The sequence below is a fragment of the Ferrimonas sediminum genome, assembly GCF_900100175.1.
Lineage (GTDB): Bacteria > Pseudomonadota > Gammaproteobacteria > Enterobacterales > Shewanellaceae > Ferrimonas > Ferrimonas sediminum.
The window spans coordinates 56,782-100,467 of the sequence record NZ_FNEM01000018.1 but is presented as its reverse complement, the minus strand read 5'-3'; the positions used below and the strand labels follow the sequence as shown (position 1 = coordinate 100,467).

Here is a 43,686-nt window from a genome sequence, read left to right as displayed (position 1 = left end):
ACAGGCTGATGGGGTGATCGACCGCATCGGTTTCACTGAAGGGCACCTTCTTGTTCATGCCGTACACCGACGAAGAGGAGGCGTACACCAGGTGCGGTACCTGTTGCTGACGACAGCCTTCGAGGATGGTCAGCATGCCGGCCAGGTTGGAGTCCAGATAGGCCATGGGGTTGTCGATGGAGTAGCGCACGCCGGCCTGGGCGGCGAGGTGGATCACCCGATCGAACTTGTCATTGGCAAACACCCTGGCCATGCCGTCCCGGTCTGCCAAATCCAGCTCAACGAAGCTGAAGTTCTCTTCCGGCACCAACAGCTCCAAGCGAGCACGCTTGAGGGCTACATCGTAGTAGTCGTTGAGGTTGTCCAACCCCACTACCTGGTGGCCCATGGCCAGCAGTCGTTTGCTGGTGTAAAAGCCGATAAAACCGGCGGCGCCGGTAACCAATACTCTCATAATTCAATGCCTGTATTCTAATTCTATTTTGATGCCCAATCGTCAAGATTGACTGAGCCTGAGCGGCAGGGCAAGTCCACGTATGTTCAGTTCTTGTTCGGCATCGACCTGGCGGTTAAAAATCACCTCAATCTTCGATGAATAAATGCACATAGTGTTGGCCTTAGCTGGGCCTCGATTACCGAAAGTTTGATCTGTGTTACTTCGCGCACTCACCCTGGCCTGAGCGGCCATCTAAAGTCTACTCTCAGCACGCTCCAGAATTTACCAATTTATTAATGGAATATATGACAACCAAATTTAGTCACAGCTTTAACTCGATAACGCTAAAGCATCCTAACAATAAAACGTCAGATTTCAGTGATTCTATCCAAGATTAAATCTACGTATTTTTTAGCACGACTATAGTTACTTGCTTCAGCATAACAACGAATTTCCGGTGCATTGCCTGATGGCCGCAAATGAACGATATCACCGCAATCAAAGGTAATCCGCATACCATCGGTGCTATCTACCTTTACAATAGTATTATCAAAGCCGAGGCTCCTAGCCAAAGCCTCAGTGTCTTCAAGACCTTTTGCGATAATTGCTTTGCTACGCTCGGTAGCAAAACCTTTAATTCGATCGCTATGAGTGATTCGGTTGGGCAATGCGTTAACTAATTCAGAAATCTTACCTTGCCCAACAGCCATGAGCAACATAAGCGCAGGTAGCAGAGCATCCCGTGTAGGCAAAGCCTTCAGTGATTTTCCGTTAATCTCAATATCAGAGCCTAATAGGTAACCACCATTAGCCTCAAAACCAGCAATTCGAGGAAAATCCGATAATCTGTTCAACTCTGCAATGACATAAGGGGAACCTATTCGTGTTCTTACAACATGCTTAAAGGAACCACATGCTTCGATAGCAGTATTACAGCTTACTGGAACAGCTAAAGCTTCGATCTGCAATGCTTGTGAACATAGTAGTCCAAGAATATCCCCTCTCAGCCACTCGCCTGTTTCATCTGCAATCATCGGACGGTCGCCATCACCATCAGTAGAAAAAATTGCATCAAATTGGTACTGCTGCGACCAAATCTTAGCTTTAGCTTTATCGTCATCTGACACGGCCTCAGTATCAATGGGAACAAACTGGTCACTACGCTCAAGCGACATAACTTCCGCCCCGAGTTTAGTAAACAGCTTAGCATATAGCTCTCTACCAGCACTGGAATGTTCATAAATACCGATGCGTTTTCCTTTTAACCAAGGGGAGTCAAATAAGGAAATATAACGCTCGAGATAAAAATCTGCAGCAACCTGGGAAATCTCAATTTCAGACAGCTTCTCAATGTGAGAAAAGCAAACCTTAGCCGACAGAATAGATAACTCATCAGCCTTAGATATTTCTCCATCAGGCCGGTAAAACTTAATCCCATTCCGGTCAAAGGGAATATGGCTACCTGTAATCATTATCGATGGGATATTTTCTTGCATCGCAGCATAGGCCAATGCAGGGGTAGGCACTACACCGTAGAAAACCGTTTCGATATTACATTCAACCAAAGCGGCCGCGCAAGCTTTTGCCATATCACAGCTACTTGGGCGATTATCAATCGCTAAAGCAATTCGCCTAACCTCATAAGACTCTTTCATCACCGCCACAAAGGCATGAGCGAAAGCTGCACATACTTCGGCAGTAAACTGAGTCACTAACCCACGTGCTCCACTAGTGCCAAAGGCGATACCACTATCAGCAATAACTTGTTTTGAAATAAGCTTTGTCATAGAGAAACTACCTTACCACTGGACTTAAGCATCAACACGACCGTAACGGTCTTCGAAGCGAACTATATCGTCTTCACCCAGATACGAACCGACCTGAACTTCAATCATTTCTAGCGGCATCTTACCTGGGTTCTCGAGAGCATGGACTACACCTACTGGTATATAGGTTGACTCATTTTCAGTAACCAAAATAGTTTGACCACCATTGGTTACCTTAGCGGTACCAGAAACTACAATCCAATGTTCCGCTCGATGATGGTGCATCTGCACACTAAGCTTTGCACCAGGATTAACCGTAATGCGCTTAACTTGGTAACGGTTACCATTATCTACAGAGTCATACTTCCCCCATGGTCGATACACCTCTCGATGCAATTTAGCCTCACGTCTCCCTGAAGATTTAATTTGCTCAACTATCTTTTTCACCTCTTGTACGCGGCTTTTTTTCGCTACCATGACAGCATCTTTGGTATCAACAACAACAATATCATCAAGACCTACTGTCGCAACGAGACGTTCATCACTGTGCACCAAGCAATTGGAGCTATCATGACTGATTACATCTCCACGAAAGGCATTATTGTTTTCATCTTTACTATTAATTTCCCAAAGTGCTGACCAAGAGCCAATGTCATTCCAACCAGCATCAAGTGGAATAACCACAGCATCATCCGTCTTTTCCATAACAGCATAATCAATCGATTCGTCTGCGCAGGCTAAGAACGATTCCTCATCGAGCCGAACAAAATCCAAGTCAGCCCTGGTGTTAACTAAGGAGTTACGGCACGCCTCTGCTATATCAGGACGATGTATATTTAGCTCCTCCAGATAGCGACTAGCCTTAAATAGAAACATTCCGCTATTCCAATAATATTTTTCACTAGCTAAATATTGCTCAGCGGTGCTTAAGTCGGGCTTTTCTACGAACTGACTCACCTCAAAACCATCACCAACAGAGTCTCCCCGCTGAATGTAGCCATAGCCTGTATGCGCACAATCAGGAACGACGCCAAATGTAACAAGCTTACCCTGCTCGGCTAACGGAAGCGCTCGTCGAACGGCCTTGACAAATGCATCTCCGTCTTGAATCACATGGTCCGCTGCCAATACAAGCAGAAGCGGATCCTGTTCATCTACTCTAGAAATTTCTGCTGCTAAAGCAATAGCCGGAGCAGTATTCCGACCTTGTGGTTCAAGAATAATCGACCCTAACTTGTCGATAGCACGCAATTGCTCTGCAACCATAAATCGATGAACTTCATTACAGATTGTCAGTGGAATAGAACAATCTAGTTCAGTAACTCGAGTTATTGTTTGCTGTAGCATCGTGCTATCATCCACAAGCGGCAAAAACTGCTTTGGAAACGCAGACCGAGACAGTGGCCATAAACGAGTGCCAGAACCACCCGCCATCACCACTGGTAAAATAGTACCCATAACTTTCCTTTAAAAATAAGTAGTTTTAACTAGTGGAGGGGTTATGTACCCTACCATTACGATTTCACCATCCAAATAACGTTGTTAAGAAAATGACTTATTACTGTGCAGCTATATTCAGGCCTGCATTAACACTTCCTGCTGCTTTACAGGCATTATCTATAACTCTGGTTATTATTTTTACGACAACCTTTGCCTTGTTGAATTGAACGCTCTATCTTCTTAAAGTCAAATAAGATCTTATTAGTTGTTTATAGAAATACACGATCTTTTACAATACTGAGCAAAGCAATACGGTTGATAATACTTGGCATGGTCTGAATTATCTAACATCGCCTTTTAAATTCTTTGTCGTAACCATCAATTATAAGATAGATGTAAAATCCCACGGTAACTTTCAAAGACAGACTCTTGTTGTATTTATTTACAGCAATTCCGTTTCTTTTGCACCATCATTTAGATAGGAACATATCAGACAATGTCTTCTCAATTTCTATTGACGGAGAAAACTCAACCAGTCTATTTAACTTGCTATTGTCTCCACATAAAATCTTTATTTCATTAGCTCTAACAAAATTTTGGTTCACTTTCACATCGATTTGATAACCTGCGATGCCCTCGATTTTTGATATTATCTCTTCCAAAGAATAAACCTTGCCAGAACACAAGTTGATCACATCGGATCTTAAATCTGATGTTAAAATCTTAACGTAAGCTTTAGCAATATCACGTACATCACTAAAATCCCTATATACATCGATATTTCCTAGCTCTATCGATTTTTTTCCTAACCTAAAGTGATTAATGATTTTGGGAATTAAAAATTTATCATCCTGGCCAGGACCGGTATAATTAAAAGGCCGAGTAATAACGATAGGTAGCTCTTCGAACCAGAGTTTCGACATATGCTCCATCGCCAATTTACTCATTGCATAATGGTTTACGGGCGAAGGCTGTGCTGACTCTTGGACTAAGCCAGAAACCTTAGGAGTACCGTAGACATTTGCACTACTGGACAAGATTATTTTCTTAATCGGTAACAACAATTCATGCACTGCTTCAAGAAAGTAAAGTGTACCGAATACATTTACATCATAGAAAGATTTTTGTTCAGAATGACCGACAAAAGACAATGCAGCTAAATGAATGATGTAATCAGGCCTTACTATGTCTAGACAACGTTTGACATCAAATTTATTTGTGATGTCACAAACGATCTCACCGTCTATTGCATTTTCTCGGACTAGACCTATTACTTCATAACCTTGCCGTTGCAATTCTTTTTTTACATACCGTCCAGTAAAACCATTGCTTCCGGTTAAAAGTACTTTTTCCATGACTTACCCATGAAGTTTATAAAGCTGTAGCCACATTAATATCTGTGGCTACAGCTAGCAACTGTCGAAGTTAGGTTAAAAAGAAAAGCCTTGTTCATTTCTCCGAAGGTCCGACTCAACCATCATCGAACAAAGTCCTTCTAATGTTGTTTTTGGCTCCCAGCCTAAGCTCAACATCGCCTTCTCCGGATTTCCTATTAGTAATTCGACTTCGGCAGGACGATAGTACTTCGGATTTACCCTTACAAGAACTCTACCCGAGGATTTTTCAATACCTACCTCGTTTTCTTCACTACCACTCCACTCAAGTTCAATATCCGCAGCTTTAAACGCCATTGTTACAAAGTCACGAACCGTTTCTGTTCTATTAGTCGCAAGTACATATGTATCAGGCTTTTCAGCTTGTAGCATACGCCACATGCCTTCAACATAATCCTTTGCGAATCCCCAATCACGCTTAGCGTCCATATTACCTAGCTCTAAAACTTCGAGCATACCAAGCTTAATTTTAGCTACAGAGTCCGTAATCTTACGTGTCACAAATTCTTGACCACGCAACGGCGATTCATGATTAAATAGGATACCACTGGTAGCAAAGATATCGTATGACTCGCGGTAGTTAATTACCATCCAGTGAGCATACAACTTCGCCACACCGTATGGGCTACGAGGATAAAATGGTGTCGACTCACGCTGTGGAATTTCTTGAACCTTACCGAACATTTCTGATGTCGATGCTTGGTAAAACCGGATTTTTGGATTTACTATTCGAATGGCCTCTAGCAAATTTACTGGGCCCATACCCGTAATTTCTGCAGTAGTAATAGGTTGCTCAAAAGAAACACCTACAAAACTTTGAGCGGCCAGATTATAAATTTCATCAGGCTTCGATTCGTGAACAAGTCTAATTGTCGATGATAGATCTGTCAGATCATACTCAACTAAGTTAAGGTCCTTGTGGTTTCTAATACCTAGTTCATCTAAACGCCAAAAGTTTACAGAAGAAGTTCTCCGAAAAGTACCAAATACTGTATAACCTTTCCCCAACAAAAGTTCAGCGAGATAAGCACCATCTTGACCAGTTATCCCAGTGATAACTGCAACTTTATTTTGATTCACTTTATACACCTATCAAATATTATCATATATCGTAATGAGGTCTTTTACAACTTTCTTTCTTTCAAAATTTTCTAAATGTTGCAGAGCATTTTTAGAGCATCTCTCATAAAAATCCACGTCTGTTAAGGTGTTAGTAATAGCTAAAGCCAACTCTTGAGAGTTAAATGGCTCGACAGTTTTCCCAGTGCTACCATCAACATTTACAAGAGGCACGCCGGATCTATCAAGTTTAGTTGAAATAACTGGCTTACCAAATGACATTGCTTCCAATTGAACAATACCGAACATTTCGCTACGATGAACCGATGGCAGACAAAATACGTCGCATAACTCATAGTATGCAGCAAGTTCACTTTGTGAAACTCCACCGGCAAAGAATACTCTGTCCATTAGATTTAGATCGCTAACTTTATTTCTTAGCTTAGAATCTAATTCTCCTTTTCCTGCAATAACAAGTATGATGTCTTTATCATCAACATACGACATAGACTCGATAAGAACATCGAATCCTTTATAATAAACAAGTCGTCCAACGGAAAAAATAATCTTTTTCCCTTCAAACTGAGATTTTAATGACTGTAACTTGGCGAAATCTATGGATTTACTAAGGGATTCCTTTTGAAAAATATAAGTGAGTTTTTTACTCTTATTTATAAAATGGTGCGAAATATCCGAGCCTTCTATATGCGCATCAGTTGCACCTAAAACAACATCAGATTTATTAACAATCCAATTTTGTAGAGGCTTGAAAAACCAACCCAGCACTTTTTGCTTAATAACATCGCTATGCCAATGTAAAACCAACTTACAATTTGGACGTGCGAAAAATATTGCTAGAAATGCAATAGGGTTCGGACAATGTACGCTAATGACATCGTACTCATTTCTCAGAGAAATCAACTTCCTTATATAACTAAAAGAAACAGAAGTAGAAGCGACCTTAAATATTGAAGACTGCCTATGCACTGTGTAGCCATTGACATTTTCTACAACAGTTTTATTAGAATTGTTCAGCGCAATTACATCTGTCTCTACTCCGGCCTCATTTAAAGCTTCGACTAATTCATAGTTTACATTTTCAATCCCGCCAAAAACGGGGGGATAATACTTACCTAGATGAAGAACCTTCATAATTAAAACTCATTCAACAATATTCTTTAACATCTTCAAAAAACTCTTTTCTCTTTTCACTTAACTTTGTGATGTTATATTTTTGTGAATTAGAGAAGTTATTTTTAGACATATAGTCGCACTCTTCATTTGACAATGATAAAATTAGCTTATGCGCACCTTCGAAATCATCAATATTAAAAATATATTTATCTTCAATTAACTCCGACACGCCAGAAACTCGACTACAAATGCAGGGAAGAGAATTAGCCATAGCCTCGATTACCACTCTGGGCAACCCTTCTCTTCGAGAAGTGAGAACAAAGATATCTGCCATTCTATATATATCTAGTTTAGTTTCTTTATCTGAAATATACCCTTTAAATGACACTCTATTTCTAATACCTAACTTTGTAGACAAATCTTTGTATTCATCAAGTAATACACCGTCACCTACAATAATCCCATGATAATTCTGAGGTAACAAAGCTACCATTTTAAGAAATATATCAAGACCTTTGAATGGCCTATCCAACACTCCAACAAATAATAATCTGATAACATCAGATTCACCGTCGACTTGTTTGGAATTATAATAAAAGTCATCTTCTATTGAAATGCTACTGTATTGATAATCAAACTTATCACTTTTTATTTGATTTTTTCCTAACGTGGCGCTTTGAATCTCTCTCTCTGTAACAAATGAAGCAAGGCAACATTTTTTCATTTGAAAACTAAAAATTCGGGGTAGAACAAATTTTAAAATGGTGCGAACTATTACATTTTCACTAACACTTTTGGCTTCTTGAAAAGGATCCGCAACTACTTCACAGAAAAATTTCGCGTTAATCAAGTAGCAATACAGACTCACCGCATAAGCCAACATGCCAGGGGTTCGAATTATTATTCGCTGACATTTGTACTTAGATAATATACGGAGAATACAAAATGCTTTAAAAACGCCGACCCCGGTAGTGTAAATTGGGACCATTGAAAGGTTTTCTCTACAAACAAGTTGGTAGCCTACAGGTAACTTATTAGTTTTTTCTACTCGACATAAGACATCAACTTGCTCAAACTCATCTAAATATTTGTCGAAAAAAGCACTATCTTCAGTGCCTTTAACATAATAATCTCCGTTATATTCTAAATAACGTCTTTCAACAGTTAACAAAAGTTTGTTAGAAACCATCATTATTTGCTTCCAAAAATTTAGTTTTCAGTCTCTTATTATCTTCACACATTCACCATTTCTTTTTAGTAAATGGTCTTCTGGAACTACAGAGGAGACTACGCATCCTGCAGAGATAACAGAATTATCACCGATCGATGCCCCTTTCAACAAAATAGCGCCAGTTCCAATCCAAACATTGCGCCCAATTTTCGTAGCTTCTGTAGAAAAACCTTGCGTCGATACAAACTCATTCTTTGAAAAGTTATGATTGTGATCATATATCTTTACATTTTCACCAAACAAGCAATGACTTCCAATAAAAATTGAATCTCTACAATTTATACTTACACCTTGGTTGAAAAAGACGTTACTCCCAATATTTAGCTGTCCACCAGTTACTCTTATGCTTAGATCTGTTCGTGATTTGAAAGATCGACCAATAACTAAGTTTCCATTGACCAATGTCAATTCATGGCGCCTATCTATATATGAAGTGAATACATTCTTAAGTGTGTAATGTTTCCCAAATTGAATTTTACCAATCAAATACGCCAGAAAAAATCTCAGCCTGGAAAGAACAGCTAATAGATTACTTATTACCATTTCTAATCCGATTTCTGAAGATGTAAAGAGCTTGAAGTAGCGGGCTAAATTTCGACAAAAACAAGGCCACTACTCTAATAGAGTATGGAGTACACAAGTTTCCAGCAATAATTTTTTGATATTCCTCTGCATTACCATTTCTAATGTAGTAAATACATAGTCTTAATAAAATCTTATTTTTTGCCTTTATGGCGTCTAAATTATCAAAGTTCTCTGTGCATTTGTTCCAAAATGGTTGATGTTTTGCAATTTCTTTCTCGAAAGACTCGACACCGCTAAGACTGCCTTCGCGCTGTCTTCGCAAAGTCAAAAGCTCATTAACAAGCTTCATTTCCGTAAACTCAAGAGACTTCATTAAAAAATAGTGGTCTTCTCGATAATTTAGTCCTTCATCAAAACCACCGATCATATCAAAAACACTTCGCTTCATTAGTATGGTGGGAGTGTTCATTACAATTTGACCGTAGAAAAGCTTTGAAAGGTTCACTTTTCTATTCTGTGATATTTCCTTTTTGGAGTTATATAGACTTTCTAGCTTGTCATTACAAACTATCACATTTGTTAAAACTAATCCGGATTTACTACCCTGAATCATTGAAAGTTGTCTACTTAACTTTCCGTCAACCCAAACATCATCAGAATCAAGAAAAGCTAAATATTTTTGAGTTGATTTTCCAACACCATAATTTCGCGCAGAAGCAGCACCACCATTAGGTTTATGATAGTATAGTATGTTAACGTCTAGATACTTTGAAATAATTTGTTGACACTTTTTTGATTCCGTCTCACTAGAACCATCATTAACAACAATTATTTCAATACCTTCAATTTTTTGACAGATAACAGAGTCAATTGCATCTGTTACATACTTAGAAGAGTTGTAAAAAGGAATAATTACACTAATCAAAACAATCTACTCACTATATAATCTGTTTAGCAGATTTAATTTCAACTTCTGACAGAGCTGAAGATACTCTTTCTCTAAAGTCTTTGATATCTAACAAATCAATCTTATCAATCAAATCAATAACTTTATTTTTCAATTGAACTTTTGGCCATAATTCTTCATGCCCACACTCGATAATATAGTTTTCAACAGGAAGTTCTCCAATTACACCTTTGAATTTTATACTGTAGGACAATGGAATTGTCGGTGTCAAAGTCTGCAAAGCAGAAACACAAGCGTGCATCCTTCCGGAAATAACTAATCTAGACCTAGATATCAATTCCCTAGCTAAAGCTGCACTAATAACTTGGTCTACAACAATAAGACGATCCTTTACCCCGACTGGTAGTCTTTTAAGGATAGAATCAATAGCCTTACGATCATCGGAAGTGTCACTAATAACATGAGCTAGTAGCATTACCTTTTCATTTCTTTCATGAAGTTCATTTATTAAATCAACCCAATTGGAAATATAATCATCTCGCTTATCTGTATAGGATTTCCATAGACCTGACGGAACTAAAGTAATGTACTCTGAGGCGTAATTCAAAATCAAATCAGCTTGTCCTACGACGTCTTTACTTCCCTGCTTAGGAAGGGGAAGGTATGCTAAATCTTTTGAAGACTCCACATTTGTAAGACCAATTTCTTTAATAAGGTAGTTCTTACAGTTTTCATCACGAGTGTAGATTTTGACCTTATCGAATACAAATCTTGCTAATCTAATTCTCCAGCTTCTAAACGGTCCAATAGTCTGGCCAACGAGAGTTGTATTTATACCCTTCCATGTTAAGCTCAAAATTTTTATAAATTCAATAACTAGAGCCTTAATAGAATAATACTCAGAAAAATCATCCCCCCCTAACTGGACAACCTTGTCAACTCCCAAAGCCTTAATGGATGAACCAAATAACACAGAGTATTTCAAGTATTTAAATAGCTTTAATATATTTGAGTCACCTTCGCAATCAGGACGAAGCTTGACTCCAAGTTCGTTAAAGCTTTCTATTTCTTCAACTCCGGACTCAAACTTTATTCGATTTAAACCATTTTTTTCTACATTATCTACAATGAAAGATGCATTCGGATTCTTTTCTTTGCATTTGGCTATATAAATAGCCACCATCATTAACGCACCGTAATTCATGGTGTTGCTAGCGCGCATAATTAAAATTTTCAATTTTTACCTCTAAATCTATTTTTCAAATAATCGTCATAATAACAAGCTGCTATGTACGCTAGAGAAACTACATTTACATATCGGTAAACGTTATGTGTCAATGATAATGCTACAATGATAGTTATGTAGTAGAAATCATGAAATTTGACTTCTAATTTTTTTCTACGTCGATTCAAAAACAGCAAAATTACTACAAAATTGGCCAGAATTAGTGGCGACGCCAAACTAATTCCCTCATAAAGTATATCAAAGCTTCTTCTGACATTGGCGACTACCGTTTCCACGTACACATTAGAAAAGAAGTATAAAATTGCATCGCCTTGAGATACGGATTTTAATGCTTCATCAAATACTTTGTTACTTTCTCCGAACCTTCTAGAACCAAACATCAGTTTCATCGGATATGAAAGACTAGAGCTGAAAAACACATAGAGAGCAGAGATTGATGAAAGTAGTAAAATTACGAATCTAGTTTTAGATGTGCTTATCCAATTATGCACATAGTACAAAACAAGCATAAACAAAAGCAAATCTGGCCTTGAAACAAAAACTAGTACTGATGATAGTAAAACACCAACAGTGCTTTTCTTTAATCCAAAAAACAGCATTAATATCAAACCTGATATTGACATTGATTCTTTTAGAATAAAGTAACACCAATATATACCGAGACAGGCGATGCCAATAGTCAGCAAATCTTGTAAATTGTAGTCTCTCTTTTTGCTATTTAGAACTGTTACCCAAGCAAAATTATATAAAAATAAATTTGTGGTTCGAAAATAATTTTCACCTACAGTATAAAAAAGAAAGTTTACATACTTACCAAAAAGCAGAGACGTCTCCCCCTGAATATACGTCAATTCATCAGGAAAAAAGGGGCTAAACTCTCCTCCAAACTTAAAAGTATGGAAATAACCTAACATTAAGAATAAATAGTAGATATGGCTAAGAGATACAAATAGGATGCTTGCCGTACTGCGGGAGATATAGAGAAAGAGTATAAATGAAACCACTATCACTGCGAAGTCAAACATTAAACAAATTCCCACACCAATCTATTGTAAATCATATAGCGCCGCATCCGACAAAAACCACGGTATTAAATCCGCCCACCTATTATACCTTTATCTATACACTGATGAATATCCGGCACCAATTTTAAACTTAATCGATCAACAATAGACACCTTAACACTAAACCCACCTAAACTTTTCTACACGTACAGTTAAAGATATCCCAATAATTAATTTAGTAATCCAAAAAAGCAGGAAGCCTGAAACGACAAACAAAAGCGAACCCTTATCAGATCCTAATGCAATTAATACCAGATAAATCACTATTGGTATAATATTAAGAAGATTAAGCGAAAGTAACTGCTTATTATTTGCAACAGAGACTATTACCAAAGCAAATGGTTGGTATAATATGTATAGGATGCCAGCGGCTATAATTAAATTGACTTCAATATTTGTAAACTGATATTTTCCATCATAAATAAAGTCACATATAATAAATGCTAACTTAGAAAAGACAAACCAACAAGCAATTGAAACAATCACTACCGGAGTTACAAATTTCTTTTTGAATGAAACTAGCCTTTTTTTGGATAAAATCGGCATATAGTACTGAAAAATCACCCCAGCAACTATAGGAAACGGTAGGTACATTTGAAACAGTATCACAAACTTTGCAAAGTCGACACTTTCAAAGAAGCTCGAAACCAACAGTTTATCTATTGATCGAACGAGCAACATAGAGCCAATAGTGACAAGCATGTTCAATTCATATATGGTATCAGTCCTCGCTACCCATGAACTATTTTTTAAAACTGAGCATTTAGGATTGAAATTCATGGTAAGAATGAAAAATAGAGCAGCTACAAAAAGCAGAGCTAATTCTAAATAGAAATTATCTAAACCATAAATAAGAGCCAATATGAAGATGAAGGAAACCGAAAGTTGTACACTCCTCTCACTGAACACAGCTAACGTTGGCATTCCTAAAACCCGAAAATAGGCTGCAGCAAACCTTAAACAAGTGAATGCTAAGCAACTTAGAAATACAAAGAGACAGCTGAGACCATCACTTTCATAGAAATAAAATGTTATCAAAAAGCAAACTAGAAGACCAAGACTTAATTTTCGCCTATCCAATTTGTTAACACTTCCATCGCTCGATATCCCTCCTTTAAGAATCCCATAATGCTGCCCCATTAAGCATACTTCTAAGACTACAGGAACGAAATACAAGAGGTACGCAACCTTGGAAAAGCTATCAACTTCAAGATGTACTGATGAAAAAATTACTACAGAAAATGTTAATGCAGTTAAAGAGAATGATGAAAATATATATTTTAACACTAAATTACCTAGCAATCTTGATCAACGCACCATGAATCTTTGATAGTAATGATACGCAAAGCTCAAATAGCCTGAATGTAAACTTAGATGCTCGAAAATAATAATGAAGATCACTAAACCTTCTCATGAACATTCGATAGGTGTAAATTACCTTCCTGGAGCGGCTTGGATTGACCTTTTCGAATCTACACTTTACCTGATGTCCAGATATAAGCGACATCACTTCATTTCTCACATGAATTCCTTCGCGCTTATGGCGATATCCGCCCGCTTGTGCTGTATATAAATCACTTTCAGAAATGGTATCTAAGTATAGTCTTTCTTGTGACGAATTTATTATATCTAAGATAACTTTGCTTCTAACAATTAGGAGATTCGTTCCCTTATCGTCAGCCTCATATTTCGGAAGCCACGCATCTCCAATAGAAAAGTCGGCCAGTTCTCCACTAACGTCTTCACAGAAGTCACATGACTTGTACTTAAACATTCCCAGGCCCCAATTAGTGCCTTTGATTTTTTGTCTAAATTCCGTGAACTTCCCCTTTGAAGTGGTCACTTCGGTTTTATAATTCGATGACTTTTCACTATCAGCCTTGAGCCTAAAATCTATGTCTAACAACTCGCCGTGGTCAAACATAATCGAGTCTGCAATATATTTAGAATATCCAGAAGTTTTCAAATGACCACAATATAATGAACCAACAACTTTAATGCGTTTCCTTATAACTTCATCTACTTCAATGAGGTTCCTGACTGCTCTTACAAAACACGGAACCGCGATTATAGCAAATAATTTATCACTGCATGATATAATCTTTAAAACCTCATCCATAGTTACTGGATAGTATTTTGAAGATGCTCCTTCAATCACCTCATTTGTTGAGTTGGAAATCGAAAACTCAAATAATGAATCATTTTTTCTTGATTTTTTTACATGTACAACTGAGTCCACTATTTTTCTAGTGATTAACTCAGAAAGCAGCCAACTACCTATTCCACCAGAACTCCCAGTATCTCGATATGTTTTTTCTTTTACGTATCCGGCGTAGGAATCAATGTAACGACCAACTAAATTCTCGCTCTCTGAAAGATCTATTTTCTTATCTAAAGAATTTTCAGAAAAAGGACAAATCTTATTTAGTAATGTGTAATCGTCATCACTGAGTACTCCAACAATTTTTGGAGTTATCTGCCCATATTTGTTTTCTTCCATTTTTATTTTGCTGGACTTTGAATATGCACACACTCCACAGCCAGAACAGATACCTTTATTTACAGCGCTTTTGAAGTTTATATATTTTGCAGTCATCTATGAGTTACACTATCTTTTGATATGTAGAAGTTACCTACGGTTAAACTAAAGTTAAATCATATAATTAGATCAATGAAACCTGCTGATTAATCGGCAGCATTTTTCAAACAATTAATTTAGACGTCCCCATACTAAAGAATGCTCCTATTCAGTTAATTACCTAACAAACAGGCTGATTCGATCCAGTAAAACTGAACACAGAACTAAGTACTCAAGGCAAAAACATGAAAAAATCATGCAACCTCAATCACCCTTGAAATATATCGTCCTGGACTTTGGCGTTTTCTCTTGATGCCAGGCATTCATGGAGCTTTTCTTCCTTAGCAAATTCAGCGCTACCTGCCTAATAGACGCCTTATTTTCAGCACCTTCTCCGCGACATGTCCAACAATCATCCTCATACATCGCAACGTCCAGGCACCAATGCAAACTCGACTCAACTCCCAAGTGCGCGCGTGCAGCTTAACCAAACTACTTAGCACTTAGCTCCGCTGAGCTAATGTAGTAACGCACTGCAATATCTGTAGCGTGACCTGGCTCAGGTCTAGCTGAGATGGTGATACCAATACTCTTCATACCTTTCCACTCAAACGATAAATCAAAAAACTAATCAAGGATTTTGGAGACTATGTACTGGCGAAGTTCCTCTCGACCGTGTGCAATCACGTGTGTAATGAAAATATCTGCATCAGTCTTGTACAATTGAAGGAATTTCGAGGCTCTGAAACGCCTGATGCAAAAGCTCTTGATTACGATTGACCGCAAGAATATAGTCCGCTTCACCGTCGATTATTTGCTCTGCAATTTCCCATAGGCAAGCCATTGCATCCACCAATTACAGCGCAAACGGGCAGGAATATAATGTTGTACAGCTTATGAGTTATTTTCCACTCCTGACGTGGATCTTCAATTATTGAAAAGTGGTCTTAGAAATTCGAAGCAGGTATTGTCGGTCATCCGTTTCTCATACTAAATAGAATAAGATCACATCTCCGTCTTGTTAATTGTCAAGATCATTTCCGTGCGGTCATAAAGTGTACTTTTATGCTTTTGCCCAGATCTTCTGTGCCGACTCGATGTGACAGGATTTATCCACCAACTACCGGTTCATTTCCCGGAACATCCTCTAGGCTACAAGAGCCGGTAAAGCCGAAGCGAATAGTTTAAGTATGCATATTGATCTACTAGGGCCTATGCGTGTTTCGCCCGCAGCAATGTTGAATTTTTTCAACAACCCGTCTCAGTGACTCAAACCCCACTGAGACGGAAAATGGTCAATTTGAGACAGTCGATGTAGCACTAGGCCCCATGAAACTTCGGTATGGCTTAGTTCCCAGTTGAGATCCCAGTAGGTTAATAGTTTTTTATAAGAACCTAAATCACCCTATATCTCTGTCAGCTAGCATTCGAATTCGCTTGACGATTTTCCAGATATTTTGAATTGAATAACTGTAAACTAAGTATAATAGAATAAAGCTAATAAACATAACCCACTCAGGTATTGCCATACTTTCTGCTACAATTCCAGCGCATACGATCACTGAAGCAAAAATGGTAATCAACACCAAAGATTGCCTTTGAGTCAATCCTGCGCGCATGCATATATGATGCAAATGATTGCGATCGGGTTTAAAAGGGCTTTGACCTTTACGTACTCGGCGGAACATGATCGCTGCCATATCCATTAACGGCAATGCGATCACCCATAACGCAGTAACAGGTCGAAATGCTACAGAGTCACCTTGTGAGCCGTATACCAACAACCAGACTACTGTTAGTCCAATGAGCATAGAGCCGGCGTCACCCATAAAAATCTTTTTCGCTCTGCGATTTGGCCAACCTAAATTAAAGGTTAGGTAAGCACAAATTGCTGCAATGAACAAAACGGGTAAGATCCAAGCAACATTGCCCGCTTGTGCAAAAAGAATAGCTAAGCCACTAAAGGTTACGATACTCAGCATGCCCGCTAGACCGTCAATACCATCAACCATATTAAAAGCATTGATAGCTCCAATCACCGCAACAATCGTAATCAAAATCCCAATATGACTCAGATGTAGCTCAAACAAACCAAAAATATTACCCAATGATTCTAAATACAGCCCTGCTCCAAAAATCATAATACACGCAGACAGCGCCTGCACGGCCATGCGATAAGACACTTTAAGGTCATGTCTATCATCCAAAACGCCTAACAATAGAATAATAGCAGCTGACAATAGGTACAAATTCAATATTTGGTTATGAGGCAAAAATATCATAATTGCACTCATGACACCGATGAAAATAGCAATACCACCAATCAATGGTATAGCACCATCATGGTGTTTGCGCTCATTAGGCTTGTCAACAAGCCCAACTCTATAAGCCAATGGCTTGGCAAGTCGCACACTGGAATAAGAAACAATGAATGTCCAGAATAGAATAGCAAACAGTTCCATGTTTATAATTCCTTTGATGTTTTAGACATTTGAAAATCAACCTTATTACTGAAAATCAAAAAGTATAGTTAGAATTCGAAAACAATCTTTATTTGGCGTTTATTAAACCAGAACAACTTTAATTTCACGTTATTCAACAACTTATCTAATTATAGCTATTTTCTCAGTTAAATCATAAATATAAGATCTATAAATAATCCATATAGCATTTTCCAGATTGATCCGCTAGAACTTTTGTATCTAAAAATAATTTTCCCATTTACTAAAAAAGGTCAACTTTTCTTTACGAAGTGACGTATCAAAACAATAAAGACACCTAGCATTCCACCCAGTAATGTCGTTAGTACACAAATCAACGCTCGTTTTGGTCCAGTCTTTTCTTCGGGCACTACTGCAGGATCGATAGTTTTAAATGAAAATTCTTCTTCTAGCTCCGATAGCATCAGCTGCTTGGTTTGTTCTTCAATCAATTGATAAAAAACAGTCTGCATCTCTGTTTTCGCTGTTTTCTCTAACTGTTTAACAAGATAATTAATATTCCTCTTAGTATCTGCCAGAGATTTGTCTTTCATCCAAGCATTCAGGTCTTCAACCAAGAGTGTTGCCCACCGCTGTGCGATTAGAGGTGAATGATGAGTAACAGTGACAGTAACCAAGCCCGTATCCTTAGCTTGAGAAATGCTCATCACTTCGTTTTTAAACTCTTCATATGACTCCCACTCCGAAGGCTCAACACTCTTTGGCGGCTCTACGTCTCGTATCCACACTTCATTGTCTGAATCATACAGTTGGCCGTCTAAATTTAACTTGCCTGTATCTTGGTTCCAGTTTTTGCTAGCCATTAATGGCACTAACAAATTATGTTTATTAATAAAATAGTTAATAAACTGTCTGGACTCCAGTGTAGCAAGAGCAATCGCGGTGTCATCACTGCCACCGCTATTAAGGTTAATTCCAGCGAGTGATGCTAAGCCTCCAAATTGAGCTGCCATTCCTGCTAATCCGGATTGGCCATTTTGTGATGCTGGCACCAACACAGTTTCTGATTTATAGATATTAGGTTGTAAAAGACTATAGACAACACCAGATACAGCAAAAAACGCTGTTATCAATATTATTAGCCACTTACCAGCCCAAATAGTAGAAAATAACTCTCGCAAATCGATTTCGTCATTAGCAAAGGTGGCATCCTGATTTCTGGTAGCCACTATGCTCGAGGTAGTTTGATGATGTTGAGTTTGTTGTTGAGTCATATTTTTAATCTAGTCTGTTAGACACCAATTTTCGCCTTCTAGTATTAGACCAGAAGGCGAATAAATATCAAGCTATCAACAGCTTTACACCTAACTCTCTTATTAAGCATAAAGCTATTAAGAAAACAGCAGAACATAGAAGACCTGATTTACAATATGTTCAAAGCTGATAATGCAACGGCAGAGTTGTAAATAATGTTTGTCACCTGGCTCCAAAGCGTTAAGTTATCTTTGTAGTTGGTATCCAAAGGCACAATTACGGTATCACCGGGCTTCAGTGACTGCTTTCCACCAAACCAATAAGAGTTCTCTGGAAGCATTACTGAACCATCGGCACGTACGACGTAAGTTCTGTCATCATCGGCGCGCTGTGTGGTGTTGCCAGACATACGCATGTAATCTTTCAGGCTTAAGGCAGTATCGAAGCGATGGGAGGTTGCATGCTGCACTTCGCCCATGACTGCCACTACTTGGCGCATTGGTGGGATGTACAGCAGGTCACCGGCTTCAACATTGAAGTTGCGGTTCAGCTCTGGATTCATGATCCCGTCCAGATCAATCACCAAGCGCCCTACTGGTTCAATTTGCTCAAGCTGAGTCAACATAGCATCGGTATCGGCTACCGAGGCGAAGGATCCTTCTTGAGACAAGGTGCGGTTGGCAATCTCTTTTCGAAGGGATGAAGTAACACGCTTGATCTCCAAAGCTTCCTGCTTCTTCATCGATTCACGGGTAAAGACAGCCCCATACAGGTAGGCGTACTCAGTAAAGCCTCCGGCCCGCTCAACGACATCAGCCAGAGTTTCGCCACGCTGGATGATGTAGGTGCCAGGGAATCGCACTTCGCCTCGAATCTCGATGGTTTCGTTGGCGGCCCATGCCGGCTTAGTCAGCACATTCAAGCGGTCTTTGCTGACCAGATTAAGGTTCTGATCCTGGTCACCATCCATCGCCTTGGCCAGATCCACGTTCCAGTGCTCAATGTGCATGCCCTGTACATTGTCGTAGTAGGTACGGGACAACTCGGCATTGAGCAGGTAAGCGCTCTCTTTCAAGCCACCGGCCAACGCAATCAGATCCATGACCTTGGCGTCTTTAATCAGCGGGTAGTTATCCGGGTAACGAACGTCGCCGGTAACACTCACCTGCGCAGAGCGGGATTGAGAACGTGATTGAGACTGCAGCTTGGCCAACACCGGGAACAGCAGCTCCCGGCGGCTCATTTGGTCTGACAACTCAATCAAATTAGGGTGGTTGAACAGCCCCAGCAACATCAGGTTGGCCAGAGCCAGGTCTTTCTCTTTATCCGCGCTGGCAGACTCGATCACCGCAACGCCGGCAACGGAGTTCATTTGCTTCTTGTCGCTGATTTGACGAAGCTCTTCGTCTTCCAGCTGCTGGCTGTTTTTTTCAGCCAGGTATTGAAGGGTCTGGTCCTTTTTCACCAGAGTAAAGAACTTGCCCAGTTTACGGCGATCCAGTGCCTCATCACGATCGGCAAAGACAATGATTTTATCATTGGCGTTCAGGGGCAGATCGTCGGCGCCGCCTTTAGCGGTGATCGCCTGCAGCAGATCAAAGCCTTTCACCTCGATGTCGCCATCGATGCTGATCTGACGAACCACCAGCGCCACATTGGTGTCGCTGTTCCAGGTCAGGTCGGCTTTCACTGAGGCCAAAACGTCGCTGATACGAATGCCAGGGTACCACTGGTACTGGCCAGGGCGGTTCACCTGACCAATCAAGGTAATCGAACCGTTGTACTCGTTAGAGGTGGAGCGAACCACCAGCTCATCGCCACCCTGGGCCTTAAGTGACTGTCCTTGGTTGCCGGTAAGGTCTACTTTAAGCACCTCTTTCAGGTAGTTACTTCCATAACGCTCAACAATGGAAGCAGCCGGGTAGGCGCCGGGTTTAACCCCGCCAGCCATGGCCACCACCTGTGCCATGGTCTCGGTGCCTTTCAATTCATAGATAGCCGGGCGCAGCACTTCGCCGGTAACCGCAATGGTTTCGCCAACTGGCGGCACAAACACCACATCGCCAGATTGCAGACGTACGTCGTTGGAGGCATCGCCCTTCATCAACAGGTCGTACACATCGAAGGTCGCCACCAGTGCACCGGCGCGCTTAACCTGAATGTTGCGCAGCGAGCCAATGGTTTTAAGGCCGCCAGCCACAAACAGCGCCTGGGATACGGTAGACAGGCTGCTGACGGTGTAGGAACCGGGATTATAGGCATCGCCGGCAACGAAGATGCGAACGGAGCGAAGCTCACCCATGCTGACGTGGGCGGTCTGGCCAATCATCTTTTCGGCAACCACGGACTTAATTGCCTGCTGCAGTTCGCCGTAGCTCATGCCGATGACGGTGATGGGTTCCATACCCGGCACATGGACGTTACCAAGGCGGTCCACACTCAGTTGAAAGCTCTTGCTCTCTTTACCGTACAACTGAACGTTAATGGTATCGCCGGGGCCGATGCGGTAATCCGCCGGCACCGGAATATCGGAAACCGGCGCAAAGGTGGTCGGCTGGCCGGCAAACAGCTCGTAGCCGAACGGCTTTAAGCCTTTGACCGGCGCCACGCCGTGCACTTCGGCTTTGGATTGGGGAGCAACCTCTCTGGGGGTGACAACCGGCGTTGCCGGCTGGGCAATCGGCTGGGAGGCGCTGGCTGAACCGCCAAGCATGGAAGGGTCGATGCCATACTGCTGCGCCAAACGGCGCTGCTCAGACAGGGGCAGCTGCTTAAACTGTTCCATCATTTGAGGAGTTACAGAGACCGCAGCAGCCTGGAAGGCACTGGCTGCCATCACCAGACAAAACAGTGACGTTTTAAGTGTATTAATTAATGAGCGTTTCATGTGTCCGTATCTGAATAACGTACCGCAGGCTTCGTTGCGAAGGCCGCAGTCAATGATGAGAGAGCGAGTTGGCGGGAGCCAGTCGCTTACTGTCCCAAACCTGATACCAAAGGCAGCACAGGCACCCCAAAAATATTGTGCAAAGCACTGTTTAAAAAAGCAGCACCAGTTAGCAACCACTAACCAATAAGCCTTTGTTTTAATTTGAAAAATAAAAACAAAAAGGTTTTCTTTAGATATAGCTCCGCCCATACCTTCTGGCTGGTCAACACCACTAAAGAACCTGATTGTCATAGCGACAGGGCCAAGGCCCAGCTAAATATAAAGCGGATTATGCGAAGCGATCGCCAATAGCCAGGTCGTTCAAGTTGGCTTCCACCATCTGAACCTGACCCAGCAATTCCAGCAGCAGTTTACAGCGTTTACGGCCGACAGTCTCATGGAATATGGCCTCGACCCTTGCAAACGGTCCCTCTTTAATCTGTACCCGCATTCCGGTTGAAAACTGAGGTTGATTCAACTCAGACACCTCCGGCTCCGTGCGCGCGCAGCGCTTGCGCAGTGCCCGTACCAGCGACAACTCAACCGGCATCACTTCGCCACAGGTCTTGATGATCTGAGAGGCGGCAGACAAAGAGAGGATGTTACCGACCGACTCCTGATAGGGGTCGAAACGGACAAACAGATACCCAGGAAACAGCGGCGTAGGCTTAGCTACGACTTGCCCAGGTTTACAAGCAGGAGTAAAGACAGGCACAAACACCTGATAACCACGACATTCCAACTGTTGTTGCAGCTGTAACTCGGCGCGAGGTTTACTGCGAAAAAGATACCATCCCAACATGACTATTTGCTAACGCCCGCGCTACCACTCGAATTCGATTCAACGTCGATACTAACAAGAGTGAGCAGGCGTGTCCGCTTCAATTTTTGGTTTAACAGCATACTTTTTCAATCCATCAACAAAATGAAAAACAGCAGTTCCCAACTGCTAAAAATTCCTAACTCAGAACCAATGGATTACACCAGTATTTAAATTAGGATCGTCTAATCGGTTATTCACCGATATACCACTACGACATTCCATCTTGTTATCTTTCTATACGCGTAGCTAACCACGCATGCACATAGTGTCGAGCGTGGATACAACATTCAATCACTTATCTGTAAGCCTTTGTCAGCGCTCCAGTGCCGTCAGCGGCACCTCGATAAGCTGTTCCTGATTGATGAGGGTGATTAACAGGCGACAACGCCTATCATCGGCCATCTCATGAAACAGGGCTTCTATCTGGTTGAAAGCACCGTAGCTGAAACGAACGGCGTCTCCAGCCTTGGGCACATTCGGGTCTGAGTCCAGCACCAACTCTGGGTTAGCCTGGCACCGCCTGCGAAGCGATACCACCAGCGTTAGTTCTACCGGCCGTATCTCTCCGGTAGTGCGAATAATGTCAATCATGCCAAAGAGTTTCAGTACCGGCGCAAACGAGGCGCGGTAGGGATCCAGCCGAATAAACAGGTAGCCGGGAAACAGAGGCGACATGATAGCAGTATCGTGCGGGCGACTGCGTTTCAGCACTTGCGGCAGAAAGGTACTGTACCCCATTGCCTCAACTTGCTTGGAAACGGTCTGTTCGGCGCGAGCTCGAACTCTAAATAGATACCATTGGAGCATAAACGTTCCCTGTCTACTCGGTGCATCATTGTCCGAAGGGCATTCCTTGTCGCTTCGGGAGGTGGGCCAGAAACGGCTGGCCCAGACCCACCATACTGCCACGCTTAGCGGATCAATCCCAGCAAAAAAAACAGAAGTGAGAGCGTGCTCAATTAAGTGTTTATGGTCATATCGATATACCTTTATCACTGAATAACATTTACTGACACTCCGATTCTCAGATAACGGTTTCTTGCTTCCGTCCCAGATTCAACATCTTCAGCCAGCCCAAACCAAATTCACCAGTTATTTCTGTCTGCAAATGCTCTCATTTTTAGCAACTATCTCCCCTCAAACCCGCAGCAAATAAGGCTTCTACATTGACTTAAAGGGTTAAGAAAGTGTATACAAGTGCATCCCTCCGCTTCTGAACAATCATTACACTGGTGGGGCGCCTGATAATCCGCAAAGGAAACGGGCTTTTTCTGTTTAAAATGCAAAGAAGGTTACATACTCAATGAGCGCAGCGAAACCGCAAGCCGGAACGATGCTGGGACACCCTAAGGGCCTGTTCCTGCTCTTCACCACAGAGCTCTGGGAACGTTTTAGCTACTACGCTATGCGTGCCATCCTGGTGCTATACCTCGTCGACCAAGTTAGCAACCAGGGCGGTCACGGCCTGGGCTGGACTCAAGCCGATGCCCTCTCCCTGTATGGTACCTTTACTGGTCTGGTTTACCTGACACCGCTCATCGGTGGCTGGTTGGCCGATAACTACCTGGGCCAACGTAAGGCGATCTACCTGGGCGGTGCCTTGATGGCAGCCGGTCAGTTTATGCTGGGTACTCCACACGCGTGGGTTCCTGGCATGGAAACCGAGATGTTTTACCTGGGCCTGGGTACCCTGATTCTGGGTAACGGTCTGTTTAAGCCAAACATCTCCACCATGGTGGGTGACCTGTACGAAGAAGGCGATCACCGCCGTGATGGTGCTTTCACCATCTTCTACATGGGCATCAACGTAGGTGCATTCCTGTCTGGTATCATCGTAGGCTCTGTTGTTGAAGCCTATGACGGTAACTTCCAGGCCGGCTTCATCTGTGCCGGTATTGGTATGGTCATCTCCCTGATCATCCAGTTCGTGTTTGCTCAGCGTCTGCTGGGTGACATCGGTACCGTACCTGCCGCCAAGCTGGAAAAGCAGCAGGCGACTGAAGTTCGTAAAGAGCCCCTGACCAAAGTTGAGCGTGATCGCATCAAGGTGATCATGGTGATGGGTCTGTTTACCATCGTATTCTGGGCTGGCTTCGAGCAGGCCGGTGGTCTGATGAACCTGTTCACCAACGACTTCACCGACCGTATGATCGGTGACTGGGAAGTTCCGACTACCTGGTTCCAGTCTTTGAACGCCATGTTCATTGTTATCTTCGCCCCGGTTATTGCGTCCATCTGGGTTCGCATGGGTGACCGTGAGCCAACTTCCCCGGTGAAGTTTGCTATGGGTCTTATCCTGCTGGGTATCGGCTTCCTGTTCATGATGGGTGCGGTATTCGAAATGGGTGGCGACGCTAATGCTAAGTCCTCCATGCTGTGGCTGGTAGGTGCGTACTTCTTCCACACCATGGGTGAGCTGTGCTTGTCTCCAATCGGTCTGTCCATGGTAACCAAGCTGGCGCCGCTGCGTATCGCCTCGCTGATGATGGGTGCCTGGTTCCTGTTTGTTGCTATCGCCAACAAGGTCGGTGGTATCATCGGTTCCTTCATCGGTCACGGTGGTGAAGCGGAAGAGCAGCTGGCTAACGCCATGTCCATCTTCTCCGGTATCGCTATCACTGCTGCCGTATCCGGTATCATCCTGTACTTCATGGCTGACAAGCTGGTTGACTGGATGCACGGTGCTGAAGACGCTCATCCTAAGACTGAGGAAGAAGCGCTGGAAGAAGAAGTTGCCGTTACCGCCGATCACGAAGGTATCAAAAGCTAATTCTTAGAGTTGATTGCAAAAGCCCGGCCACTGCGCCGGGCTTTTTTGTGCCTGGTGGTTGAGGGGGCAGTGGTTTTGCCCTTTACCGTCGTGCCCGCGAACGCGGGTAGCCAGTGGCTGTTTCTACGGTCAAAATCAAAGACACTGGGCCCTCGCGTGCGCAAGGGCGACGGTGCTCCTCCGTCGTGCCCGCGGAAGCGGGTACCCAGTGGCTGTTTCCAAGGTCAAAATCAAAGACGCTGGACCCTCGCGTTCGCAAGGGCGACGGAGTAGGAGAACCAAAGACGCTGGGCCCTCGCGTGCGCAAGGGCGACGGTGGGAGGAGAACAAAGACGCTGGGCCCTCGCGTGCGCATGGGTGACGGTGCTTCCTTCCCATCATGTCCGCGCAGGCGGGTACCCAGTGGCTGTTTCCAAGGTCAAAATCAAAGACGCTGGCCCCTCGCGTGCGCAAGGGCGACAACCCTTCCCTTCGTCGTGCCCGCGAACGCGGGTACCCAGTGGCTGTTTCCAAGGTCAAAATCAAAGACACTGGACCCTCGCGTTCGCAAGGGCGACAGAGCGGAAGAACCGAAGACGGGGCGGGTTGAGTTAGGTGATGGACTCAACCTGAATGTAGGCGCCCTGATGCAGGGTTTCATTAAACCCTGAAAACTCGTTATTGATCAGTTTCAGCTTCAAGGCCTTGTCACCGCCAAACAGCACCAGTTGAGTTTCAGGCTCGAGATTACGAGTGATGGAAGCGCAGACCAAAGGCTTGTCGACCAGTGATTTCCCTGAGCGCAGCATCAACGGGTTGAGGTGGTCATCATGGCGCAAGTACGCCTTAATTTCGCTGCCGACGATGGCCAGGGACACCTCCCGGGTCTGGCTGTCGTAGGTAAAGAACCCCAACTGCACTGGCACATCCAGTCCGGACTCCGCAACCTCTTTGGCCAGGCTGTTGAGAATGAACTCTGACTTCATCACCAGCTGCTGATCACGCTTACGCCGGCGTCTTAAGCTGTTGAGGTAGGTTTGCAGCATCAAACTGACAAACGCGGCCTGGTGGTCATCGGCCGGCATATAAGCAATAAAGCCGCCAATGCAGTGGTCATTTAACTCTACATGACTCACAAACCACTGCGAGATCATCGCCTTACTAAGGACGCTATAACGCGCCAGACAGCCTGAGCGGGCCACCTTAGCTGCCTGAAAAATCAGTTGCTGAGACAGCACCGCCACACCAGGATCGGAAAACGCATTTAAATCGACCTCTGACACCTCTCTTGGCTGCATGCGCCGGCGCTCCATACCCGGGCTAAGGGCGTACTCAATGGCATGCTGCAGGGTATTAAGATCGGTAATGGGTTTATCGAAGGTCGCCATTACAAACGGGTAACGGCTTCGAGCCTGGGCATTGAGGACATTTTTATTGGAGATGATAATCACGGGCGGCGGGTTGTCGATTTCGCTCATGACCCTGAGCATGCCTGTGCCATCCATTCCCGGAAGATGCAGGTCCAGCAAAATAATGTCGGGGCGCCGCCCCAATATCTTCCCCAGCGCCTGGCCGGCGGTTTCAGCGCATTCAACCTGAAGCCCCGATGGTTTGAGGAAGCTGACGATTCTGTGGGAGCAGTGTGCCTTACCCTCGATCAACAGGGCCGTTTTTGCGCTTAGTTTCATTATTGTTATCCTCGAGCATCTCTTCACGAATGCTCTGTCCATTGTGCAATAAAAAGTGGCAGACCAACTCGCCTGCCAACTTGCAATAGCTTCCTCCCCGACCACCGTGCCTAGTGGTCAACGCTCCCCGGCTGTTTACTCGATCTCGTCGAGGTATTCCTCCAGAAGGTCGTCGTCTTCCTCTTGGATGGGCGGATTGCCATCGTATAGATTGTATGCAATGTACTGGTAATAGCCCTCTTTTACAAATACATAAGGATCCAAAGAGTTATCCAGTATCGATTCCTGGTCGACCAGTTTGGCTCGGGTCGATAAGCCATCCAGCGCCCAGTGGGCTGCGGTTTGCCATAAAGCAAAATTGGCGTAAGGGAAATAGAGTTTGTCCACGAAGTCGCCCACTTCGTCCCGCACCGTCGTCGGGCCAAATACCGGCAACATAATGTAGGGACCATCGGCAACGCCCCAGTAGCCCAGCACCTCACCAAACTCGTCTTGCTTGCGTTCCAGGCCCATATTTCGGGCCACATCGAACACACCGCCAATCCCAAGGGTGGTGTTAATGACAAACCGACCGGCTGCATTGGCGGCCCATTTGCCCTTTCCCTGAAGCAGATTATTGACGGCACTGTATGGCTCGTCAAAATTCTTCAGGAAGTTTTCCACGCCCAGTTGTGCCCCCTGAGGTACATAATCGATGTACAGGTACACTGCGGGACGGAACAAATATTTGTCGAGAACGTTATAGTTGAAATCCCACATGGCCCGGTTAAAGGGTTCCCATGGGTCTCTTGGGTCATGGTAGTCGCTCTCTTGAGGCTCAGGCATAGCCTCTTCCGCCATCACGGCTTGAGGGACCATCGCCAGCCACGCCATGCTAATAATGGCAGATAGGGGCAAACCCAATTTAAGAAACTTGTTCAATCGTCGATATCCTAAAGGAGGCAAAGTATAAAAACTTGAGAACCACTTATTGGTTACAATGCGCTCGGGATCTTGTTGAATCCTTTACGGAGTTTAGTCATACATGGCCATAATGCCCACTTCTCCCGTTGGTTCGCCTGCCACGGCGACCGGCGGTCAGTCGCAACCCTTTCAATGGGCAACGGCGCAACCCCACAGTTCGGGTCAACTGAATATCAATATTGGTGGGCAGAGGTTGGCCATGGAATCGGTCATGCAGCTACCGGCAAATGCGATGCTGCTACTCAAGCGTATTGACCGACAAAGCTATCAGGGCCGTACTTTATCACTGGCGCATACAATAACAAATCCAACATTGTTAAAGAATGTCGCGGCCAATCTATTTAATGCATCAAAACCCATTGATTTGATGATTAATCAACAAGGTCAGTTGCTGTTACGCTCCGGCGGAAAGCCGTTGATGGAAGGCTTGCCTGGGTCGTTGGCCGGGCCGTTGGTAGGAAAGTTCGAGATGCAGCAAGAGCAGCGCAAGCTGACGCTGTTTCGGGCCGGCGACTCCTTTACTCTGAAGCTGCTGTCTCCTACTACGCCCCAGACCGGTGACGCCGTGTTCGGCGGCCAGAAACCCCCGGTTTCCCAGGGCAGCCTGCTGGAGTTGCTGCGGCAACAACCCGAGCTCAAGGCGCTGCTGCCGGCGCTGGCCCAGCGCCTGGGCACCGATAGCGGCGGGGAGAAGACCCTGATGCCCTCGCTGGCGCAATACGCCTCTCCGGCGCTGCTCAAAGGGCTGTTTGCCGCTCTGGGCAGCCTGCCCGCCGCCAATGGTGCCACGCCCATCGGTACCCTACTGGCGCTGTGGTTTCACCTGCAGGCCCGAAAAGGTCGGCCGGTATCCGAGTCGGGTGCCCTCTCTTCGCTGAGTGAAGCCACCAAGGCAACCACGTCGGCGGGCATCGCCGATCTTTTTAAGCAGATGACCGAGTTTCAACGCCAGAGCCAGTTGGACGGGGATAACCAGATTCTGTATTACGCCTTCCCGTACGAGCAGGAACGGGTTCAACGAGAGCTTCAGCTTGGGCTGGCACGCTACCCCGAGGCCGGTGACAACGAGTTCTGGTTGCTGACCCTGCGCTTTGAACTCAGCCTCGGCAACCTGTTAGTACGCGCTCGCTATCAGGACGATGCCCTGCAGATGTCACTGGTCACCGACAGCCGAACGCTGGCCCACCGGGTCGATGAGCAGGTCGAAACCCTGGTGCACCGTTTTCAGGATCACGGCCTGCAAACGACGGTGCCGCGCTGCCAGGTTGGCGACGTGCCCGACTCCATCGCTCAACCCGCCAAACGAATGACCTATGGAGCCATGGGACGATGACCAGCAAACAGAAAAAAGCCGTTGCCCTGCAGTACGATCAAAAGCAGGCGCCCAAGGTGGTGGCCAGTGGAGCCGGCGACCTGGCCTATGAGATTGAACAAGCGGCAATTGAGGCCGGCATTCTGGTTCACGAAGACAAACAACTGGCCGAGGTGTTGTCCAAACTGGAGATCGGGGAAGCGATTCCTCCCGCCCTGTACCTGGTCATCGCCGAACTCATCGCCTACGCCTACATGCTGGAGGGGAAATTCCCCGAGCAGTGGCAGAACATCCACCAGAAAATCGACTTTAAAGCCTAAACTGGAGTTCACTTCCCTCCCCGGTTAATAACTTTATAAACCTCAAAAACGCTGGGTACCCGCGTTCGCGGGCACGACGGAGGGTGGGTTAACCTGCGGTGGTAGCGAGCTGCCCCAACCCTGCCGCAACCTCGAGAGGCCAAGTTAACTTCAAAACCATCCAGTTCGCACCGTCGCCCTTGCGAACGCGAGGGTCCAGTGGCTTTTATTACGGCAAGGTCAAGGGCAAGGTCAAGGTCAAGGTCAAAGACACTGGGTACCCGCGTTCGCGGGCACGACGGAGGGTGGGTTAACCTGCGGTGGTAGCGAGCTGCCCCAACCCTGCCGCAACCTCGAGAGGCCAAGTTAACTTCAAAACCATCCAGTTCGCACCGTCGCCCTTGCGGACGCGAGGGTCTAGTGGCTTTTATTGGGTTACGGTCAAAGGCAAGGTCAAAGACACTGGGTACCCGCGTTCGCGGGCACGACGGAGGGGTGATTGGAGTGCAGTGGTAGAGGGCACGACAATCAAGGTCAAAGACGCTGGGTACCCGCGTTCGCGGGCACGACGGAGGGGTGATTGGAGTGCAGTGGTAGAGGGCACGACAATCAAGGGCAAAGTCGCTGGGTACCCGCGTGCGCGGGCACGACGGTCAAGGGCGAAGACGCTGGATTCTCGCGTTCGCAAGAATGACGAAAGGCGGGGGTGGAGGTAATAAAAAACGGAGCCTTGGGCTCCGTTTTTTGAATCAGGCGTTGGGTGACTTATGCAGGGTCACCAACAGCTGCGCTTCCGCCATGGGGATTTCGCACTCTTTGACGATCTCATCGACACCGGCCCCCAGTTCCACCATCTTCATGGCGCGGCTGTAGAGTCGGGCATCCGGATCGTTGTGGGACAGTTCATCCTGTCTGGCTTGAGTGTGGGCCAGCTGCTGCTCGATGGTTTTCACCTTACGGCCAACCCCGAGCGCGCCGCTGCGCAGCTCATTGAGCTCGCGACGCAAACCATCACGCTGACGTTCTGCCTCTTTCAGCAGCAAGGTCAGCGCTTCAAATTTGCGTTCGATCCCCTGGGTCTGTTGGCGGCTTTTCCACGCAAACAGCAGAGCCGCCAGAGACACCGCAGCCGCAGCCCCAGCAAGGATCAGAGCTATCACAGGCCGGAGATCTCCTGCCACTCTTCATCGGTCAGCAGTTTGTTGAGGTCCACCAGAATCAGCAGTTCATCATCGCGGTGGCTTACGCCCTGGATAAACTTGGCGCTCTCTTCGGTGCCGACGTTTGGCGCCGAGTCGATCTCGGAGGAACGCAGGTAAACCACTTCCGCCACGCTGTCGACCAGAATGCCCACAACCTGGCTCTCGGTTTCGATGATCACGATGCGGGTGGTATCGGTCACGTCCGACTGAGACAGGGCAAAACGGGAACGGGTGTCGATCACCGTGACCACGTTACCGCGCAGGTTGATGATCCCCAATACGTAGTGTGGCGCACCGGGTACGGGGGCAATGTCGCTGAATCGCAACACTTCCCGAACCTGCATCACGTTCACACCATAGGTTTCGTTATCCAGGCGGAAGGTGACCCATTGCAGTACCTTGTCTTCCCCTTCGGTGGTTTCAGCCACCGCTGCGCGTAATTCACTCATCCTATCAGGACTCCTTTACGGTAATATCTAAACCAGCATCAAGCATGCGTATCAGCTCAGGAACGTCGAGCACCACGCATTTCTTATCCCGAACAATGCCCGCCAACCAGGGGCGTTTCGATGAAGCCTGCTGCTGCCAGTTTATCTCTGACTTAGACAGCGGCTCCGCGTCCAACAACGATTCGCAGGCCAGAGTCCAGGGGCTGTCCCCCAGGCGCACCAGATACTGATAATCGTAATCGGCGGTATTGGTTTGTGGTCGATCGGCCAGGAACCACTGGCCACTGTCCACCACATTCAATTTTCCATCTTGAGCATCCAGCTGCACCCCCAGCACCCAGTTCGGGCTGCCAGGCAGATGGTTCAGCTTGCTCAGGCGTTTAATTCCGCCCAGTGTAAGCAACGGTACGGCAATCACCAAGCCCGCCACTTCGAAATACAGACACTGAAACTCCTGTTCCAGTTCATCGCGCCAGCCGGCCTCATCTTTCGCGGTGGTGTGTTCCACCTGCGTCTTGACCGAGACCGCTGTCTGCGTGTCGATCACCGGCTCGGATTCCACCTTAACCGATGAGGGTTGTTGTTGTACTTCAATCGCCTCTTCAACCTCAGTTGACGGCTCTGGGACCGCTTCGGCGACGGTCATCCCGTCACCCTGCGCCCGTGCCAGCAACTGGCTGAGGCTGGCTTTCTGGACCTCATCCAACTCCGGCTTCGGCGGCGTCAGCATGACGTCAAAATAATCCAGCAAGGCCTGTTCTGCCGCTTTAGACATTGAACTCACCTTGTTGATCCAGTAACGCGTTTAGCAGTTGATCATAGGCCTTCACCCCCCGGCTGCCGGCATCGTAATGCGACGGCGGCAAGTGGGCCTGGCTGGCATCTCGAAACCGGGTATCCACCGGAATCACCGAGTGCCACAAATCTTTCGGGTACTTCTGTGTCAGCGCCGTCAACGCCTGCAACGACGCCCGGGTACGCTTGTCAAACATGGTCGGCACTATGGTGAAGGGGTACTGCGTGCCTCGCGACCGCCCCACCATCTCCAGGGTCCTGACCATTCTATCCAGTCCCTTGAGCGCCAGAAACTCAGTTTGTACCGGAACCACGATGCGGTCACACGCCGCCAGGGCGTTGATCATCAACACGCCCAGCACCGGCGGGCAATCAATCAACACCGCGTCATAACGGTGGCTGACCATCTCCAGCACCCGCTTGAGGATCAGCCCCATGCCGTCTTTGGTGCCCAGGGTTCGGTCCAGGGTCGCCAGAGCCGTGGTGGCCGGCAGCAGATCCAGCTGTGGCACGCTGGTGGGCACGATCACCGCTTCAACGTGCTGACGTTCAATCTCTTCATGATAGCGGAACAGGTCAAACAGCGATCCCGGCAGCTCATCGGGGTCGACCCCAAGGTAGTACCCCAGGGAGGCCTGTGGATCGGTATCGACCGCCAACACCCGATAGCCGCGCTTCACCAGAAGCCCGGCCAGGGTAATGACGCTGGTGGTTTTGCCTACCCCACCCTTCTGATTCGATACGGTCCAGACCTGCACGGGATTCCCCAGTTGCTATTGCCGCTCAGCCTATGGCTCGCGGCTGATTCTTACCCCGCCATGGGGCTGGGCATAGGTGGTCACACCGGCGTCATCGGTATTCAAGGCGACCGGCTGACCGGTTTCCTGAGCCTGTTGATGACGACGACGAATCTCCTGTCGCTGCCGCTCCAGCTCCCGCCACTGAGTCAACTCGGCGGCCAGGGTTTGCAGTTGCTGTTGCTGCTGTTCGTTGATCGACTGCTGATTGACCAGCTGCTGCTCCAGCTCGGCCGCCACATGGTGCTTGTCCACGGCCCAAAACAGGCTGACGCAAGCCACCGTGGCCAGCACGGCTAACAGGTAACCATTGAGCTTACAGCGCCAGCCACAGGTCATCGGCGACCCACCTCTTTGAGGATGCAGTCGGCCATCTTGTCCAGCGGAATGGAGCAGCTGGAGATCTGTTCGGTGGCCACCGCCTGCGGCATGCCATAGACCACACAACTGGCTTCATCCTGGGCCCAGATATTGGCCCCTTCCCGCTTGAGCATCCGCGACCCTTCGCGGCCGTCGGCGCCCATGCCGGTCAGAATGACACCCAGCACATCGCCTTTGTAGATTCGGGCCGCCGACCCAAAGGTCACGTCCACCGAAGGCTTGTAGTTCAGTTGCTCGCCGCCATCACGGATGGTCAGCTTGGCGGCACGGTTGGAGCCGTCGATCAGCATCTGTTTACCGCCGGGCGCCAGATAGGCACAGCCGGGCTTGAGCAATTCTCCGCCCTGGGCTTCCTTAACCGAAATCTTGCACAGGCTGTCCAGTCGCTGGGCAAAGGCCGGCGTGAAGGCCGCCGGCATGTGCTGCACCAGCACGATGGGCAACGGAAAGTCTGCCGGTAACAGGGTCAGGATTTTTTGCAGGGCAACCGGACCACCGGTGGAGGTACCGATGGCCAACAGCTTGTAGCTCTTGCCACTGGGCCTGGACGGCATCTTGACCGCCCCCACCTCACTGCTGGTGCCGGTACGCAGCGCCGGCCGCAGCGCCACGGTAGCCGGCTTGGGTGCGACCGGACTGCGACTGCCCAGGGTTGTACGCGGGCTGGCAGGCGGCGGTGTCGGCCTGCTGCTGCCACAACGGCGAGAAGCGATGGCCCGCACCCGCTGCTGCAGCAGGGCGATGGCATTGGCACGATCGTTGGCGATGTCCTCGAAACGCTTAGGCAGGAAGTCGGCGGCGCCGGCCTCCAGCGCTTCCAGTGTGGAGCGCGCACCCTCATAGGTGAGGGAGGAGAACATCAACACCGGAACCGGATTGGTGCGCATGATCTCGCGCACCGCCTCGATGCCGTTCATCTGCGGCATCTCGATGTCCATGGTCACCACCTGCGGGCGCAGGCGGCGTACTTGCTCAACGGCTTCGCGACCGTTGGAGGCGGTACCTACCACCTCCAGCAGCGGATCTGCGTTGATGATTTCCGATACGCGGCGACGAAAAAAACTTGAATCGTCTACCACCAGTACTTTTATCGACATACCTATCCTTCGTTTACTCTACCGACTGCTAGCGTCTTGCGTGTTGCTTCAGCAGTCCAGGTACATCGAGAATCAGGGCACAACCACCGTCAGAGGTGATGGTGGCACCGGCCATGCCGGGAGTGCCGTGAAGCAGTGAACCCAAAGGTTTAATCACCACCTCTTCCTGGCCAATCAGGCCATCCACCACGAAACCAACCTGCAGGGTACCGATGTGGACAATCACCACATGGCCCTGATCTTCGCGCTCCACCCGACCCGGGCCGTTCAGCAGCCACTTGTCGAGGTAGAACAGCGGTATCGCCTTTTCACGCACGGTCACGGTTAACTGACCGTCCACCACATTGGTCTTGCTCAGATCCAGGTGGAAAATCTCGTTGATGCAGGACAACGGCAGGGCAAAGATCTGTTCACCCACTTCCACCATCAACGTCGGCATGATCGCCAGCGTCAGCGGCACCTTAATCTCGAGGATGGTACCGGTGCCCTTATTGGAGTCGATGTGCACCGAGCCGTTCAGCTGGGTGATGCGGGTTTTCACCACATCCATGCCCACACCACGGCCGGAGATGTCGGAGATCTCGGTTTTGGTGGAGAAGCCCGGCGCAAAAATCAGGTTGTAGGCATCCTGATCGCTCATGCGGGCGGCGCCATCCTCATCGAGGATGCCGCGGCTGATGGCGATGCCTTTGAGTTTTTCGGCATCCATACCGGCACCGTCATCGCGAATGCACAGCAGGATGTGGTCGCCCTCCTGGGAGGCCGACAGCAGAATGTTACCCTGACGAGGCTTGCCATTGGCTTCGCGTTCGTCCGGCATTTCGATGCCATGGTCGACGGCGTTGCGCACCAGGTGCACCAGCGGATCGGACAGCGCCTCAACCAGGTTTTTGTCGAGATCGGTGTCTTCCCCTTCCATGGTCAGGGCGATGTCTTTGTTGAGACTGCGCGCCAGATCGCGAACCACGCGAGGGAAGCGGCCAAACACCTTCTTGATGGGCTGCATGCGGGTCTTCATCACCGCACCCTGAAGATCGGCGGTCACCAGATCCAGGTTGGCCACCGCTTTGCTCATCTCTTCATCTTCACGTTCGATGCCGAGGCTGACCAGGCGGTTACGCACCAGTACCAGTTCGCCCACCATGTTCATAATGTCATCGAGGCGGGCGGTGTCTACCCGCACCGTGGTTTCACCGGTGGGGGCGCTCTGCGCTTTGGCCGGCGCCTTTTTCGGGGCGGCTTTCGCTGGCTCGGTCGCCGCTTTAACCGCGGCGACAGGGGCAGCCACAACCGCCTCGACCGCTGCCGGTTCCGGCGTTACCGCCGCCGGGGCCTGGCCCTTGCCGTGCAGCTGGTCCAGCAGCGCTTCAAACTCATCATCGGTGATCTCGTCGGACGCCGGCGCTTCGGCAGCCGCTGGCGCCTTACCGGGTGCGCCGCCTTTGCCGTGCAGCTCATCCAGCAGATTTTCGAACTCGTCGTCGGAGATCAAGTCACCGGAGGGCGCGATTGGCTCGGGAGCGACCTCGGTGGAGAACTGGCCTTTGCCATGCAGGTTGTCCAGCAGGGCTTCAAACTCATCATCGGAAATTTCGTCACCGCTACCGATGTCGGCAGGGGCTGACTTGCGACTTTCAGCAGCGGTGGCCAGCGGCGCGCCGCTTTGGCTGTCATCCAGGCCACTCATGATGTGTTCAAACTCGGGCTGGGTCATGCTGTCGATGCCGCCACCATTCAGTGACACCGGCTCGGGTTTGACACTTGGCTCGGGTACGGGTTCAGCCACCGGTGCCGGGGCACTGGCTGCTGTGGGCTCGGGAGCCGACAATGGCGATGGGCTATTGGGATCCGTGATCGCTTCCAGTGTGGCCAGCAACTGCGGATCCGCAGGCTCCAGCTCATCACCGGCCTGAACCAGGACAAACATCTCGTTGACCGTGTCCAGAGCCTGCAAAATCACATCCATCAGCTCTGACGTCATCTCCAGCTGGCCATTACGCAGCATGTCGAACACGTTTTCGGCGCCGTGACAGGCGTCGACCAGATGGGTCAGACTCAAGAAGCCCGCCCCACCCTTTACTGTATGGAAACCCCGAAAAATGGCGTTTAACAGGTCACTGTCGGTAGGGTTGTTTTCCAACTCCACCAGCTGCTCCTGCAACTGTTCCAAAATCTCACCTGCTTCAACCAAAAAGTCCTGCAGGATCTCGTCATCTATGTCAAAACCCATCGCCTAGCTCCTAGAACCCGAGGCTGGAAAGCAGATCGTCAACTTCATCCTGACCGTTAACGACTTCCGCTTTGTTTTCCGAACTCACTACTGGGCCTTCCGCCGCTGCCGAATCGACAGCCTGACGGTTTACGTCTGCTTGCTCACCGAACACGGTCAGCATCGACACCAGATTCTCTTCCACTTCACGCACCAGATCGATCACCCGCCGAATCACCTGCCCGGTCAGATCCTGAAAATCCTGAGCCATCATAATCTGGTTCAGGGTATCGGTGACCTTGCTGGCATCGTCGGCAGAGCTGGACAACATCGCGTCCATTTCATGGCACAGCGTCTTAAACTCGCCCAGCTCAATCTGCTTATCCATCAGCTTTTGCCAGCCCGGCTGCAGATTCTGAATCCGGGACTGCATCTGCGACACCAGCGGCATGCTGTCGTCCAGCGCGTCCATGGTACGGTTGGCCGCCTGTTCAGTCATCTCAATGACGTAGGTCAGACGCTCTTTGGCATCGGGGATCTCGTGCTTGGCGAGATCCGAAATACGGTCGTCAAGTTGGAAGTCCTGCAATGCATCGTGCAGTTGACGGGTCAACTTACCGACTTCATCGAATAATTTTTGATTCAGTGGCGCGGCCGCCATCTGAATAAGTTGGTTCGCCTGCTCTACCTGGTCCTTCTCTAACAAAGCCACCAGTTCGCGGGCATCTTCCAACGAGATATAGGCATCCTGTTGCATATGCTCTCCCTGCGACTTTTAGTTAAGACGGTCGAATATCTTTTCCAACTTCTCTTTTAGGGTCGCAGCAGTAAAAGGTTTAACGACGTAACCGTTTACACCAGCCTCGGCCGCCATCACGATCTGTTCGCGCTTGGCTTCGGCAGTTACCATCAAAACAGGCAGGTGCTTCAGGTTCTGGTCTGCGCGAATGGCGCGCAACAGGTCAATCCCCTGCATGCCCGGCATGTTCCAGTCCGTTACGACAAAATCAAAATCGCCTTCCTTCAGCATAGGAAGGGCAGTATTGCCATCGTCTGCTTCGAGAGTGTTGTTAAACCCCAGGTCACGCAATAAGTTTTTGATGATCCGACGCATTGTTGAAAAATCATCAACGATCAGAATCTTCATGTTTGTGTTCAAAACATCCTCCAGCCGGGGTATCCCCATCGAGCCAATAGTGCAGAGCGCATTATTAATCTAATTTCTATTGTTGCCAACTTGATAAACGACTTTTAAGACGCATCATTGCCTGACTATTGATCTGGCTCACTCGCGACTCACTGACGCCAAGCACCTGACCAATCTCTTTCAAGTTGAGTTCTTCATCGTAATAGAGCGACAAAACAAGCGCTTCCCTTTCAGGCAATGTCTTAATTGCGGCGGAAAGTGCCTGTTGAAACCGTTCCTGAGCCACCTGCTCAAAATTGCGCTGCGGCGCATCTTCATCTACAAAGCTATCGGCCGGAACGCCCAAATCTTCAATGCCGACCATTCTACCCATGCTGGCTTCATTTAGCATCTGGTGATAGTCGGCGACAGGTACGTCCAGATGGGCGGCCACTTCGGTATCGCGTGGATCCCGACCGAGGCGCTTTTCCAGTTCGCTGATGGCTTCGGTTACCTGGCGGTAGTTGCGATGAACCGAGCGAGGCACCCAGTCTCCACGACGAATCTCGTCCAGCATGGCACCGCGAATGCGGATGCCGGCAAAGGTCTCAAAACTGGCCCCTTTGCTGCCGTCGAAGTTGCGGGAGGCTTCCAGCAGACCAATCATGCCGGATTGAAGCAGGTCATCCAGTTGCACACTGGCCGGCAGACGGGCCATCAGGTGATGGGCGATGCGCTTCACCAGCGGGGCGTAGCGCTCGACCAAGGAGGTTCGGTTATCGAACTGGGTGTAGGCGGCCGCCTTATTCACCAACCGCTTCCCCGTACATGTTGCGGCGCACCAGGCGTTCAACAAAGAACTCCAGGTGGCCTCCGGGGTTATCCGGTGTTGGCCAACTCATCACTTTGTTGGACAACCCCTGATAGGCGATGGACGCCGGAGCACGTGGGAAGGCTTCGACCACGACCCGCTGTTTGCGGACGGCCTTACGCACGTTTTCATCAAAGGGTATGGTGGCCACCAGTTCCAGGGCCACATCGAGGAAGCGGTCGGTCACCTTGGACAGCTTGGCGAACAGCTCCATGCCCTCCCGCAGACTGCGGACCATGTTGGCCACAATCCGGAAACGGAATACGCCGTGCTCCCGGGACAGAATCTTAATCAACGCATAAGCATCGGTAATGGAGGTGGGCTCGTCGCACACCACGACCATCACCTCCTGCGCCGCCCGTGAGTAGCTGAGCACCATCTCCGAGATGCCGGCGGCGGTATCCACGATCAGCACATCGAACTCGTCTTCCAGCTCGCTGAACGCACGAATCAACCCCACATGCTGAGCGGCGGTCAACTCCACCATCTCCTGGGTACCCGATGCCGCCGGTACGATGAACACCCCTTTGGGGCCTTCCACCAGCACTTCCGACAGGCTGCATTCGCCGCTGATCACGTGCGACAAGTTGCGCGTTACCCGCAGTCCAAGCAATACGTCTACATTGGCCAGGCCCAGGTCACCATCGAGCACCAGCACCTTCTGACCTTTCTGCGCCAGAGAGGTTGCCAGGTTAATGGAGACGTTGGTTTTACCCACGCCGCCCTTGCCGCCGGTCACCGCAATCACTTTCACCATCTTCTGCTTTTGCTGTGCCATCTTTCTAAGTCCGCTCGCCTGATCCTGCAAAAACCATCTATTCATAGCTGCCCGCCATACTCTGTCGTTGTTCGGGCTCGCCCCATTGCTGCGGTTGGTCCAGGACCACCGCGCGTCGCGCCAAGTATTCGGGTTCGGCGGTGCGAAGATCTTCAGGTACTCGTTGTCCGTCAGTAAGGTAACTGATTGGCAAGGAATTTTGAATCAAAACACTCAACGCCTCTCCGATATTATGGGCCTCATCCAGCTTAGTGAAAATGCACCCTGCCAGGGAGATGCGGCGGAACTGCTCCACCGTTTCCTTCAGCACCCGGTACTGGGCCGTCGATGACAGCACCAGATAGGGACGGATGGGTAACCGGGTCGCTGCAACCAGGTTATCCAGCTGCTCAACCAGTCGCATGTCCCGCTGGCCCATGCCGGCGGTGTCGATCAGGATCAACCGACGACTGCGAAGCTGATACAGCACATTTTCCAACTCTTTCACATTACTGGCGCTTCGAACCGGACAGCCCATGATTTTGCCATAGGTGGCCAGCTGCTCTTTGGCGCCAATACGGTAGTTATCGGTCGTAATCAGCGCAACTTGATCAACTCCGTACCGAGCTGCGAAGCGCGCCGCCAATTTGGCCACAGTTGTGGTCTTGCCCACACCGGTTGGCCCCACCAGTGCGATGACGCCGCCCTGGCTCAATGTCTCTTCCGAGGTTTGAGTCAACTCGCCGGCAATCAGCTGTGGCAGTTGGGCCAGCGCATCGTGCAGGCTCAGGTGCTCGGGCACCATGGAGGCGAAGTGATCCGCCACGCTGCGGTGGAAGCCGTTGTCTCGCAGTTTCTCCGCCAGCATCGCCCGAACCGGCTCACGGCGAGCCAGATCCTGGTCCATCAGGTTGGAAACCTGATGCTCCAGCAGTTGACGGATGGACGCCATCTCTTCGCGCACCGCCTTGAGTTCCTGCTGACCGCTGCCGCGGCTCTCGGCCGGGCGGGATTTCGCCTGTGGCTTAGGCGCGGGCTTTGGCTGCTCCGGACGACCAAAGGCCTCTTTGGCCCACTCCGGCAGGGCTTCGTTACGGCGCCCCAGTTGTTTCGGCTGTTCCTCTTCGAAGCTGCGCTGCTTCAATCGCTGCTGCTGACGTTCCAGCAGGCCACGCAAACTGTCACTGGCGGCATCGGCCTCGGATTTTCGAGGCTGGCGATCATCACTGACCAGGGGTTGCTTCGCCGGACTGCGCGGCGTCGGGGTGCTCGGGCGACCAAGGGAGACGGTGTCTTCGGCCAGCTTGCGGGATAACATCGAGGGAGCCGGGGCAGTGGACAGATTCAGTGACGGATTACTGGCGCCACTGTGGTCATCGAAATCCACGGCCGCCACAATTTCGACGCCGCCGTTGACCTTCTTGTTGGACATGATCACCGCGTCGGTGCCCAGAGTCTCTTTGACTTCGGCCAGCGCAGTACGCATATCCTTGGCAAAAAATCGTTTTATCTTCACGTTGGTTACTCCCCGCTCCTCGGGTTACTGGCCCACGGAGTGGACGATTCGAATCTGTTTATCATCCGGTATCTCCTGATAGGACAGTACTCTCAGGGATGGAATCGTATGTTTCACAAACCGGCTCAGTGTGGTTCTCAATACACCGGAAGTCAGCAGCACGGCAGGCTCACCCACCATCTCCTGCTTCTGGGCCGTTTCCGACAGCGACTTCTGCAGACGCTCGGCCAGCCCAGGTTCCAGACCACTGTTATCGCCGTTGCTGGATTGCAATGACTGATGCAATATCTGTTCCAGTTCAGGTGACAAAGTAATGACGGGAATTTCCGACTCGGAACCGTTTATCTCTTGAACAATCAGACGTTTCAGGGCGATACGAACCGCCGCCGTTAACACTTCCGGATCTTTACTCTTTGGCCCGTACTCCACCAGGGTCTGCACCAGGGTGCGCACGTCGCGCACCGGTACGCCCTCGTTGAGCATGTTCTGCAGTACCTTGACGATTACGCCCAGAGACAGCACCTCAGGCACCAGCCCCTCGACCAGCTTGGGCGAGTCTTTGGCCAGGATGTCCAGCAACTGCTGCACCTCCTCGTACCCCAGCAACTGGGAGGCGTTGTTGGTGAGTAACTGGCTGAGGTGGGTCGCCACCACCGTGGCCGCGTCGACCACGGTGTAACCCAGAGTCTGGGCGTGGTCGCGGCGATCCGAGTTAATCCATACCGCCTCCAGGCCAAAGGCCGGATCGGTGGTGGTCTGCCCCTCCAGTTGGCCAAACACCTGGCCGGGGTTGATGGCCAGTTCGCAGTCATGGCGAATCTCGGCTTCACCGATGGCCACCCCCATCAGGCTGATGCGGTAGGCGTTCGGTGCCAGATCCAGGTTGTCACGAATGTGAACCGGCGGGATCAGGAAGCCAAACTCCTGGGACAGCTTTTTGCGCACCCCTTTGATGCGGGCCAGCAACTCCCCTTTCTGCGCCTTGTCCACCAGGGGGATCAAGCGATAGCCCACCTCCAGGCCGATGGTATCCACCTGGTTAACGTCGTCCCAGCCCAGGTCTTTGCTTTCGGATTCAATGCGCTCGGTGGCGGCGGTTTCCTCTTCCAGCACCGCCACTTCGGCGGCTTTCTGGCGCCGCTTAAAGGTCCAGTAGGTCAGGCCGGCACCGCACAGGCCAAAGCCCAGAAACGCCAGCTTCGGCATTCCCGGCACCAGTCCCATGACAATCAACACCCCTGAGGTCACCATCAGCACCTTGGGGTCGTCGAACATCTGGCTGACCAGAGTCTCGCCCATCTTCTGGGATTCGTTCTGGCGGGTAATGATGATGGCGGCGGCGATGGACAGCAGCAGCCCGGGGATTTGCGCCACCAGACCGTCACCGATGGTCAGCAGGGTGTAGATCTCCAGCGCTTCGGAGAAACCGAGCTGATGCTGGGACATGCCGATGACAAAGCCACCGAGGATGTTGATAAACAGAATCAGGATGCCGGCAATGGCATCGCCCTTAACGAACTTGGACGCACCGTCCATGGCCCCGTAGAAATCGGCTTCTTTGGCCACTTCGCCGCGACGTTCGCGGGCCTGCTCTTGGTTGATAAGCCCGGCGTTCAGGTCGGCATCGATGGCCATCTGCTTACCCGGCATGGCGTCCAGGGTGAAGCGAGCGGTCACTTCGGAGATACGACCGGCACCCTTGGTGACCACCACGAAGTTGATGATCACCAGAATCAGGAACACCACCAGGCCCACGGCATAGTTGCCGCCAATCACCACCGAGCCGAACGCCTCAATCACCTTACCGGCGGCGTCGCCGCCGTTGTGGCCTTCCAGCAAAACCAGTCGGGTTGACGCCACGTTCAGCGCCAGGCGCAGCAGGGTGGCGATCAACAGTACCGTGGGAAAGGCAGCGAAATCCAATGGCCGCATGGTGTAAATCGACACCAGCAACACCACCAGGGCCAAGGCGATATTGAACGAGAACAGCATGTCCAGCAGCAGCGCCGGCATGGGCAGGGTCACCATAGCCAGGGCAGCCAGCACCATCAAAGGTGTACCGGCTCCCTTCAGGAAGATGCCGTATTTTTGAAAGAAGCCGGACAGGCTGGACTGTAGATTCATGTTCCGTCTGATTGTTGACGCCGAGCGAGAATGCTAACGAATAAGCAAGGAGTATACCAGTCACGGAACGCCTGCACAGCGCCAGGGGGTTCATGGCGTGATAAAAAACCAGATTTCAATGCTATAGAGAGGCTGACCTGACGCAACTTAATGCCATTAACCTTGGGGTCTATCGCGTTACTGACGCTCTGCTCTTCCCCTCCCATACCGGTGTGTTCAAGCAAGGGGGAGCAGTCGGGTTTTGTCGGTGTCTGCGGGCAAAACCGAAGACACTGGACCCTCGCGTGCGCAAGGGCGACGGTGCTCCTTCGTCGTGCCCGCGGACGCGGGTACCCAGTGGCGGTTTCCACGGTCAAAACCGAAGACACTGGGCCCTCGCGTTCGCAAGGGCGACGGGCGAGAGAGCAAAGGACACTGGGCCCTCGCGTTCGCAAGGGCGACGGTGCTCCTTCGTCGTGCCCGCGGACGCGGGTATCCAGTGGCGGTTTCCACGGGCAAAACCGAAGACACTGGGCCCTCGCGTGCGCAAGGGCGACGGGCGGGAGAGCCGAAGACGCTGGGCCCTCGCGTTCGCAAGGGCGACGGGCGGGAGAGCAAAAGACGCTGGACCCTCGCGTGCGCAAGGGCGACACGGTTGTGGTGTTGTTCGGACGGCGGGTGCAGTGGTCGCCATCCATTCCGGGGGCGCACTGCGTAAACTACAACCTTCCGTCGTGCCCGCGGACGCGGGTACCCAGTGGCTTTAACCTCGTGTGCGTGAAAACCTAAGACACTGGGCCCTCGCGTTCGCAAGGGCGACGGTGCTACTTCGTCGTGCCCGCGGACGCGGGTAGCCAGTGGCGGTTTCCACGGGCAAAACCGAAGACGCTGGGCCCTCGCGTGCGCAAGGGCGACGAGCGGGAGAGCAAAGGACGCTGGGCCCTCGCGTGCGCAAGGGCGACGGTGCTCCTTGGTAGAGTTCTCGGTAACCGAACGGCTGGTCGTTATCCTCCTACCTAAATCACCCCTCCGTCGTGCCCGCGGACGCGGGTACCCAGTGGCTTTAACCTCGTGTGCGTGAAAACCGAAGACGCTGGGCCCTCGCGTTCGCAAGGGCGACGGTGCTCCTTCGTCGTGCCCGCGGA

The 43,686-nt window shown here is 48.8% G+C and carries 37 protein-coding genes; 3 read left to right on the top strand and 34 right to left on the bottom strand.

Translation table 11 applies throughout. The features are described from left to right. The 19 genes from BLT77_RS16875 to BLT77_RS16790 all read right to left on the bottom strand — a co-directional run. Nucleotides 1–454, bottom strand: a 454-nt coding sequence (locus BLT77_RS16875; protein ID WP_143026668.1) for an SDR family NAD(P)-dependent oxidoreductase, incomplete at its 3' end; no start/stop codon positions are given. A 350-nt stretch (nt 455–804) separates the two neighbouring features. After that, on the bottom strand, nt 805–2,223 hold the full coding sequence (locus BLT77_RS16870) for a phosphomannomutase (RefSeq protein ID WP_090367574.1): 1,419 nt from the start codon (nt 2,221–2,223) through the stop codon (nt 805–807). A 24-nt stretch (nt 2,224–2,247) separates the two neighbouring features. Next, on the bottom strand, nt 2,248–3,660 hold the full coding sequence (locus BLT77_RS16865; RefSeq protein ID WP_176819361.1) for a mannose-1-phosphate guanylyltransferase/mannose-6-phosphate isomerase: 1,413 nt from the start codon (nt 3,658–3,660) through the stop codon (nt 2,248–2,250). Nucleotides 3,661–4,112: 452 nt separating this feature from the next. Beyond that, nucleotides 4,113–4,997 (bottom strand): GDP-mannose 4,6-dehydratase, encoded by an 885-nt coding sequence (locus BLT77_RS16860; protein ID WP_090367572.1) that lies wholly within the window; start codon nt 4,995–4,997, stop codon nt 4,113–4,115. 75 nt (nt 4,998–5,072) lie between these two features. Beyond that, nucleotides 5,073–6,116 (bottom strand): GDP-mannose 4,6-dehydratase, encoded by a 1,044-nt coding sequence (gene gmd, locus BLT77_RS16855; protein WP_090367586.1) that lies wholly within the window; start codon nt 6,114–6,116, stop codon nt 5,073–5,075. Nucleotides 6,117–6,128: 12 nt separating this feature from the next. Further along, nucleotides 6,129–7,247 (bottom strand): glycosyltransferase, encoded by a 1,119-nt coding sequence (locus BLT77_RS16850; RefSeq protein WP_090367570.1) that lies wholly within the window; start codon nt 7,245–7,247, stop codon nt 6,129–6,131. Between the two features lie 13 nt (nt 7,248–7,260). Beyond that, nucleotides 7,261–8,421 (bottom strand): glycosyltransferase, encoded by a 1,161-nt coding sequence (locus BLT77_RS16845; protein ID WP_090367568.1) that lies wholly within the window; start codon nt 8,419–8,421, stop codon nt 7,261–7,263. 24 nt (nt 8,422–8,445) lie between these two features. Continuing rightward, the gene (locus BLT77_RS16840) at nt 8,446–9,003 is read right to left on the bottom strand and encodes an acyltransferase (RefSeq protein WP_090367566.1); all 558 of its coding nucleotides are present in this window, start codon (nt 9,001–9,003) and stop codon (nt 8,446–8,448) included. Beyond that, complete coding sequence (locus BLT77_RS16835; protein ID WP_176819360.1) at nt 8,990–9,910, bottom strand: glycosyltransferase family 2 protein; 921 nt, start codon at nt 9,908–9,910, stop codon at nt 8,990–8,992. Before BLT77_RS16835 ends, BLT77_RS16840 begins: the two co-directional genes overlap by 14 nt. A 13-nt stretch (nt 9,911–9,923) precedes the next feature. Further along, nucleotides 9,924–11,129 carry a polysaccharide pyruvyl transferase family protein gene (locus BLT77_RS16830; RefSeq protein ID WP_143026667.1) on the bottom strand — a complete coding sequence of 402 codons (1,206 nt, stop codon included), beginning with the start codon at nt 11,127–11,129 and terminating at the stop codon, nt 9,924–9,926. Further along, entirely contained in the window at nt 11,126–12,163 is a 1,038-nt protein-coding gene (locus BLT77_RS20095) for a hypothetical protein (RefSeq protein WP_143026666.1), read from the bottom strand. The genes BLT77_RS16830 and BLT77_RS20095 overlap by 4 nt, the downstream gene beginning before the upstream one ends. Nucleotides 12,164–12,322: 159 nt before the next feature. After that, nucleotides 12,323–13,489: a hypothetical protein gene (locus BLT77_RS16825; RefSeq protein WP_143026665.1), complete on the bottom strand. Its 1,167-nt coding sequence runs from the start codon at nt 13,487–13,489 to the stop codon at nt 12,323–12,325. Between the two features lie 4 nt (nt 13,490–13,493). Beyond that, nucleotides 13,494–14,798 (bottom strand): Coenzyme F420 hydrogenase/dehydrogenase, beta subunit C-terminal domain, encoded by a 1,305-nt coding sequence (locus BLT77_RS16820; RefSeq protein ID WP_090367558.1) that lies wholly within the window; start codon nt 14,796–14,798, stop codon nt 13,494–13,496. Nucleotides 14,799–15,580: 782 nt separating this feature from the next. Then, nucleotides 15,581–15,715, bottom strand: a complete 135-nt coding sequence (locus BLT77_RS20680; RefSeq protein WP_090367584.1) for a transposase family protein — start codon at nt 15,713–15,715, stop codon at nt 15,581–15,583. A gap of 465 nt (nt 15,716–16,180) precedes the next feature. Beyond that, complete coding sequence (gene wecA, locus BLT77_RS16810; RefSeq protein ID WP_090367556.1) at nt 16,181–17,242, bottom strand: UDP-N-acetylglucosamine--undecaprenyl-phosphate N-acetylglucosaminephosphotransferase; 1,062 nt, start codon at nt 17,240–17,242, stop codon at nt 16,181–16,183. Between the two features lie 272 nt (nt 17,243–17,514). Continuing rightward, nucleotides 17,515–18,495: a Wzz/FepE/Etk N-terminal domain-containing protein gene (locus tag BLT77_RS16805; RefSeq protein WP_090367554.1), complete on the bottom strand. Its 981-nt coding sequence runs from the start codon at nt 18,493–18,495 to the stop codon at nt 17,515–17,517. A gap of 149 nt (nt 18,496–18,644) precedes the next feature. Next, the gene (locus BLT77_RS16800; protein ID WP_090367552.1) at nt 18,645–21,362 is read right to left on the bottom strand and encodes an SLBB domain-containing protein; all 2,718 of its coding nucleotides are present in this window, start codon (nt 21,360–21,362) and stop codon (nt 18,645–18,647) included. Between the two features lie 331 nt (nt 21,363–21,693). Further along, complete coding sequence (locus tag BLT77_RS16795; RefSeq protein WP_090367550.1) at nt 21,694–22,206, bottom strand: transcription termination/antitermination NusG family protein; 513 nt, start codon at nt 22,204–22,206, stop codon at nt 21,694–21,696. 333 nt (nt 22,207–22,539) lie between these two features. Beyond that, a complete protein-coding gene (locus BLT77_RS16790) occupies nt 22,540–23,034 on the bottom strand; it encodes a transcription termination/antitermination NusG family protein (protein ID WP_090367548.1) in 495 nt (164 codons plus the stop codon). Between the two features lie 496 nt (nt 23,035–23,530). Here BLT77_RS16790 and BLT77_RS16785 point away from each other — a divergent pair, with 496 nt between their 5' ends. Then, a complete protein-coding gene (locus BLT77_RS16785) occupies nt 23,531–24,997 on the top strand; it encodes a peptide MFS transporter (protein WP_090367547.1) in 1,467 nt (488 codons plus the stop codon). A gap of 590 nt (nt 24,998–25,587) precedes the next feature. Here BLT77_RS16785 and BLT77_RS16780 read toward each other — a convergent pair. Together BLT77_RS16780 and BLT77_RS16775 are read right to left on the bottom strand one after the other, a co-directional pair. Beyond that, complete coding sequence (locus BLT77_RS16780; protein ID WP_176819359.1) at nt 25,588–26,664, bottom strand: response regulator; 1,077 nt, start codon at nt 26,662–26,664, stop codon at nt 25,588–25,590. Between the two features lie 135 nt (nt 26,665–26,799). Next, nucleotides 26,800–27,537: an MlaA family lipoprotein gene (locus BLT77_RS16775; RefSeq protein ID WP_090367582.1), complete on the bottom strand. Its 738-nt coding sequence runs from the start codon at nt 27,535–27,537 to the stop codon at nt 26,800–26,802. A gap of 457 nt (nt 27,538–27,994) precedes the next feature. Here BLT77_RS16775 and BLT77_RS16770 point away from each other — a divergent pair, with 457 nt between their 5' ends. Next, nucleotides 27,995–28,960: a hypothetical protein gene (locus tag BLT77_RS16770; RefSeq protein WP_090367543.1), complete on the top strand. Its 966-nt coding sequence runs from the start codon at nt 27,995–27,997 to the stop codon at nt 28,958–28,960. Next, nucleotides 28,957–29,259 (top strand): EscU/YscU/HrcU family type III secretion system export apparatus switch protein, encoded by a 303-nt coding sequence (locus BLT77_RS16765; RefSeq protein ID WP_028113260.1) that lies wholly within the window; start codon nt 28,957–28,959, stop codon nt 29,257–29,259. Before BLT77_RS16770 ends, BLT77_RS16765 begins: the two co-directional genes overlap by 4 nt. A gap of 728 nt (nt 29,260–29,987) precedes the next feature. Here BLT77_RS16765 and BLT77_RS16760 read toward each other — a convergent pair. From BLT77_RS16760 to flhA, 13 genes are all read right to left on the bottom strand, one after another. Further along, entirely contained in the window at nt 29,988–30,398 is a 411-nt protein-coding gene (locus BLT77_RS16760) for a DUF2802 domain-containing protein (protein WP_090367542.1), read from the bottom strand. Next, nucleotides 30,395–30,889: a chemotaxis protein CheW gene (locus BLT77_RS16755; RefSeq protein ID WP_090367540.1), complete on the bottom strand. Its 495-nt coding sequence runs from the start codon at nt 30,887–30,889 to the stop codon at nt 30,395–30,397. The genes BLT77_RS16760 and BLT77_RS16755 overlap by 4 nt, the downstream gene beginning before the upstream one ends. 4 nt (nt 30,890–30,893) lie before the next feature. After that, nucleotides 30,894–31,664 (bottom strand): chemotaxis protein CheW, encoded by a 771-nt coding sequence (locus BLT77_RS16750; protein WP_090367538.1) that lies wholly within the window; start codon nt 31,662–31,664, stop codon nt 30,894–30,896. Then, nucleotides 31,657–32,442: a ParA family protein gene (locus BLT77_RS16745; protein WP_090367536.1), complete on the bottom strand. Its 786-nt coding sequence runs from the start codon at nt 32,440–32,442 to the stop codon at nt 31,657–31,659. The genes BLT77_RS16750 and BLT77_RS16745 overlap by 8 nt, the downstream gene beginning before the upstream one ends. A 30-nt stretch (nt 32,443–32,472) precedes the next feature. After that, entirely contained in the window at nt 32,473–32,820 is a 348-nt protein-coding gene (locus BLT77_RS16740; RefSeq protein WP_090367534.1) for a hypothetical protein, read from the bottom strand. Beyond that, entirely contained in the window at nt 32,817–33,959 is a 1,143-nt protein-coding gene (locus tag BLT77_RS16735) for a protein-glutamate methylesterase/protein-glutamine glutaminase (RefSeq protein WP_090367532.1), read from the bottom strand. The genes BLT77_RS16740 and BLT77_RS16735 overlap by 4 nt, the downstream gene beginning before the upstream one ends. Nucleotides 33,960–33,987: 28 nt before the next feature. Next, the gene (locus tag BLT77_RS16730; protein ID WP_090367530.1) at nt 33,988–36,189 is read right to left on the bottom strand and encodes a chemotaxis protein CheA; all 2,202 of its coding nucleotides are present in this window, start codon (nt 36,187–36,189) and stop codon (nt 33,988–33,990) included. A gap of 10 nt (nt 36,190–36,199) precedes the next feature. Continuing rightward, nucleotides 36,200–36,925, bottom strand: a complete 726-nt coding sequence (locus BLT77_RS16725) for a protein phosphatase CheZ (RefSeq protein ID WP_090367528.1) — start codon at nt 36,923–36,925, stop codon at nt 36,200–36,202. An 18-nt stretch (nt 36,926–36,943) separates the two neighbouring features. Then, nucleotides 36,944–37,327, bottom strand: a complete 384-nt coding sequence (gene cheY, locus BLT77_RS16720; RefSeq protein ID WP_028113103.1) for a chemotaxis response regulator CheY — start codon at nt 37,325–37,327, stop codon at nt 36,944–36,946. 64 nt (nt 37,328–37,391) lie between these two features. Beyond that, the gene (locus BLT77_RS16715; protein WP_090367580.1) at nt 37,392–38,105 is read right to left on the bottom strand and encodes an RNA polymerase sigma factor FliA; all 714 of its coding nucleotides are present in this window, start codon (nt 38,103–38,105) and stop codon (nt 37,392–37,394) included. Continuing rightward, complete coding sequence (locus tag BLT77_RS16710; RefSeq protein ID WP_090367526.1) at nt 38,098–38,988, bottom strand: MinD/ParA family protein; 891 nt, start codon at nt 38,986–38,988, stop codon at nt 38,098–38,100. The genes BLT77_RS16715 and BLT77_RS16710 overlap by 8 nt, the downstream gene beginning before the upstream one ends. After that, nucleotides 38,981–40,438, bottom strand: a complete 1,458-nt coding sequence (flhF, locus tag BLT77_RS16705) for a flagellar biosynthesis GTPase FlhF (RefSeq protein ID WP_090367524.1) — start codon at nt 40,436–40,438, stop codon at nt 38,981–38,983. Before flhF ends, BLT77_RS16710 begins: the two co-directional genes overlap by 8 nt. A 24-nt stretch (nt 40,439–40,462) precedes the next feature. Then, entirely contained in the window at nt 40,463–42,562 is a 2,100-nt protein-coding gene (gene flhA, locus BLT77_RS16700; protein ID WP_090367522.1) for a flagellar biosynthesis protein FlhA, read from the bottom strand. Nucleotides 42,563–43,686 lie beyond the last annotated feature (1,124 nt).

Coding starts and splice junctions, on each gene's coding strand:
- BLT77_RS16870 (WP_090367574.1), bottom strand. CDS start 2,223: ATGACAAAGCTTATTTCAAAACAAGTTATTGCTGATAGTGGTATCGCC.
- BLT77_RS16865 (WP_176819361.1), bottom strand. CDS start 3,660: ATGGGTACTATTTTACCAGTGGTGATGGCGGGTGGTTCTGGCACTCGT.
- BLT77_RS16860 (WP_090367572.1), bottom strand. CDS start 4,997: ATGGAAAAAGTACTTTTAACCGGAAGCAATGGTTTTACTGGACGGTAT.
- BLT77_RS16850 (WP_090367570.1), bottom strand. CDS start 7,247: ATGAAGGTTCTTCATCTAGGTAAGTATTATCCCCCCGTTTTTGGCGGG.
- BLT77_RS16845 (WP_090367568.1), bottom strand. CDS start 8,421: ATGATGGTTTCTAACAAACTTTTGTTAACTGTTGAAAGACGTTATTTA.
- BLT77_RS16840 (WP_090367566.1), bottom strand. CDS start 9,003: ATGGTAATAAGTAATCTATTAGCTGTTCTTTCCAGGCTGAGATTTTTT.
- BLT77_RS20095 (WP_143026666.1), bottom strand. CDS start 12,163: ATGTTTGACTTCGCAGTGATAGTGGTTTCATTTATACTCTTTCTCTAT.
- BLT77_RS16820 (WP_090367558.1), bottom strand. CDS start 14,798: ATGACTGCAAAATATATAAACTTCAAAAGCGCTGTAAATAAAGGTATC.
- wecA (WP_090367556.1), bottom strand. CDS start 17,242: ATGGAACTGTTTGCTATTCTATTCTGGACATTCATTGTTTCTTATTCC.
- BLT77_RS16805 (WP_090367554.1), bottom strand. CDS start 18,495: ATGACTCAACAACAAACTCAACATCATCAAACTACCTCGAGCATAGTG.
- BLT77_RS16800 (WP_090367552.1), bottom strand. CDS start 21,362: ATGAAACGCTCATTAATTAATACACTTAAAACGTCACTGTTTTGTCTG.
- BLT77_RS16795 (WP_090367550.1), bottom strand. CDS start 22,206: ATGTTGGGATGGTATCTTTTTCGCAGTAAACCTCGCGCCGAGTTACAG.
- BLT77_RS16790 (WP_090367548.1), bottom strand. CDS start 23,034: ATGCTCCAATGGTATCTATTTAGAGTTCGAGCTCGCGCCGAACAGACC.
- BLT77_RS16785 (WP_090367547.1), top strand. CDS start 23,531: ATGAGCGCAGCGAAACCGCAAGCCGGAACGATGCTGGGACACCCTAAG.
- BLT77_RS16780 (WP_176819359.1), bottom strand. CDS start 26,664: ATGAAACTAAGCGCAAAAACGGCCCTGTTGATCGAGGGTAAGGCACAC.
- BLT77_RS16775 (WP_090367582.1), bottom strand. CDS start 27,537: ATGGCGTGGCTGGCGATGGTCCCTCAAGCCGTGATGGCGGAAGAGGCT.
- BLT77_RS16770 (WP_090367543.1), top strand. CDS start 27,995: ATGATTAATCAACAAGGTCAGTTGCTGTTACGCTCCGGCGGAAAGCCG.
- BLT77_RS16765 (WP_028113260.1), top strand. CDS start 28,957: ATGACCAGCAAACAGAAAAAAGCCGTTGCCCTGCAGTACGATCAAAAG.
- BLT77_RS16755 (WP_090367540.1), bottom strand. CDS start 30,889: ATGAGTGAATTACGCGCAGCGGTGGCTGAAACCACCGAAGGGGAAGAC.
- BLT77_RS16750 (WP_090367538.1), bottom strand. CDS start 31,664: ATGTCTAAAGCGGCAGAACAGGCCTTGCTGGATTATTTTGACGTCATG.
- BLT77_RS16740 (WP_090367534.1), bottom strand. CDS start 32,820: ATGACCTGTGGCTGGCGCTGTAAGCTCAATGGTTACCTGTTAGCCGTG.
- BLT77_RS16735 (WP_090367532.1), bottom strand. CDS start 33,959: ATGTCGATAAAAGTACTGGTGGTAGACGATTCAAGTTTTTTTCGTCGC.
- BLT77_RS16730 (WP_090367530.1), bottom strand. CDS start 36,189: ATGGGTTTTGACATAGATGACGAGATCCTGCAGGACTTTTTGGTTGAA.
- BLT77_RS16725 (WP_090367528.1), bottom strand. CDS start 36,925: ATGCAACAGGATGCCTATATCTCGTTGGAAGATGCCCGCGAACTGGTG.
- BLT77_RS16710 (WP_090367526.1), bottom strand. CDS start 38,988: ATGAATAGATGGTTTTTGCAGGATCAGGCGAGCGGACTTAGAAAGATG.
- flhA (WP_090367522.1), bottom strand. CDS start 42,562: ATGAATCTACAGTCCAGCCTGTCCGGCTTCTTTCAAAAATACGGCATC.